We start from the raw sequence: 56,321 nt of genomic DNA on the forward strand, positions 1-56,321 counted from the left end.
AGCCCGGCAATGCCGCAGGCCATGGTGCGATAGACGTCGCGGTCGTGGAGCGCCATCAGCGAGGCTTCGTAGCTGTACTTATCATGCATGTAGTGAATGAGGTTCAGGGCGCTGATGTACTGCACCGCCAGCCAGTCCATAAAGTGGTCGAGGCTCGCCATCACGGTATCGTAATCCAGCACGTCGTCCAGCAGCGGCTCGGTTTTCGGGCCGACCTGGATCTTCAGCTTCTCGTCCACCCCGCCGTTGATCGCGTACAGCAGCGTTTTGGCGAGGTTGGCGCGCGCGCCAAAGAACTGCATCTGCTTGCCGATCACCATCGGGCTGACGCAGCAGGCAATGGCGTAGTCGTCGCTGTTGAAGTCCGCACGCATCAGGTCGTCGTTCTCATACTGCAGCGAAGAGGTGACGATCGACACCTGCGCGGCGTATTTCTTGAACGCGATCGGCAGTTGTTCAGACCAGAGGATCGTCAGGTTCGGCTCCGGCGCAGGCCCCATGGTGTGCAGCGTGTGCAGATAGCGGAAGCTGTTTTTGGTCACCAGCGTGCGCCCGTCCAGCCCCATGCCGCCGATCACTTCCGTCGCCCAGATCGGATCGCCGGAGAAGAGCGTGTCGAACTCCGGCGTGCGCAGGAAACGCACCATGCGGATCTTCATGATGAAGTGGTCGATCAGCTCCTGCGCCTGGACTTCATTCAGGCGTCCCGCCTGCATGTCGCGTTCAATGTAGATATCGAGGAACGAGGCCGTGCGCCCCAGCGACATCGCCCCGCCGTTCTGGGATTTCACCGCTGCAAGGTAGGCAAAATAGACCCACTGCACCGCTTCCTGGGCGTTCATCGCCGGACGTGAAATATCAAAGCCATAGTTCGCCGCCATCTGCTGGATCTGCAGCAGCGCGCGCCTGTGCTCCGCCAGCTCCTCACGCAGGCGGATCGTGGCCTCCAGATCTTCACCGCGCTCCAGCCTGCCCTGCAGATCGGCAAACTGAAGTTCGCGCTCGCGCACCAGATAAGCGATCCCGTATAGCGCCACGCGGCGATAGTCGCCGATGATGCGTCCGCGCCCGTAGCCGTCCGGCAGACCGGTCAGCACGCCGGATTTACGGCAGCGCATCATCTCCGGGGAGTAGACGTCAAACACGCCCTGGTTGTGGGTTTTGCGCAGGTCGGTAAACAGATATTCGAACTGCGGATCCATCTCCCGGCCATAGGCTTCGAACGAGCTGCGGATCATGTTGATCCCGCCATACGGATGCAGCGCGCGCTTGAGCGGCTTATCGGTTTGCAGACCGACGATCGTCTCCAGATCCTGGTCGATGTAGCCCGGCCCGTGGGCCGTAATGGTGGTGGCAATGTTGGTGTCAAAATCCACCGGGGCGTGGGTGGCATTCTCCTGGCGAATGCCGACCATTACCTTCTGCCACAGCGCCGTCGTTGCTGGCGTCGCCTGCGCGAGGAAAGCTTCATCGCCTTCATAAGGGGTGTAGTTATGCTGAATAAAATCGCGGACGTTGACGGCGTTTTTCCATTCTTCACCGCGAAACCCGGCCCATGCGTCGCTGTAGGGCGCGACGCCCGTATCGATTGTTACTTTCATGTGATTCTCGCTTTATCAGGCGTAAGCCGCGGCCGGGGTAACCTTTCCAAGACGGAGGGCGTCCAGCGCGATCATTTTTTCTTCGTTGGTAGGGATAACCGCGCAGGCCACGCGGGACGATTCGGTGGAGATCACGCGCTCACCCGCGCTCCCCGGCAGGGCATTTTTGGCGTCGTCGAGGATGATGCCGAAGACTTTCAGATGTTCCGCCACCAGCGTGCGGACAAGCTTCGAGTTTTCGCCAATGCCGCCGGTAAAGACCACCCCATCCAGGCGGTGCAGCGACGCCGCGTGGCCGGCAATATGTCGCGCAATGCGGTGAACAAAGGTGTGTATTGCCAGCTGCGCCCGCTCGTTGCCTTCGTGCCAGGCTTTCTCCAGCGCGCGTAAATCGGAGGAGATACCGGAGATCCCCAGCAGCCCGGACTCTTTATTGACCACGCGCTCCAGATCCTCAAACGACTGGCCGGTCTGCTGGGCAATCCACGCCATCGCGCCGAAGTCCACATCGCCGCAGCGCGTACCCATCACCAGCCCTTCCAGCGGCGTCATCCCCATCGAGGTGTCGACGCTTTCGCCGTTGCGCACCGCGCAGATAGACGCCCCGTTGCCGAGATGGGCAATCACCAGGCCGCTGTCGTCGGCGGACAGCCCGAGAAGCGTATGCGCCTGCGCGGCCACGTAGCGGTGAGAGGTGCCGTGGAAGCCGTAGCGGCGCACGCCCAGCTCTTCAAAATAGCGGTACGGCAATCCGTACAGATACGCCTGCGGCGGCAGCGTCTGGTGGAAGCTGGTATCAAATACCGCGACCTGCTGCACGCCCGGGAACAGGCGCTCTGCCGCTTCCACGCCGCTCAGGTTGGCGTAGTTATGCAGCGGTGCCAGCGGGGAGACCTGGCGAATCTGCGCGATCGCCTCTTCCGTGATCAGGGTCGACTCGCTGAAGAGATTTCCCCCATGCGCAATGCGGTGGCCAATTAAGGCCACGCTGCTCATCAGGTTACGCTTCTCCAGCTCCAGGGCGATGGCAGCCAGCGCCCCTTCGTAGTCCTGATGAGCCAGTCTGGCTGGCTCACCCCCGTTCACGGAAATAAAGGCCTTCTCGGTGTTGATCCCGTCTGCAATGCCCGTCATCAGGGCATCGCAGCTGCTGGCGTCGAGCACCGAAAACTTAACAGAGGACGATCCGCAGTTAATAACCAGTACAACCGGAAACTCAATCATCATGTGACTCCGCTCTTCCTGAGCAATGGGTTAGAACAGTTTGTAAACGATATTCAGAATGGTCAGCAGGCCGACCGCGGTAACGAAGATGTTCTCGGTACGCCCTTTGTATTTCGCCAGCGCCGGTGCTTTGCGGATGGCATACATCGGCAGCAGGCACAGCAGAGAGGCGATGATTGGTGCGCCCATGGCTTCAATAAGGTCCAGAATGTTCGGGTTGGCGTAGGCCACAACCCAGGTGGAGCCCATGATGAACACCATGCTGATGGTGTTCAGCTTGCCAACGGAGACTTTCTTCTTATCGCCCTTGTAGCCGAACTTGAGGATCAGGCCGTTCAGCCCTTCCAGCGTGCCCAGGTAGTGACCGAAGAAGGATTTGAAGATAGCCACCAGCGCGATGATGGAGGCACCGTATTCCAGTACCGTCGCGAACGTCGACTTGGTTCCGGACATTGACGCAAAGTGGTTCGCCAGGTAGGAGAGCACCGGAATGTTCTGCGCCTTGGCGTCCGCCATGTTCTGCGGAGAGAGCGTAAACAGGCAGCTAAAGGCGAAGAACATCACCACGGCCACCATCAGCAGGCTGGCGCGACCGATGATTTTGGAACATTTCTGCTCGGTGAATTCTTTACCGAACTCCGGTTCGTACTCTTCGCGCTTGGAGACCACAAACGAGGAGACGATAGGCGAGAAGTTAAAGGAGAAGACCATGATGGAGATACCCAGCCACACCGTAACCAGAATGCCGTCATGACCGGTGAAAGCGATATCGCTCAGGTTGACCTGGTCAATCACCGCCGAGTTCCAGTAAGGGATCAGCGACAGGGAAATCAGCACAAGGCTGGCGATAAACGGGAACACCAGGAAGCTCATGACCTTTACCATCAGGTCTTTACCAAACCAGATAACAAAGGCCATCAATAGCAGCAGGAACAGCGCCACCACGCCGCGGTTCAGCGCAGGCAGCTGGAGCTGGTTTTCCCAGAAGGTCATAAAGGTGTTGGTAATGGTGACGCCGTAAATCCACAGCAGCGGGCAAATGGCGAAGAAGTAGAGGAAGGTGATCACCACCCCACCGGTTTTGCCAAAGTGCTCTTCCACCGTTTCGGTGATGTTGCCGGAGACGTTGCTGCCGGAGAGGCACAAACGCGCCAGCGCGCGGTGGCAGTAAAACGCAATCGGGAACGCAAGAACCAGCATCAGCAGGATAGGGATCAATCCACCAAAGCCTGCGCGAATGGGGAAGAACAGCACGCCTGCGCCAATGGCGGTACCAAACAGGCCGAGCGTCCATGTGGTATCAGACTTACGCCAGGAGGACGTTTTTGTCTGGCCAACGATAATGCTTTCAGTGTTGCTCATAGGTCACCTTTATGCGTCAACGAAGCCGGTAATTTGGGAAACACGGGAGAGATCGATATTGCCGCCGGAAATAATGCAGACGGTTTTACGACCCTGAATATAGTGGTCAAGCTTGCCGCTTAATAACGCGGCGCAGGCCAGCGCGCCGGCACCTTCCGTCACCACTTTATTTCGCTGAATAAGCGCGATCATGCTGTCACGAATGTTGTCTTCGCTGACCAGCACAATGTCATCAACCAGCTCGCGAACAATTTCGAACGGTAAATTACCGGGGCGAGAAACGTCACAGCCGTCGGCCAGCGTGCCACTAACGCGATGGCTGATTATTTCCCCGGCCTGATACGATGCCGCCATGCCGTGAACATTTTCTGACTGCACGCCGATGATATTAATGGTGGGGTTAATGGATTTAATTGCCGTCGCAATCCCGGCAATTAAACCGCCGCCGCCGATAGGCACAATAACGTTATCCACATCGTATAAATCTTCGAGAATTTCCAGACCGATGGTGCCCTGCCCGGCGATCACTTTGGCGTCATCGTACGGCGGAATAAAAATGCGCCCTTCCATCTCGACGATTTCGCTGACTTTAGCGATGGTGTCGTTGAAGTTCTCGCCGTGCAGCACCACTTCGGCGGAGTAGTCGCGCGTCGCGGCCACCTTAGACTTCGGTGCGCCCATCGGCATCACCACTTTGCCGTCGATGCCAAGCATCGCGCAGGAGAGGGACACGCCCTGCGCGTGGTTTCCCGCGGAGCAGGCGACAACGCCTTTGCGTTTTTCAGCGTCGGTCAGCGAGCTTAATTTGTTAAACGCGCCGCGGATCTTAAACGAGCCGGTACGCTGCATGTTCTCAAACTTCAGGAATATTTCGCCCTTGCAGCGTTCGCTAAGATAATTCGAGCGCGGCATACCTGTTTTATATATTTTTCCTGCCAGTCGTTTTCTGGCGTCCTGAATATCTTCAATCGTTACCGGGAGATCGTAGGTAATATGCATAATATCCTCGTTATAATAATTCATTCTTTTCGGGCAAAGTCAGGGTATCAGAGCGTTACAGAGATAAGCTCTGGGTGTTTTTAAAATGATTACTCATTATTCATCGTCGTCTTTCGATATTCATCGACGAATACTGTTTTGCCAGCTCAACTAATACTGACGCCGATTTTTTAATCCTGTAATTTTTTGACCACACGGCGGCATAACGCGCCACGGGTAATTCATCTTCTACGGGCAGCACAATAAACTGGTCAGAACCGAACGGCGCAATCATGTCGCGGGGAATGACCGTCAGATAATCGGCATTCAGCACGAGGTTATAAATGGTGACGACGGAATCGGTCTGGACGATGTTTTCGATGCTGATGTGGTTGTCTTGCAGGGTAGTCAGAAGTTCTTTGTAGTAGCCCATATCGGTTTGCGGCATCACCCACTGCTCGTGCGTGAGCGATGCCAGTGTCGTCGGGCCGGTGCACGTTCGCGTTTTGCTGGCGACCAGCACAAACTCGGACTCAAACAGCGGTTCGACGTGCAGATCCTGCAGCAGCATTTCATCACTCAGCGTGCCGATAGCGAAATCCAGACGACCGTCGCGAATGGCCGGAAGGAAAGAGGAGAGCTGGGCTTCATACATCGAGACGCGTGCTTTCGGGAACACTTCCTTGAATTTTTTGATCATCTCGGACAGGAAGGTAAAGCCGATCAGCGACGGGTAGCCAAAGGAGACGTCCATAACGGTACTGAAGCTCAGGCTGTTAATCTCACTCACCATGTTTTTCATTTCGCGGGTGATCGACTCAGAGTACGAGAGCAGAACCTGGCCCGCGGCGGTGAGTTTTACGCCGGTGTTTTTACGCACCATAACTTCCACGCCGAAGTAGGACTCAATATCGCTGATGATTTTGCTGACGGCGGGTTGCGTCAGGCCAAGCTGTCTTGCTGCAGAACCTATGGAGCCACTTTTAATGACTTCCTGAAATACCACGAGGTGCTGTGTTTTCGGTAGAATAATAGTGTTCATAATATTCTGCGCTTATTTCCCTATGACGGAGAGAATTCTACCTAATAGTGTTTAAGGGGGTATGTGCTGTCACTCACAATTTGCTTTTCCGCACGCTTCACAGGAACAACGACAACCAAAAAATTCATTTATCATCAATAAGATGAACAAGTAAGGCCACACCATTACGCTGATATCGATCAATAAAATCAGTAGTAATAAATTTATTTTATGGCGATAACCTTGATAAATTTCTCAGCGTTAAAAAAATCAATAAAGACGATCTTTCAGGCAATTAAAGCCCAATAAATAACCGCTATTTGTTTGAAACATTCTTTCAATTTATTAAATTTTTCCGATGCAAATTTTCAGGTTTGCGGAAAAGAGTGGAATTCGTCACATATTCACGGGAGAAATGTATTTGATTTCAATATATGCATATCAAACGAGAAAAGATTCTCGATCATATAGGTAACAAACATTACAAATTATCAATACTGAAAATCACCTGTTTTTTAGCGTGAAATTTTGTGATGGCGATCGTCTACAGATACAGGAGCGATACTGATGGGATAAAAACAGTGAAATGTGCTTAATGTCGCAAATATGAGAATTGATGTCGTTTGTTCGGCGCTGCGCTTACCCGTCCAGCAGCACCCGGAAAGCAAAAACCCCGCCGAAGCGGGGTTTTTTAAGAAGTTGAAGCTGACCGATAAGCCGGGTTCTGTCGTGGACAGTCATTCATCTAGGCCAGCAATCGCTCACTGGCTCAAGCAGCCTACCCGGGTTCAGTACGGGCCGTACCTTGTGAACCCCTATTTGGCCTTGCTCCGGGTGGAGTTTACCGTGCCACGGACTGTTACCAGCCGCGCGGTGCGCTCTTACCGCACCCTTTCACCCTTACCTGATCCCGCTTGCGCGGGCCATCGGCGGTTTGCTCTCTGTTGCACTGGTCGTGGGTTTCCCCCCCAGGCGTTACCTGGCACCCTGCCCTATGGAGCCCGGACTTTCCTCCCCTCCGCCCGTCTCCCCCGAAAGGGACGACGACGAAGCGGCGACTGTCTGGTCAGCTTCGGCGCGCAGTATAGAGGGTTTGCGCGCCGCTGTCACCCTCAGGTGTGGGCAAGGCGTGATTAACGCGCCACTTCCACCTTCGCCAGTTTTTCGTAGTAGCACGCAATCGCGCTGTGATCGGCCGTGCCCAGGCCATCCGCACGCAGCGCCTGCATCATCTCCATGACCGCCGCGGTCAGCGGCAGCTGCGCGCCTACGCCGTGTGACGTATCCAGCGCGTTCGCCAGATCTTTAATGTGCAGGTCGATGCGGAAACCGGGTTTGAAATTACGATCCATCACCATCGGCGCTTTGGCATCCAGTACGGTACTGCCCGCCAGACCGCCGCGAATGGCCTGATAGACCAGGTCCGGATTAACGCCCGCTTTGGTTGCCAGCGTCAGCGCTTCGGACATGGCGGCAATGTTCAGCGCCACAATCACCTGGTTGGCCAGCTTGGTCACGTTACCCGCCCCGATGTCTCCGGTATGCACCACCGAGCCCGCCATGGCTTTCATCAGGTCGTAGTATCTATCGAAAATGGCTTTATCACCGCCGACCATCACCGACAGCGTGCCGTCGATCGCTTTCGGCTCACCGCCGCTGACCGGCGCATCCAGCATATCGACGCCCTTCGCTTTTAACGCCTCGCTGATTTCACGGCTTGCAAGCGGCGCAATAGAACTCATATCAATCAGCACCAGGCCCGGCTTCGCACCGTCGATAATGCCGTTCTCACCCAGCGCAACCTCTTTAACATGCGGGGAGTTGGGCAGCATGGTGATGATGACATCGCACTGCTCGGCAATGGCCTTCGCGGTGGTGGCCGTTTCAGCGCCCGCCGCTATCACCTCTGCCACGGCCTGCGGATTGTGATCGGATACCACCAGTGAGTAACCCGCTTTGATGAGGTTCTTACTCATTGGTTTACCCATGATCCCCAGGCCAATAAAACCCACTTTCAGCGTCATAATCTGTTTCCTCAATGATGGTTATTTTTTAAAAGCGTCGGCTAATTTCTGCGTGGCCGAGCGGAATACCCCGAGGTCGCTGCCGACGGCAACAAACGTGGCTCCCCACTCCAGATAGCGACGGGCGTCAGCCTCAACCGGCGCCAGAATGCCGCACGGTTTGCCGTGTGCTTTAGCGCGGGCAAAGATGTGCTGGATCGCGCGCTGCACGTCAGGGTGGCCGGCGTTACCCAGATGGCCAAAGGCGGCCGCCAGATCGCTTGGGCCGACGAAGATACCGTCCACGCCGTTTGTGGCTGCAATCGCGTCAACGTTATCAACGCCCTGCTGGCTCTCGATCTGAACCAGAATAGTGATGTTGTTATTGGACTGCGCGAAGTAGTCCGGCACGGTGCCAAACATATTGGCGCGATGCGAAACGGAAACGCCGCGGATCCCTTCAGGCGGATAGCGCGTTGAGGCTACGGCCAGGGCCGCTTGTTCTTCCGTCTCCACAAACGGGATCAGGAAGTTGTAGAAACCGATATCCAGCAGGCGCTTGATAATTACCGGCTCGTTAGTTGGCACGCGCACTATCGGGGCGCTGGGGCTGCCTTTCAGCGCCATCAGCTGCGGAATAAAGGTGCTGATATCGTTCGGCGCATGTTCGCCGTCCAGCACCAGCCAGTCAAAACCGGCCAGGCCCAGCACTTCGGTGCTGATAGGGTTTGCCAGCGCGGACCAGCAGCCAATCTGAATCTGGTGTGCCGCGAGGGCCGCTTTAAATTTATTCGGGAAGATATCGTTACTCATCGTATTTACCTTTTTAATTCGCAGCCTATATCAGCATCATTTTATTTATCCAGACACCGCACCAGCATTATATTTATTATTCTGACGTATTTTGGCGTTATAAAATCGTCATTCAGTATAAAACGCAACCCACGACCGCACATTGTTTTAATGCTCAAGCATTGCGTAACATTTCAAAGAATTTTTTTGCATATGCACAAGGCGCTGGGCGCTAATGCACAGAATCAGGCATTACCGGTTCTGGAGCGATCGCGATCACATTTTCATATCCCCTATGCTGACATGCTTTAATTCTGAAAGCCGCGTATTTATTTCTACCATTAGAAAATTGGCTGAATTTATTATCAGACACTTTGCTGGAGAATACTGAACAATGGCCGACATTGAAATTCGACAGGCATCGCCGACGGCGTTTTATATAAAAGTCCACGACACCGATAATGTGGCGATAATTGTCAACGACAATGGCTTAAAAGCGGGCACCCGCCTCCCGGACGGGCTGGAACTGATTGAGCATATTCCGCAGGGACATAAGGTCGCCCTGGTGGATATCCCTGCTAACAGCGAAATCGTACGTTACGGTGAAGTCATCGGCTATGCCGTTCGCTCTATACCGCAGGGGAGCTGGGTTGAGGAGTCGCTGGTGGCGCTGCCGGAAGCGCCGCCGCTGAACACGCTTCCGCTGGCGACCCGCGTGCCGGAACCGCTTCCTCCGCTGGAGGGCTATACCTTCGAAGGCTACCGCAACGCGGACGGCAGCGTCGGCACCAAGAATCTGCTCGGCATTACTACCAGCGTGCACTGCGTGGCGGGCGTAGTGGATTACGTGGTGAAAATCATCGAACGCGATCTGCTGCCGAAATACCCGAACGTCGACGGCGTGGTGGGCCTGAACCACCTCTACGGCTGCGGCGTGGCGATTAACGCACCCGCTGCGGTAGTGCCGATCCGCACCATTCACAATATTGCCCTCAACCCGAACTTTGGCGGCGAGGTGATGGTAATTGGTCTGGGGTGTGAAAAATTGCAGCCAGAGCGCCTGCTGCAGGGCACCGAAGATGTCAAAGCCATTCCGGCAGACGAGGCCAGCATCGTGCGCCTGCAGGACGAACGCCACGTGGGTTTCCGCTCAATGGTCGACGATATCCTGCAGGTGGCTGAACGCCATCTGGACAAGCTCAACAAGCGCCAGCGCGAAACCTGCCCAGCGTCTGATTTGGTAGTGGGAACACAGTGCGGCGGCAGCGATTCCTTCTCCGGCGTGACGGCCAACCCGGCGGTGGGCTATGCGTCCGATCTGCTTGTTCGCTGCGGCGCCACGGTGATGTTCTCCGAGGTGACCGAAGTGCGTGACGCCATCCATCTGCTCACGCCACGCACCGTTAATGAAGAGGTCGGCAAGCGCCTGCTTGAGGAAATGGCCTGGTACGATAGCTATCTCGATATGGGCAAAACCGACCGCAGCGCCAACCCGTCTCCGGGGAACAAAAAAGGCGGCCTCGCGAACGTGGTGGAAAAAGCCCTTGGTTCGATTGCCAAATCCGGCCAGAGCGCGATTGTGGAAGTGCTCTCTCCGGGCCAGCGCCCGACCAAACGCGGCCTGATCTACGCGGCAACGCCGGCCAGCGATTTCGTCTGCGGCACGCAGCAGGTGGCGTCCGGCATTACGGTACAGGTCTTTACCACCGGGCGCGGCACGCCGTACGGCCTGATGGCGGTGCCGGTGATCAAGATGGCGACCCGTACCGAGCTGGCAAACCGCTGGTATGACTTAATGGACATCAACGCGGGCACCATCGCCACCGGAGAAGAGAGCATTGAGGACGTGGGCTGGAAACTGTTCCACTTCATTCTGGATGTCGCAAGCGGGCGGAAGAAAACCTTCTCCGACCAGTGGGGGCTGCATAATCAGCTGGCGGTGTTTAACCCGGCACCGGTGACGTGATTTTTCGCACCACATCTATCCCGCATTTAGGTAACCCGCCGGACACGCCGCAAACCTTCCAGGTTGAGGCGATACCTGTTGGCTAAATGACGCATAACGACCTGCAGGCCGGGTTAGGCGCAGCCGCCACCCGGCAAAACAGGCGGCAGGGGCTTACTCCCCCTGCTGCTCCAGCGCATGCTTATACAGCGCATTTTTCTTCACGCCGTGAATTTCCGCCGCCAGCGCAGCGGCCTTCTTCAGCGGCAGTTCCGCTTGCAGCAATGCCAGCGTGCGCAGCGCGTCGGCAGGGAGCGCGTCTTCCTGCGCCTTATGCCCTTCGACGATCAGCACCATTTCACCCTTGCGGCGGTTTTCGTCTTCCTTCACCCACGCCAGCAGTTCACCCACTGGGGCACCGTGAATGGTTTCCCAGGTTTTGGTCAGCTCGCGCGCCAGCACCACGTAGCGGGCTTCTCCCCAGACTGTCACCATATCTTCCAGGCTTTCCAGCAGGCGGTGCGTGGATTCGTAGAAAATCAGGGTGCGCGGTTCCGCTTCCAGATCTTTTAACACGTCACGGCGGCCTTTGGATTTGGCAGGCAGGAAGCCTTCATAGCAGAAACGGTCAGACGGCAGACCCGCGGCGCTCAGCGCAGCAATGGCGGCGCACGGCCCCGGCAGCGGCACAACGCGAATACCGGCTTCACGACAGGTACGCACCAGGTGATAGCCGGGATCGTTGATCAGCGGCGTACCGGCGTCGGAGACCAGGGCAATGTTCTGCCCCTCTTTCAGCTTCGCCACCAGCGTTTCGGCTTTTTGTTGCTCATTGTGATCGTGCAGAGCAAACAGACGAGCGTTAATCGCGAAATGTTGCAGCAGCAGACCGGTGTGGCGGGTATCTTCAGCAGCAATTAAATCAACAGCTTGCAGTACAGTGAGCGCACGTTGGGTAATATCAGACAAATTCCCGATAGGAGTAGGTACAATATAAAGCTGGCCTTGAGAATTATCTGCCGTTTCGTGTTGTTTCATTGTTTCGTCCGTATTGCCGATTTAATATTGAGCATTGCGTAAAAAAAATCACTGGATACAGTATGGTACCGTTAACGTTTCTTCGAAAAAAAGCCACGCGCAGCGTGCCGCTTCTGCTGGCAGCCCTGATCTTTGCAGGCTGTGGCACCCAGGCACCTGACCAGAGCACCGCCCATCTTCAGGGGTCTGCTCAGGCTGATTCTGGCTTTTATCTGCAACAAATGTCGCAGAGTTCAAATGATACCAAGACCAACTGGCAATTACTCGCCATTCGTGCACTGCTGAAAGAGGGTAAAACCCAGCAGGCAGCCGAACTGTTTAACCAGTTGCCAAAAGATCTTAACGACGCCCAGCGTCGTGAGCAGAGCCTGCTCTCTGCCGAGCTGAAGGTCGCGCTGAAAGATTACGCCGCCGCGAAGAAGATCCTCGGTGACATTGACGTGAGCGCGCTGGATAAAAATCAGCAGGCTCGCTTCTGGCAGGCGGGCATTACCGCTGAGCAGGGGCGCCCTTCTCTCACGCTGCTCCGCGCCCTCGTCGCGCAAGAGCCGCTGCTCGGCGGTGCCGATAAGCAAAAAAATATTGATGCAACCTGGCAAGCGCTTGCCTCGATGACTCAGGAACAGGCGCAGGCGCTGGTCATCAACGCCGATGAAAACGTCCTTCAGGGCTGGCTGGATCTGCAGCAGATGTGGTTTAACAACCGCAGCGATCCAAAGATGCTGAAGGCCGGTATTACGGACTGGCAGACGCGCTACCCGCAAAACCCGGGGGCGAAAATGCTGCCAACCCAGCTGGTAAACGTGCAGAACTTTAAGCCAGCGTCCACCAGCAAAATCGCCCTGCTTCTGCCGCTCAACGGCCAGGCGGCGGTGTTTGGCCGTACCATTCAGCAGGGCTTTGAAGCCGCGAAAAACGGTACCACTTCGGTAACCGGCAGCGCGGTTCCCGCGCAGGCGGCCCAGTCGGCTAACGTGAATGATGTGGTCAGCCCGTCCGTAGCGGAGACCAGCGATCTGACCACGGCGCAAGCGCCGGCGCAGGGTACGATGCAAAACCCGGTGACGGCCCCGACGACGCCTCCGGCTACAGCAACTCCGGCTACTACAGCACCAGCGACTCAGGCTCCGGCCGAAACGCAAGTGGCACCAGCACCTGAAGCGACAGCAGAACAGCCTCAACAGCAGCCTGCGCAACCCGCAGCCCAGCCTGCCGCTCAGCCGCAGGCCGTGGCAACCACCAGCGCCAACCCGGGCGCTGAGGTAAAAATTTACGACACCAGCTCGCAGCCGCTTGACCAGGTTCTGGCGCAGGTTCAGCAGGACGGGGCCAGCATCGTTGTCGGTCCGCTGCTGAAAAACAACGTGGAAGAGCTGATGAAGAGCAATACCACGCTGAACGTGCTGGCGCTCAACCAACCTGAGCAGGTTCAGAACCGGGCCAATATTTGCTACTTCGCGCTTTCCCCTGAAGATGAAGCCCGCGATGCGGCGCGCCATATTCACGAGCAGGGTAAGCAGGCTCCGCTGCTGCTCATCCCACGCAGCGCGCTGGGCGATCGCGTGGCCAATGCCTTTGCCGATGAGTGGCAGAAGCTCGGCGGCGGCGTGGTGTTGCAGCAGAAATTTGGTTCCGCCTCTGAACTGCGCGCGGGCGTAAACGGTGGAGCGGGTATCGCGCTCAACGGCAGCCCTGTCACCGCGAGCCTGCCGCAGCAGCAGGGCGTGACGATTGGCGGCCTGACGATCCCTGCCCCGCCTACCGACGCGCAGATTAGCGGTGGCGGTAAAGTGGATGCGGCCTATATCGTTGCCACGCCGCAGGAGATCGCCTTTATCAAACCGATGATCGCGATGCGTAACGGCAGCCAGAGCGGCGCAACGCTTTACGCCAGCTCACGCAGCGCGCAGGGCACCGCAGGCCCGGATTTCCGTCTGGAAATGGACGGTCTGCAGTACAGCGAAATTCCGATGCTGGCAGGCAGCAACCCGGCGCTGATGCAGCAGGCGCTGAGTACCGTACGTAACGATTATTCGCTGGCGCGTCTGTATGCGATGGGTGTCGATGCATGGGCGCTGGCGAACCACTTTACCCAGATGCGTCAGGTGCCGGGCTTTGAGCTTAACGGCAACACCGGCGATCTGACCGCGACTCAGGACTGCGTGATCAACAGGAAGTTATCATGGCTCAAATACCAGCAGGGGCAAATCGTCCCGGCCAGTTAAGCCGTAAAGAGACCGGCGATGCGTGGGAGTTAAAGGCGCGTCGCTGGCTTGAAGGCAAAGGACTGCGCTTTATCGCCGCTAACGTCCGCGGGCGCGGCGGCGAAATTGATCTGATCATGAAAGAGGGTCAGGTCATCGTGTTTGTAGAAGTCCGTTTTCGACAGTCCTCCCGTTTTGGCGGTGCTGCCGCCAGCGTGACGCTCGCCAAACAACATAAATTATTACAGACTGCCCACTTGTGGCTTGCCCGCCATAATGGGAGCTTTGATACTGTGGATTGCCGGTTCGATGTGATAGCCTTCACCGGAAATGAGATCGAATGGCTTAAAAACGCTTTTGGCGAAGACGCATAATTAAGATTTAAAAGGGATAACGTGCTCGAAAGAATTAAAGTGTGCTTCACAGAAAGCATCCAGACTCAGATTGCCGCGGCGGAAGCCCTTCCGGATGCTATCTCGCGTGCCGCAATGACGCTGGTGCAATCCCTGCTTAATGGCAACAAAATCCTCTGTTGTGGCAACGGCACGTCAGCCGCCAACGCACAGCATTTTGCTGCCAGCATGATCAATCGCTTTGAAACAGAACGCCCGAGTTTACCCGCCATTGCACTTAATACCGATAATGTGGTCTTAACGGCGATTGCTAACGATCGTCTGCATGACGAAATTTACGCAAAGCAGGTGCGAGCCCTGGGTCATGCGGGAGATGTGCTGCTGGCCATCTCCACGCGCGGCAATAGCCGGGACATTGTCAAAGCCGTTGAAGCCGCCGTCACCCGCGACATGACCATCGTGGCCCTTACCGGCTATGACGGGGGTGAGCTGGCGGGTCTGCTTGGGCCGCAGGATGTGGAAATCCGCATTCCTTCTCACCGAAGCGCGCGTATTCAGGAGATGCATATGCTCACGGTGAACTGCTTATGTGATTTGATCGATAACACGCTTTTCCCTCACCAGGATGATTAAGGAGTTCTTATGAAGGCTTTATCGACCCTCGCAGTCCTTATGTCTGCATTACTGCTTCAGGGATGTATCGCTGCGGCCGTTGTGGGTACCGCCGCGGTAGGCACCAAAGCGGCAACCGATCCACGCACCGTGGGGACACAGGTGGATGACGGTACGCTGGAGCTGCGCGTCAACAGTGCGCTGTCGAAAGACGAACAAATCAAGAAAGAAGCGCGTATCAACGTGACGGCTTATCAGGGCAAAGTCCTGCTGGCAGGCCAGGCGCCAAATCTGGAGCTCGCCTCGCGTGCGAAACAGATTGCGATGGGCGTAGAAGGGACCACAGAGGTGTTTAACGAAGTGCGCCAGGGCAAGCCAATTGGCCTGGGTGACGCCTCTTCCGATACCTGGATCACCACCAAAGTGCGTTCCCAGCTGCTGGGCTCGGACCAGGTGAAATCCTCCAACGTGAAAGTGACGACTGAAAACGGCGAAGTGTTCCTGCTGGGTCTGGTGACCGACCGTGAAGGGAAAGCCGCGGCCGATATCGCCAGCCGGGTGAGCGGCGTGAAGCACGTCACCACCGCGTTTACTTACATCAAATAAAAAAATCCCCTCGCTTGAGGGGATTTTTTTGTAGGCCCGGTAAGCGCTAGCGCCACCGGGCTTTTTTTAGATCAACGCAATACTCCCCACCATCACCCCGCTCAACGCCACCAGCCCTGCGGTCAGCCACAGCGCTTTCGCCGGGAACGACTTACGCAGCATGATAAGCGACGGCAGGCTGATCGCCGGCAGCGTAATCAGCAGCGCCAGCGCCGGCGCGGTGCCCATACCGGCCAGCATCATGGTCTGAACAATCGGGATCTCCGCCGCCGTTGGGATCACAAACAGGCAGCCCGCAACGGCCATCGCAATGACCCACATCAGCGTGTTGTCGATAGCGCCATCCGCATGCGGGAAGAGCCAGACGCGCGCCGCCCCCAGAACCAGTACCGCCAGGATATAGACCGGGATGGTGCTCCAGAAAAGCTGCCATAGCGCCCTGCTCCAGCGCGCAAAGAAGCCCCCCTGCGGCTCGCTGACGTCCAGCTCAACGGCTGCGGGTTCTGCGGCAGTATCCTTGACCAGTTTTTGCACCAGCGTCGCCACCACCAGCACGGTCAGCAGCCCGGCAACCAGGCGGATGAACGCGAAATGCCAGCCCAGCACAAAGCCCATAAACACCAGCGTCGCCGGGTTGAGCAGCGGGTTCCCCATCCAGAACGCCAGCGCGCCGCCCATCGACACGCGCTGACGGCGCATCCCTGCAGTCACGGGCGCGGCGCAGCAGGAACACATCATCCCCGGCAGGGAGAAAATCGTCCCCAGCAGCGTGCCCTGAAAACGCGGCTGCCCAAGGGTTTTCACCAGCCAGTTACGGGGGATAAGCACCTGAATCAGCGAGCCCAGAATGACGCCTAAAACGGCGGCCTTCCAGACGGCAAGGAAGTAGACCATGGCATAGTCCCACGCCGCCTGCAGCGGGCTGGAATCAGCCTGAGCGAGAATAGATTTACCGATGCTGTGCGTTTCGGCGGCGGTGAAGGCTTTGCCGTAGTACGGCTGCCATTTCACGTACCAGAGGCCCACAATGACCACGAGAAAGAAGAGTGCGGGCTTCCACCACTGAACAGGTGTTGCCGCCTGAGATGAAGACTGACCAGCCATAGCATTCCCCGGAGAGTATTAGGTTATTAGCCGGGGGAGTTTACGCCTCGCCCTGCGCGATTTCACGCAGTTTTGCCGAAGGGATAATGTTAACACCCGCTTTCGACGGGGCCAGCCCCTCTTTTAGCATCGCGCGCGCGACGTCCCGCGCCTCGATGGATTTCCAGTTGCCGGGAAGAATGCGAAACAGCGGGGCAAATATCGACTCGTTAAACCGGCGTTCATCCCGGTGGCCGATCAGCATCGAAGGGCGCACAATCGTCAGCTGCTCCCATTTCTGCGCAATCAGCGCATCCTCCATCTTGCCCTTCACCTTGTTGTAGAAGAAAGGCGATCCGGCACTGGCGCCGAGCGCGCTGACCACCAGAAAATGTTTGGCCCCCAGCTTTTTCGCCGTGAGCGCGGTATCCACCACCAGCGTGTAGTCGGCGTGGATAAAGGCCTCTTTGCTGCCCGCCTCCCGCCGCGTGGTGCCCAGACAGCAAAAGGCGATATCAATGGGATCCTGCACCTGCGCCAGCGCGTCGGTCAGCTGAGGATCGTGCGGATTAAAGACGCCGGATAAGTCCGCCAGCGGTCGACGCGTCGGGGCGGCGATATAGTTCACGCGGCGATCCTGAATCAGCAGCCGCAGCAGATGATCGCCCACTAACCCGGTAGCACCCGTAATCAATACCTGACTCATCTTTTCCCCTTTACAGAATTGTCCGTTTGCGAACTCAGCGTCGTCGACCACACTTAGAAGTCTGTTAAAGGTAAGTATTTACCACAAGCGGAGAAAAATCAGTCTGAAGCCAAAACAACGGAGGAAGCATGGGCAAGAAAATCGCAGTCTTGATTACCGACGAGTTTGAAGATTCAGAATTCACCTCTCCAGCAGAGGCGTTCCGCAAGGCGGGACATGAGGTCATCACCATTGAGAAAGAGGCGGGTAAAACGGTGACAGGCCATAAGGGCGAGGCGACCGTGACCATCGATGAGAGCATTGATAACGTTAGCCCCTCAGATTTCGACGCTCTGCTGTTACCCGGCGGCCATTCCCCGGATTCCCTGCGCGGGGACGAGCGCTTCGTGACCTTCACCCGGGATTTTGTCTCGACCGGCAAACCGGTCTTTGCCATCTGTCACGGCCCGCAGCTGCTCATCAGCGCAGAAGTGGTCCGCGGGCGAAAGCTTACCGCCGTGAAACCGATCGTTATCGATCTGAAAAACGCGGGGGCCGAGTTTTACGATCAGGAGGTGGTCAACGACAAAGACCAGCTGATCACCAGCCGAACCCCGGACGATCTCCCGGCGTTTAACCGCGAAGCGCTACGCCTGCTCGGCGCGTAACCAGTGCAGCTTCTTGCCAAAGCCCAAGGTGTTGTCGGTAAATTTCAGCTCATCGAGGCGGATTTCCCACACCGGGGCTTTTAGCGCAGCGGCAACGGGAAAGCGGCGCGTGTAGAGCTTACGGCGCGCGTCGCTCTCTTCACCATCCAGACGACGGATCTCCCCTTTAAACTGCACGCCGCGGATCAGCGCGACCGTTTTCGGCTGGCCGTTTACCGTGCCTGCCACCTTTGCCTGCTGGCCGCTCATCTGCGCATGACGCGTTTTGTCTTCACTCATGACATAAAAAGCCACGCGCTCAGGGTCATAGTAGTAAAACGCATTTGCGCACCACATTTCACCCTCGTTACAGACGCACCAGGTGACAACATGCTGCTTCGCCAGCCAGCGGTTAATGGCGGCCAGTGTTTCCATTTTCGTTCTCTCTCATGCTATGGTGCGTTCACCTTAACATACTGAATCCGTTTACCGTGTGCTGGTTTCTCTATCTTGTCCGAACCGCTGATAACGCCCTCTACACCGGGATCACCACCGATGTGGCGCGGCGTTTTTTACAACATCAAACGGGGAAAGGGGCAAAAGCGCTGCGGGGGAAAGGGGAATTACAGCTCGCCTTCTCAGCGGCCGTCGGCGACCGATCGCTGGCGCTCAGGCTGGAATACCGCATCAAGCAGCTGACGAAGCGCCAGAAAGAGCGCCTCGTGACCGGAGACGGCTCCTTTGAGGCGCTGCGCGAGAGCCTGATTAAAAGCGATTGAAATGGTCGTGATACTCGACCAGGCCATTGACGCCGTTGAGCGCGTCGTCCGCCAGTCGATGGACCTGGAAAGCAGATTCCGTACCCGGCCAGCGACAGCGCAGATCGTAATGCGCGGCCTGCTCAAAGCCTAAACGGCCATAGAACGCCGGATCGCCCAGCGTGACCACGGCGGCATAGCCAAACTCGTTGAGCGAGTCCAGCCCTTCATAGACCAGCTGGCGCGCCAGACCTTGCCCGCGATAGCTTTCATCTACCGCCAGCGGCGCCATGCCTACCCACTGCAGCTCTTCGCCCTGGACGATGACCGGACTGAAGGCAACATAGCCCACCACCTGACCTTCGTCATCGGTGGCAACCAGCCCCAGCGTAATCAGGCCGTCTTCGCGGAGGTCGTGGACCAGTTGGGCTTCGGCATCGCTCGCAAAGGCGCGGCGTAACAACGCATCGATCCCCGGCGCATCAATCCCAATTTCGACTCGAATCAGCATGGCTCACCTACTGAAGTGTGTTTACCGTCCGGCGGGGTTTTCAGCCCGGCCTCAACGAAATCTGCCATTTGCATTAACATCACGCGCAGCGCTTTTGGCATCTGCTCCAGCTCAATGGCATCCATTAAATTCTTCACGTACAGGCCCAGCTCCGTGTCGCCTTCAATTACCAGACGGCGCTGGAAGAAGAGCGTATCCGGATCCTGCTTGCGCGCGGCGATCATCAGCAGATCGCTGGCGTTGGCGCTAAAGCTCACGTCCGCGTCGGCGGATTCGCGTACGATCAGCTGGTCATTCTCAACGGAGGTAAACCAGCGCAGCCCGATGTCGCGTACCTCAATGCTTAACCAGCGGCCTTCCAGGAACTCCAGCTCGCCGTCCTGCAGCGCCTGGCGGAACTGCCAGCTCAGGACCTGTTCCAGCACCTGGCGTTTTAGCGCGAACGGCGCCAGCTTGACCGGCACGCTCAGCATTGATGGACCAAATTGTACGAGACGTGAACGCAGTTTATCCAGCACGAGCTTTACTCCCTGATATCTATAGTCCTGCTATTTTGCCATATCCGAAGCGCAACATAGCGGCGTAAATCAACAAACCGTCGCCCGCCGTACCTCATTATTGGTGTCATCAATACGCCATTAGCTGCCTTAAATCAAAAATTGTCGCGTATGGGTTAATTAAAATCCCAGCTCGTTAACAATTTTGCGATCGACTACATCAGGATAAATTATGGAGCTGCTCTGCCCTGCCGGAAATCTTCCGGCGCTTAAGGCGGCCATCGAAAATGGGGCCGATGCGGTCTATATCGGGCTGAAAGATGACACCAACGCCCGCCATTTTGCTGGCCTCAACTTTACGGAGAAAAAGCTTCAGGAAGCCGTTAACTTCGTTCACCAGCACCGCCGCAAGCTGCATATCGCCATCAATACCTTTGCTCATCCTGACGGCTACGCCCGCTGGCAGCGCGCGGTGGATATGGCAGCACAGCTGGGTGCCGATGCGCTGATCCTGGCCGACCTCGCCATGCTTGAGTATGCGGCAGAACGCTATCCCCATATTGAGCGCCACGTCTCTGTTCAGGCATCTGCCACCAACGAAGAGGCGGTGCGTTTTTATCATCAACACTTTGACGTGGCCCGCGTGGTGCTGCCGCGCGTGCTCTCTATTCATCAGGTTAAGCAACTCGCGCGCGTCACGCCAGTGCCGCTGGAAGTTTTTGCCTTTGGCAGCCTGTGCATCATGGCCGAAGGCCGCTGCTATCTTTCCTCTTATTTAACCGGAGAATCGCCGAATACCGTCGGGGCCTGTTCCCCTGCCCGCTTTGTTCGCTGGCAGCAGACCCCGCAGGGGCTGGAGTCTCGCCTGAATGAGGTGCTGATTGACCGCTACCAGGACGGGGAAAACGCCGGTTATCCCACCCTGTGTAAAGGCCGCTATCTGGTCGACGGCGAGCGCTATCACGCGCTGGAGGAGCCGACCAGCCTCAACACGCTGGAGCTGCTGCCGGAACTGCTGGCGGCCAATATTGCCTCGGTGAAAATTGAAGGACGTCAGCGCAGCCCGGCCTATGTGAGCCAGGTAGCGAAAGTGTGGCGTCAGGCCATCGACCGCTGCATGGCGGACCCGCAGAACTACGCACCACAGCAGGCCTGGATGGAAACGCTTGGTTCGATGTCCGAAGGCACGCAAACCACGCTTGGCGCGTATCACCGTAAATGGCAGTGAGAAAATCATGAAATATTCATTAGGACCGGTGCTCTACTACTGGCCAAAAGAGACGCTGGAAGATTTTTACCAACAGGCCGCGACCAGCAGCGCCGACGTGATTTACCTCGGCGAAGCGGTGTGCAGCAAGCGCCGCGCCACCAAAGTGGGCGACTGGCTGGATATGGCAAAGAGCCTTGCCGGCAGCGGCAAACAGGTGGTGCTCTCCACGCTCGCGCTGGTGCAGGCGTCTTCCGAACTGGGCGAGCTGAAGCGCTACGTCGAAAACGGCGAGTTCCTGCTGGAAGCGAGCGATCTAGGCGTGGTGAACATGTGCGCTGAACGCAGGCTGCCGTTCGTCGCGGGTCATGCCCTCAACTGCTACAACGCCGTCACCCTGCGCCTGCTGCTCAAACAGGGAATGACGCGCTGGTGCATGCCGGTGGAACTCTCCCGCGACTGGCTGGCAAACCTGCTTAACCAGTGCGACGAGCTGGGCATTCGCAATCAGTTTGAAGTGGAAGTGCTGAGCTACGGCCATCTGCCGCTGGCCTACTCCGCCCGCTGCTTCACCGCGCGCTCGGAAGACCGCCCGAAAGACGAATGCGAAACCTGCTGCATCAAGTACCCGAACGGACGCAGCATGCTGTCGCAGGAGAATCAGCAGGTGTTTGTCCTCAACGGTATTCAGACCATGAGCGGCTATGTCTATAACCTCGGCAACGAGCTGGCGTCGATGGACGGGCTGGTGGATATGGTTCGTCTGTCGCCGCTGGATACCGGCGTGTTCGCGATGCTGGACGCCTTCCGCGCCAATGAAGACGGCGCCGCGCCGCTGCCGCTGACGGCAAACAGCGACTGCAACGGCTACTGGAGACGGCTCGCCGGGCTGGAGCTGCAGGCGTAAAAAAGGCTCACTTTGTTAACAACGGTTATCATTATTTAATACAGTATTAAAGATTGACCGTCGACAAAGTGAGCTGTTATGACTGACAAAACCATTCCGTTTTCGGTGCTGGATCTAGCGCCGATCCCACAAGGCTCCTCGGCAAGAGAAGCCTTTTCGCACTCTCTCGATCTCGCTCAGCTGGCCGAAAAGCGTGGCTATCACCGCTACTGGCTGGCCGAACACCACAACATGGTGGGCATCGCCAGCGCCGCGACCTCGGTACTGATTGGCTATCTGGCAGCAAATACCACCACCCTGCACCTGGGCTCCGGTGGCGTAATGCTGCCAAACCACGCCCCGCTGGTGATTGCCGAGCAGTTTGGCACCCTGAATACCCTCTATCCTGGGCGTATTGATTTGGGTCTTGGTCGTGCACCCGGCAGCGACCAGCCAACGATGCGCGCCCTGCGCCGCCATATGAGCGGCGATATCGACAACTTCCCGCGCGACGTGGCCGAGCTGGTGGACTGGTTCGACGCGCGCGATCCGAACCCGCACGTGCGCCCGGTACCGGGCTACGGTGAGAAGATCCCGGTGTGGCTGTTAGGCTCAAGCCTCTACAGCGCACAGCTCGCCGCACAGCTGGGGCTGCCGTTTGCGTTTGCCTCCCACTTCGCGCCGGATATGCTGCATCAGGCGCTGCATCTTTACCGCTCGAACTTTAAACCGTCCGAGCGTCTGGAGAAGCCGTACGCGATGGTGTGTATCAACATCATTGCCGCCGACAGCAATCGCGACGCGGAATTCCTGTTCACCTCAATGCAGCAGGCGTTTGTGAAGCTGCGCCGCGGTGAGACGGGCCAGCTTCCGCCGCCGGTGGAGAATATGCATCAGCTGTGGTCCGCCTCCGAGCAGTATGGCGTGCAGCAGGCGCTGAGCATGTCGCTGGTAGGCGATAAATCGAAAGTGCGCCACGGGCTGGACGCGGTGCTGCGCGAAACGCAGGCGGATGAGATTATGGTTAACGGCCAGATTTTCGATCACCAGGCGCGTTTGCATTCGTTTGAACTGGCGATGCAGGTGAAAGAGGAACTGGTGGGGTAGTTTTTTGCTTTTCTCCCTCTCCCTATGGGAGAGGGCCGGCGTGAGGGGTTCAACCCCTCGTTTTACTGATAAACGGGCAACAGGTTAAAACTCGACAGCACGTGTACCAGTGCGTTACCAACGCCGAATACCAGAATCAGCGCAATCATCGGCTTACCGCCCCAGACGCGGAATTTCGGGCTGCCGAAGCGTTTACGTGATTTGCGCGCCAGCAGCGCCGGCACAATCGCCGCCCAGATAGTTGCCGCCAGCCCTGCATAGCCGATGGCGTACAGGAAGCCGTTCGGCCACAGCAGGCCACCCACAATCGGCGGCAGGAAGGTCAGCAGCGCGGTTTTTAAACGCCCCATCGCAGAATCATCAAAGCCGAACAGATCCGCCAGATAATCAAACAGGCCCAGCGTCACGCCCAGGAAAGAGCTCGCCACCGCAAAGTTAGAGAAGATAACCAGCAGCAGATCCAGACTGCGGCTGTTCAGCACGCCGCTCAGCGCCTGCACCAGCACGTCGATGTTACCGCCCTTCTGGGCAATGCCGATAAATTCCGGACGCGGGATGTTGCCCATCGTCCCCAGCAGCCAAATCACATACAGACCCAGCGCCAGCAGCGTGCCGTAGACCAGACACTTCACAATGGTGCGGGGATCTTTGCCGTAGTACTTCATCAGGCTCGGCACGTTACCGTGGTAGCCAAACGACGCCAGACAGAACGGCAGCGTCATCAGCAGGTACGGCGTGTAGGAGGTGTTCACTTCGGCGACGTTAGACAGCGTGGCGGGCGTCACGTGCCCCAGCAGGCTGCCGAAGGTCAGGAAGAAAGTGATGACCTTCGCGCCTAATACGATCGCCGTCATGCGGCTCACCGCTTTGGTACTCATCCAGACGATAAACGCCACAGCCAGCGCAAAACATAACCCTGCCAGACGCGCCGGAACGTTCAGCGACATCTCCGAGAAGGTGTGATGCAGAATCGAGCCGCTCGCCGAAATATACGCGTAGGTCAGGATATAGAGCACAAACGCGATGGACAGGCCGTTCACCAGGTTCCAGCCTTTGCCCAGCAGATCTTTGGTGATGGTGTCGAAGCTGGAGCCAATGCGGTAGTTCAGGTTTGCTTCAAGGATCATCAGCCCGGAATGGAGCATGCAGAACCAGGTGAAGACCAGCGCGGCCAGCGACCAGAAGAACCACGCACCGGACATGACCACTGGCAGGGAAAACATCCCGGCACCAATGATGGTTCCGCCGATGATCACCACGCCGCCAAGCAGCGAAGGTGACGTTTGGGTGGTGGTTAGTGTCGCCATACAGCCTTTTCTCCAGTCAATCATGCGGTTCTGCATTTTAATGTGACGCACTGTACCAGTACAAGAGTACAAAAGGAATAAAAAAAGCCCCGATAGCGTGTATCGGGGCTGTATATTTTACTTTACGTCAGAAGAGTGAGGCTTACGCGTCACCGAAACGGCGACGGCTGGTGCCTTCTTCACGACGTGGGCCGCGGTTTTCGCGACGCTCGCCGGAGAAACGACGACCTTCACCACCGCGACCTTCGCTGCGGCCGCCTTCACGACGCTCGCCACCGAAGCTGCGACCACCGCCACGACGTTCACCACCGCGGTCTGGACGTGGCTGTGCATCGCCCATCAGCTGCATGTTCATCGGTTTGTTCAGGATGCGGGTACGCGTAAAGTGCTGCAGCACTTCGCCCGGCATGCCTTTTGGCAGCTCGATGGTAGAGTGGGATGCGAACAGCTTGATGTTACCGATGTAACGGCTGCTGATGTCGCCTTCGTTAGCGATCGCGCCAACGATGTGACGAACTTCAACGCCGTCATCACGGCCCACTTCAATGCGGTACAGTTCCATATCACCCGCGTCACGACGTTCACGACGTGGACGGTCTTCACCACCACGCTCTGGACGGTCACCACGTGGGCCACGGTCATTGCGGTCATTACGGTCGCCACGACGTTCGAAGCGATCGTCACGGTCACGGAATTCACGCTTAGGACGCATCGGCGCATCTGGTGGCACGATCAGGCTACGTTCGCCCTGAGCCATTTTCAGCAGTGCTGCAGCCAGGGTTTCCATGTCCAGCTCTTCGCCTTCAGCAACAGGCTGAATCTGCGACAGCAGCGCACGGTACTGGTCCAGATCGCTGCTTTCCAGCTGCTGCTGTACTTTCGCGGCGAATTTTTCCAGGCGGCGTTTGCCCAGCAGATCTGCGTTTGGCAGGTCAGCTTCTGGAATGGTCAGCTTCATGGTGCGTTCAATGTTACGCAGCAGACGACGCTCGCGGTTCTCAACGAACAGCAGCGCACGACCCGCACGACCCGCACGACCGGTACGGCCGATACGGTGAACGTAAGACTCGGAATCCATCGGGATGTCGTAGTTCACAACCAGGCTGATACGCTCAACGTCCAGACCACGTGCTGCCACGTCGGTTGCAATCAGGATATCCAGACGACCGTCTTTCAAACGCTCCAGAGTCTGCTCACGCAGGGCCTGGTTCATGTCGCCGTTCAGCGCTGCGCTGTTGTAGCCGCTACGCTCCAGGGCTTCAGCCACTTCCAGAGTCGCGTTTTTGGTACGCACGAAGATAATCGCCGCATCAAAATCTTCCGCTTCCAGGAAACGTACCAGCGCTTCGTTTTTGCGCATGCCGTACACAGACCAGTAGCTCTGGCTGATGTCCGGGCGAGTGGTTACGCTGGACTGAATACGCACTTCCTGAGGATCTTTCATGAAGCGCTTGGTGATACGACGAATCGCTTCTGGCATGGTGGCAGAGAACAGCGCGGTCTGATGACCGTCCGGGATCTGCGCCATGATGGTTTCGACGTCTTCGATGAAGCCCATACGCAGCATTTCATCTGCTTCATCCAGTACCAGGCCGCTCAGTTTAGAGAGGTCCAGAGTACCGCGCTTCAGGTGATCCAGCAGACGGCCCGGCGTACCGACAACAATCTGTGGGCCCTGGCGCAGGGCGCGTAACTGCACGTCATAACGCTGGCCGCCGTACAGGGCTACCACGTTTACGCCGCGCATATGTTTAGAGAATTCCGTCATGGCTTCTGCAACCTGAACAGCCAGTTCACGGGTTGGAGCCAGGACGAGGATCTGCGGTGCACGCAGGTCCGGATCAATGTTGTTCAGCAGCGGCAGCGAGAATGCTGCAGTTTTACCGCTACCAGTCTGGGCCATGCCCAGCACGTCACGACCAGAAAGCAGGTGTGGGATACACTCAGCCTGGATCGGAGATGGTTTTTCGTAACCCAGATCGTTAAGGGCTTCAAGGATAGGAGCCTTCAGGCCCAGATCTGCAAAAGTGGTTTCGAATTCAGCCATGTAGTACAAGTGCCTCGATATTAATGGCGGCCAGTCTACTTAGCTCATCGTGAAAATGATTAGCAATTTTCATTGAAAAGTGTGAACCGGCTCAAAGTAGGTGTATTGACGAACAACAACGCCCTCACCAGTTAAGGTGATGGCAATCAAAAGATTACGGGCTGATGTTTATGTCGTCAGCTATTGCTGGTCCGATTCTGCCAGGTCGTCATGCTCCTGGCCCAAGAGCGATAATTCCAACAATGCATAACGGTGCTCAACGAAGTTGTGTACGTTGTTAGCAACCGCTAATTTGAACAGTGCCGTAGCGCTGTCCATATCCCCCAGACTTAGGTAGTACTTACCTAAATAGAAGTTGGTTTCACTGAGATGCTCAGCGAGCGAGGTGTTATCCGTTGCGTCCGCCTTGAGGCGTTCCATCAGCGTTGCTTCGCTAATGTTGCCCAGGTAGAACTCGACAATGTTCCATCCCCACTGTTCCTTGTCCGATTTATCGAAGCGCTGTTTCAGTGCCTCTTTTGCCTGCTTCTCATCGAGTTTCCGCTCAACGATGTAAAGCCACAGGCTACGGAAAGGATCATTAGGATCGTCTTGATAAAACGCCAGCAGATCATCTTGCGCTAACTTATCACGACCGCCGTAATACAATGCGATACCGCGATTCAAGTGCGCGTAGTTGTAAGTTGGATCAAGCTCAAGTACAGAATCAAACGCTTCATAGGCAGCATCAAAATTGCCTGCCTGCGTTAAATAAATGCCTAAGTAATTGAATACTTCAGGCATATCAGGTCGGATAGCCAGCGCTTGTGAAAAATCATTTCGCGCCAATGCCCTCAGACCGAGACTATCATACAACACTCCGCGCTCATATAAAAGCTGTGCGCGTTCTTCATCGGTTAAAGCCCGACTGGCAAGTATTTGTTCCATGCGTGCCAGAATCACTTCCTGCTGCAAAGTCGGTTGCAATGGCACTGCGAGGACTTCGCTCTTACGCCAGGCAGAGTTGCTGCATCCTGCCAGCGTTAAAGCTGTCGCAACGAAACACCAGCGCAAAAAAGGCTTCATTTCCCACTCCCGAAGACAACTATTGGATGAACGTCCTGTCCCCCGGCGGCTTAACAAGGCGTCCTGCCTGATAATAGGCCCTCCGCAAAGCGGAGGGCAAATGGCAACTTATTCGCCTTGCTGTTCTGCTGCCTGTGCTTCTGGCGCAGCAGCTGGCTGAGACTGCTCGGTTGCTTCTTTAATGCTCAGACGGATACGGCCCTGGCGATCAACTTCCAGAACTTTCACCGGTACTTCCTGACCCATCTGCAGGTAATCGGTCACTTTCTCAACGCGCTTGTCAGCGATCTGAGAGATGTGAACCAGACCTTCTTTACCGCCACCGATGGCAACGAACGCGCCAAAGTCAACGATACGGGTCACTTTACCTGCGTAGACGCGGCCCACTTCGATCTCTGCCGTGATTTCTTCGATGCGACGGATCGCGAATTTCGCTTTCTCGCCGTCGGTTGCTGCGATCTTCACAGTACCGTCATCTTCGATTTCGATCGTGGTGCCAGTCTCTTCGGTCAGCGCACGGATTACGGAACCGCCCTTACCGATAACATCTTTGATCTTGTCTGGATTGATCTTGATGGTGTGGATACGTGGAGCGAACTGAGAAATGTCGCCACGCGGCGCGTTAATCGCCTGTTCCATCACGCCCAGGATGTGCAGACGCGCACCTTTAGCCTGGTTCAGAGCAACCTGCATGATCTCTTTGGTGATACCTTCAATTTTGATATCCATCTGCAGCGCAGAGATACCTTCGCGGGAACCCGCTACTTTGAAGTCCATATCGCCCAGGTGGTCTTCGTCACCCAGAATGTCAGACAGAACAACGAAGTTGTCGCCTTCTTTCACCAGGCCCATTGCGATACCCGCAACGGCGGCTTTGATTGGCACGCCTGCATCCATCAGCGCCAGAGAAGCACCACACACGGAAGCCATGGAAGAAGAACCGTTGGATTCGGTGATTTCAGAAACCACACGAACGGTGTACGGGAACTTGTCAGCTTCTGGCATTACTGCCAACACGCCGCGCTTCGCCAGACGACCGTGACCAATTTCACGACGCTTCGGCGAGCCAACCATACCGGTCTCACCTACGGAGTACGGAGGGAAGTTGTAGTGGAACAGGAAGCTGTCAGTGCGCTCGCCCATCAGTTCGTCGATGATCTGTGCGTCACGTGCAGTACCCAGGGTCGCGGTTACCAGCGCCTGCGTTTCGCCACGGGTGAACAGCGCGGAACCGTGAGTACGTGGCAGAACGCCAGTACGCACATCCAGACCACGGATCATGTCTTTTTCGCGGCCATCGATACGCGGCTCGCCTGCCAGTACGCGGCTACGAACAACGTTTTTCTCGATTGCGTGCAGGATGTCGCTCAGTTCGTTAGCGTCCAGCGTTTCGTCTTCAGCAACCAGCGTCGCGATAGTTTCAGATTTGATCACGTCAACCTGAGCGTAACGCTCCTGTTTGTCAGTGATGCGGTATGCATCGCTCAGACGAGATTCTGCCAGAGCTGCAACGCGTGCGTTCAGCGCGTCGTTTGCTGCTTCTGGCTGCCAGTCCCAACGTGGTTTACCGGCTTCTTTCACCAGGTCGTTGATGTTCTGGATAACGATCTGCTGCTGGTCGTGGCCAAATACCACAGCGCCCAGCATCTGGTCTTCGCTCAGCAGTTCAGCTTCGGATTCAACCATCAGCACAGCCGCTTCAGTACCTGCAACAACCAGGTCCAGCTTACTTTCTTTCAGCTCTTCCTGGGTTGGGTTCAGCACGTACTGGTCGTTGATGTAGCCAACGCGCGCGGCACCGATTGGGCCATTGAATGGAATACCAGACAGTGACAGGGCAGCGGATGCGCCGATCATGGCAACGATGTCCGGGTTAACCTGTGGGTTAACGGAAACAACGGTCGCGATAACCTGTACTTCGTTAACGAAGCCTTCCGGGAACAGCGGACGAACCGGGCGGTCAATCAGACGCGCAATCAGGGTTTCGCCTTCGCTTGGACGGCCTTCACGACGGAAGAAACCACCCGGGATTTTACCGGCAGCGTAGGTACGCTCCTGGTAGTTAACGGTCAGCGGGAAGAAGTCCTGACCTGGTTTAGCTTTTTTCTGGCCAACAACGGTAACGAATACCGCAGTGTCATCCATGCTTACCATAACGGCAGCAGTAGCCTGACGTGCCATCATGCCGGTTTCCAGCGTGACGGTATGTTGACCATACTGGAATTTACGAACGATCGGATTCAGCAAAGTTCTGTCCTTTCTTAAATGTTTGACAGCACACCACCGGTGTGCTGTCGATTTAACCCGACCTTCTTCGCATCCTCGCGACTAATGACAACCAACACCCCCATGGGTGAAGCCTCTCATTAGCCGCGCGAACCTCTGCAATGAAGATCATTTATAGCAACAATACAATAGTTTCCAGTGAATTGCTGCCGTCTGGTTGAAAAAAGGGGCCATCAGGCCCCCTTTTCTGAAACTCGCAAGAATTAGCGACGCAGACCCAGACGCTCGATCAGCGCGGTGTAGCGTGCAACATCTTTACGTTTCAGGTAGTCGAGCAGTTTACGACGCTGAGAAACCATACGCAGCAGACCACGACGGCTGTGGTGATCTTTTTTGTGCTCTGCAAAGTGACCCTGCAGGTGGTTAATCTGTGCAGTCAGCAGTGCAACCTGAACTTCGGTAGAACCGCTGTCGTTAGTACCACGACCAAACTCAGAAACGATTTTAGCTTTAGCTTCAACGCTTAGAGACATTTTCAAACTCCAAAGTATAAAGAATGTAAGGATGCCGATCTCTAATTCAGCAATCCCATGTACGCCCCGCAGATTGTTAAACAATTTACCAGGCGTTAAGCGGCGATATTCTACTCGTCTCCCCTGCTTATCGCAAGGTGAGCCGTTATCACCGTCACGCGTCGACCGGATATTCGACAACCAGACGACGCGGCGCAACGCGCCCTTCGCCATCCATTTCGCCCATACCGATGAATTTCCCTTCGTCACCTTCGGTCACGCGTACCAGTCCTTCCAGCGGCGCTTGTGCCGTACGAACCGGGTTGCCGTTCTTAAAGTAAACGGACGATGTTAAAGGAAGATTAACAACCGGGAAGTCCGCTGCCGGACTGTCCATCGGCATCAGCAAAGGATCCAGCAAATCTGCCGGCGCAATCCCCTGCGCTTCCGCCTGTTCTACCAGCTCGCGCAGATATTCCAGGGTCACCATCCGCTCCACCGGGTACTTGCTCACCGCCAGGCGGCGCAGGTAAATCACATGCGCGCCGCAGCCCAGCTTTTCACCGAGGTCGTCGATGATAGTGCGAATATAGGTCCCTTTCGAACAGTGTACTTCCAGCTCCAGTTCATCACCTTCGTGGCGAATAAACAGCAGCTCATACACGGTTATCGGACGGGCTTCACGCGGAACGTCAATGCCCTGGCGCGCATATTCGTAGAGCTTCTTGCCCTGATATTTCAGCGCCGAATACATCGACGGCACCTGCATCGTGTCTCCACGGAAGCTCTCCAGCGCAGCATCAAGCTGTTCCGCGCTGAACGTCACCGGACGCTCTTCCACCACCTGGCCATCCGCGTCGGAGGTATCCGTGCGCTGGCCCAGTTTAGCGATAACGCGGTAGCGCTTATCGGAGTCGAGCAGGTACTGGGAAAACTTTGTCGCCTCTCCCAGGCAGACCGGCAGCATGCCGGTTGCCAGCGGATCGAGCGCGCCGGTGTGGCCCGCACGGTTGGCGTTATAAATACGCTTAACTTTCTGCAGCACGTCGTTGCTGGAAGCGCCCTGGGGTTTATCCAGCAGCAGCACACCATGCACGTCGCGACCGCGACGACGAGGACGACTCATTAGTCCTCCTTGCTGTCGTCCGCCGGGTTAACACGACGCTCGTCGTCATGTTTAACCACGCTGGTCACCAGGTTGGACATACGCATACCTTCAACCAGCGAGTTGTCGTAGAAGAAGGTCAGCTCAGGCACGATGCGCAAGCGCATCGCTTTGCCGAGCAGGGAGCGGATGAAACCAGAGGCTTCCTGCAGCGCTTTAATGCCGTTTTTCACTGCCGCTTCGTCCTGATCGTTCAGGAAGGTGACGAACACTTTTGCATAGGCCAAATCGCGGGACATTTCGACACCGGAAACGGTGGTCATCATGCCGACGCGCGGGTCTTTAATTTCACGTTGCAGAATGAGTGCGATCTCTTTCTGCATTTCCTGCGCTACGCGCTGAGGGCGACCAAATTCTTTCGCCATAATAAATTCTCCAGACAAAAAAGGGGCTAAAAGCCCCTTTTAAAATTATTGCCGGGTGGCGCGAGGCGATCCCGGCTTACAATCGGTAATTAAGCGATGGTACGCTGAATTTCGATGATCTCGAACACTTCGATCATATCGCCAACGCGAACGTCGTTGTAGTTCTTCACGCCGATACCACATTCCATGCCGTTACGGACTTCGTTAACGTCATCTTTGAAGCGGCGCAGGGATTCCAGCTCGCCTTCGTAGATAACCACGTTGTCACGCAGTACGCGGATTGGGTTGTGACGCTTGATGTTACCTTCGGTAACCATACAGCCCGCGATCGCACCGAATTTCGGTGATTTGAACACGTCACGTACTTCAGCCAGACCGATGATCTGCTGTTTGAGCTCAGGAGACAGCATGCCGCTCATCGCTGCTTTCACTTCGTCGATCAGGTTATAGATGACGGAGTAGTAACGCAGATCCAGGCTTTCGGCTTCAATTACTTTACGCGCAGATGCATCCGCACGAACGTTGAAGCCAACCAGGATAGCGTTGGAGGCAGCAGCCAGGGTCGCGTCGGTTTCGGTGATACCACCTACGCCAGAACCGATGATCTTCACTTTCACTTCGTCGGTAGACAGTTTCAGCAAGGAGTCGGAGATCGCTTCCACAGAACCCTGAACGTCAGCTTTCAGAACGATGTTCACTTCGTGAACTTCGCCCTCGGTCATGTTGGCAAACATGTTCTCGAGTTTAGATTTCTGCTGACGAGCCAGTTTAACTTCACGGAATTTGCCCTGACGATACAGCGCAACTTCACGCGCTTTCTTCTCGTCACGCACAACCGTCACTTCGTCACCGGCAGCCGGAACACCGGACAGACCCAGGATTTCCACTGGAATGGACGGACCCGCTTCCAGAACTTCCTGACCCAGTTCGTTACGCATCGCACGAACGCGGCCGTATTCGAAGCCACACAGAACGATGTCGCCCTTGTTCAGGGTACCTTCGCGTACCAGAACGGTTGCAACCGGACCACGACCTTTATCCAGGAAGGATTCGATTACCGCGCCGCTCGCCATACCATTACGGATCGCTTTCAGCTCCAGTACTTCAGCCTGCAGCAGGATCGCGTTCAGCAGGTCATCGATACCGGTACCCGCTTTCGCAGATACTGGGATGAACTGCGCTTCACCGCCCCACTCTTCCGGCATAACGCCGTACTGAGACAGTTCGTTCTTCACGCGGTCCAGATCGGCTTCTGGCTTATCGATTTTGTTGACTGCAACAACCAGAGGCACCTGCGCCGCTTTCGCGTGCTGGATAGCTTCGATGGTCTGTGGCATCACGCCGTCGTCTGCGGCAACAACCAGTACAACGATATCCGTTGCCTGAGCACCACGAGCACGCATTGAGGTAAACGCTGCGTGGCCTGGAGTATCCAGGAAGGTGATCATGCCGTTTTCGGTTTCTACGTGGTAAGCACCGATGTGCTGGGTAATACCACCCGCTTCACCAGAGGCAACCTTAGTAGAACGAATGTAGTCAAGCAGAGAGGTTTTACCGTGGTCAACGTGACCCATGATGGTCACAACCGGTGCACGCGGTTCAGCCGCAGCGCCAGTATCACGGTCGCTCATTACTGCTTCTTCCAGCTCGTTTTCACGACGCAGGATAACTTTGTGGCCCATCTCTTCAGCAACCAGCTGTGCGGTTTCCTGGTCGATGACCTGGTTGATGGTCGCCATGGCGCCCAGTTTCATCATCGCTTTGATGACCTGAGAGCCTTTAACCGCCATCTTGTTCGCCAGATCGCCAACGGTGATGGTTTCGCCAATCACGACGTCACGGTTAACGGCCTGAGCAGGCTTCTGGAAGCTCTGCTGCAGAGCGGAACCTTTACGCTTACCGCCTTTACCGCCGCGAACAGCAGCGCGTGCTTCTTCACGGTCAGCTTTGGATTCAGCGTGTTTGTTGCCTTTTTTCGCCGGACGCGCTGCTTTTGCATTACGGCCACGGCCACGACCGCCTTCAACTTCACGGTCGTTATCATCTTCAGCCTGACGCGCATGCTGAGAAGTGGTCACGTGATAGTCGCTGGTGTCTTCAGTCGGCTCAACGGTATTCACACCATTCTTCTCGTTTTCTTCTGCCATACGGCGCGCTTCTTCGGCGACGCGGCGAGCTTCTTCTTCCAGCTTACGGCGGGCTTCTTCTTCCGCTTTACGCTTCAGCTCGGCAGCTTCATTTTCACGGCGGGCTTTTTCAGCCTGGGCGGTTTTGGTCATTTCGTCTGTCTGTTGATTGCTCACTTTGTCTTTTTCCGCAGCGTCACGCTTCACTTTATCACTTGCGTCGCGTTTCGCTTTTTCTGCGGCCTCACGTTCAGCTTTTAATTCTGCTTCACGTTTGGCGGTTGCTTCCGCCTCACGCTGAGCTTGTTCTTCCGCTTCACGCTGTGCCTGCTCTTCCGCGGCAAGGCGTTCTGCCTCTTGCGGATCACGTTTTACAAAGGTGCGCGTCTTGCGGACTTCAATTTGTACCGATTTGCTTTTGCCACCGGTACCAGGGATATTTAACGTGCTACGCGTTTTGCGCTGCAGCGTTAACTTGTCAGGAGTAGAACCGTGTTCACGGTTCAGGTGCGTTAACAAGGTTTGTTTTTCTTGCGCGGTCACCGAGTCATCAGCGGACTTCGGGATCCCTGCATCAGCAAATTGCTGTACCAGGCGGTCCACGGAGGTCTGAATCTCAGCAGCCAGCGATTTTACAGTTACATCAGTCATGCTGTTCCTTCCTGCTACAGTTTATTACGCTTCGTCGCCGAACCAGCAAATATTACGTGCGGCCATGATGAGCTCGCCGGCTTTCTCGTCGGTTAAACCTTCGATATCAGCCAGGTCATCAACGCCTTGCTCAGCGAGATCTTCCAGCGTACAAACACCACGGGCAGCCAGCTTGAACGCAATCGCACGATCAAGACCTTCCAGATTCAGCAGGTCATCAGCCGGCTTCTTATCGCCAAGGCTTTCTTCCTGAGCCAGTGCCAGGGTGGTCAGTGCGTTTTTAGCGCGTTCACGCAGGGCTTCAACGGTTGGTTCATCCAGACCGTCAATTTCCAGCAGCTCTTTCATTGGCACATAGGCCAGTTCTTCCAGCGTAGAGAAACCTTCTTCAACCAGAACAGTGGCGAAGTCTTCGTCAATATCCAGGTATTTAGTGAAGGTATCGATCGCCGCATGGGCTTCAGCCTGATGCTTAGCCTGCAGGTCATCAACGGTCATTACGTTGAGTTCCCAGCCGCTCAGCTGTGACGCCAGGCGTACGTTCTGGCCGTTACGGCCGATTGCCTGCGCCAGGTTGCCCGCTTCAACAGCGATATCCATGGTGTGTTTGTCTTCGTCAACAACGATAGACGCCACATCAGCTGGAGCCATTGCGTTGATCACGAACTGCGCCGGGTTGTCATCCCACAGAACGATATCAATACGTTCGCCGCCCAGCTCAGTCGAAACTGCCTGAACGCGCGCACCGCGCATACCGACGCAAGCACCGACCGGGTCGATACGCTTGTCGTTGGTTTTCACCGCAATTTTCGCACGGGAGCCCGGATCGCGAGCCGCCGCTTTAATCTCGATAACTTCTTCACCGATTTCCGGCACTTCGATACGGAACAGTTCTACCAGCATTTCTGGTTTAGAACGGGTCACGAACAGCTGTGCACCACGCGCTTCAGGGCGAACGGCGTACAGAACACCGCGAATACGGTCACCTGGGCGGAAGTTTTCACGCGGCAGCATATCTTCACGCAGGATCACGGCTTCAGCGTTACCCGGCAACCCTTCGGATTTGATCTCCAGGGAGATGTTGTCGCGGTTCACTTTCTTCACCACGCCGGTGATGATTTCGCCTTCCTGATCGCGGAACTGATCGACAACCAGCGCGCGCTCGGCTTCGCGCACTTTCTGCACGATAACCTGTTTAGCGGTCTGGGTCGTGATACGGTCAAAGGTGACAGATTCAATCTGATCTTCAACGTACTCGCCCACGTTCAGACTTTCGTCTTCAAAACGGGCAGCTTCCAGCGTGATCTCTTTGGTCGGCTGGGTCACTTCTTCAACGATTACCCAACGACGGAATGTATCGAAGTCACCGCTTTTACGATCGATTTCTACGCGAACATCGATCTCTTGTTCGTATTTTTTCTTGGTTGCTGTAGCCAGTGCACTTTCCAGCGCTTCGAAAATCTTCTCACGCGGCAGTGATTTCTCGTTGGAGACGGCTTCAACAACAGCCAAAATTTCTTTGTTCATCGCGGGCTTTTCACCTCAATCCAGACTGTTAAAAGTGGGGAACCAGGTTCGCCTTCTGGATATTACTCAGCGCGAACACTTCATCTTTGCCTTCGACTGTCACCGTGATCATTTCACCATCAACGGCTTTGATAATTCCCTGCCATTTACGGCGGTTCTGTACGGCCATACGCAGAACGAGAGCCACTTCTTCACCGGTAAAGCGCACATAGTGCTCGGCCGTGAACATCGGGCGATCGAGGCCAGGTGAGGAAACTTCCAGGTTGTACGCAACGGTAATCGGGTCTTCAACATCAAGAACCGCACTCACCTGGTGGCTGACATCAGCACAATCATCAACATTGATGCCATCTTCACTATCAATATAGATGCGCAGCGTCGATGTACGGCCGCGAACGAATTCGATGCCGACCAGTTCGTAGCCCAGTGCTTCGACCGGTGCAGTAATCATCTCTGTTAATTTTTGCTCTAATGTGGACAAGCCCACCCCCAAGACATAAAAAAAGGGCGTAAAGCCCAGTTATTCTGTAGTCAGATAACAAAAAACCCCGATAAATCGGGGCTTTAGATAACTGAACCCTATAGCCACAACTGTGGCCTGGAGCGCTTTCCGAAAGAATTTTTTCAAATCCAGCTACGAAGGCTCTAAGTCTTCACAGTATATTTGAAAAAGAACTTTATGGGAAAGTGGTTGCGGGGGCCGGATTTGAACCGACGACCTTCGGGTTATGAGCCCGACGAGCTACCAGGCTGCTCCACCCCGCGCCTGAAACGTGGCAAATTCTACGCGTTTTGGACAGAATTTGCAAATAATGCTGGGATTTGGTACCGAAGACGGGACGTAAAATCGGCGTTTAGTATATTGATAGATGACCCCACCTGTCAACCCAACTTCCGCCAGATCAATTAGACCAAAATTTTTACAAAAAACGCACGACTCTCTTCCGGTCTTCGCCAAAAGATGATTAAATGAATACTCACTTATTTTGCATAAAAATGCACAAGAGAGCGAAAGCGGTCTCTAATCAGTCAATCAAGCAGGGTTTTATTCTATGACGACGATTCTCAAGCATCTTCCGGTAGGACAACGTATTGGCATCGCTTTCTCAGGCGGCCTGGATACCAGCGCTGCACTGCTGTGGATGCGCCAGAAGGGAGCGGTTCCGTACGCCTATACTGCGAACCTGGGTCAGCCGGATGAGGACGACTACGATGCCATTCCTCGTCGCGCTAAAGAGTATGGTGCAGAGAACGCGCGCCTGATTGACTGCCGTAAGCAACTGGTCGCTGAAGGTATCGCGGCTATTCAGTGCGGTGCGTTCCATAACACCACCGGCGGCCTGACCTATTTCAACACTACCCCGCTGGGCCGTGCGGTCACCGGCACCATGCTGGTTGCAGCGATGAAAGAAGACGGCGTGAACATCTGGGGTGACGGTAGCACCTATAAAGGTAACGATATTGAACGTTTCTATCGTTATGGCCTGCTGACCAACGCCGAACTGCAGATCTACAAGCCGTGGCTGGATACCGACTTCATCGACGAGCTGGGTGGCCGTCATGAAATGTCCGAGTTTATGATCGCCTGCGGCTTCGACTATAAGATGTCAGTCGAGAAGGCCTACTCCACCGACTCCAACATGCTGGGTGCGACGCACGAAGCGAAAGACCTGGAATTCCTGAACTCCAGCGTGAAGATCGTTAACCCGATCATGGGCGTGAAGTTCTGGGACGAGAACGTCAAAATCCAGGCTGAAGAAGTGACCGTGCGTTTCGAACGCGGCCATCCGGTTGCGCTGAACGGTAAAACCTTCTCTGATGATGTTGAGCTGATGCTGGAAGCTAACCGTATTGGCGGTCGTCACGGTCTGGGCATGAGCGATCAGATTGAAAACCGTATCATCGAAGCGAAAAGCCGTGGCATCTATGAAGCCCCGGGAATGGCACTGCTGCACATCGCTTACGAGCGTCTGCTGACCGGCATTCACAACGAAGACACCATCGAGCAGTATCACTCTCATGGCCGTCAACTGGGTAAACTGCTGTATCAGGGCCGCTGGTTCGATCCACAGGCGCTGATGCTGCGTGATGCGCTGCAGCGTTGGGTGGCAAGCGCGATCACCGGTGAAGTGACGCTGGAGCTGCGTCGCGGCAACGACTACTCCATCCTGAACACCGTGTCTGACAACCTGACCTATAAAGCAGAGCGTCTGACCATGGAGAAAGGTGAATCCGTGTTCTCACCGGACGATCGTATTGGTCAGCTGACCATGCGTAACCTGGACATCACCGATACCCGCGAGAAGCTGTTCAACTATGTTGAGAATGGCCTGCTCTCCGCCAGTTCAGGTAACGGTCTGCCGCAGGTTGAAAACCTGGAGCACAGCGATAAGAAGTAATCGCTGATGTAACGTGCAAAAGGCGCCCACAGGGCGCCTTTTTTATTTTGATTTTCGCAGGCCCGGTAAGCGCAGCGCCACCGGGCAACATGGCGGTTGACGCATGCGCTTACCCGCCCTACAAAAGATCGGAGATCTCGCAGTCTACAGACGAAAAAAAAGACGTCTTTCGACGTCTTTCTTCTGGAATATTGGTACCGAGGATGGGACTCGAACCCACAAGCCCGTTAGGGCACTACCACCTCAAGGTAGCGTGTCTACCAATTCCACCACCTCGGTACAGAATACTTAGTGCGGGATATCGCTGGTTGGCTTAGCCGGTGCAGCTGGCTGAGTTTGCTCAGTTTTCGCTGGCGCGCTCAGATTTTCCCACTCGCTTCCTTTGCTGGTCTTGTTGCTGTTGATATTGCCAAGCACAAGGCTGATGATGAAGAACAGCGTAGCCAGAATCGCCGTTGTGCGGGTCATGAAGTTCGCAGAACCACTTGAACCGAACAGCGTACCGGAAGCGCCTGCTCCGAAGGAGGCTCCCATATCAGCGCCTTTACCTTGCTGCAGCATGATCAGCGCTACGAGAGCGATGGCTACAATAAGGAAAATAACTAAAAGAGCTTCGTACATAATCAACCTGTTCCTTGCGGATTTGCCGCATACCAATGCTTCGACCAATTAGCAGGATTTTTGTTTCCCACTGAAGCGGGTGTGAATACTAACCAAAGCGAATGACCTTCGCAAGGGCATTTTTGACGCATTGTATCAACTGCGGAAAAAAACAGCAAAAAGCCATTAATTGCTTAAAACAAAGGCGACAAAAGCCGCCTTTTTATACATTTAGCGTGCACGATTATGCAGCTTTCACAGCGTCCGCAATACGGTGTGCAAATTCGGTTACCTGCGCTTCGTCTTCACCTTCCACCATCACGCGGATCAGCGGTTCAGTACCGGACTTACGCAACAGCACGCGTCCACGATTGCCCAGGGCCGCTTCAACGTCAGCCATCACCGCTTTGACGTTCTCGTTTTCCAGCGGATCGCCTTTACCGGCAGTGAAGCGTACGTTTACCAGGATCTGTGGGAACATTTTCATCCCGCTGCACAGATCGTGCAGGCTCATATGGTTGCGCGCCATCGCGGCAACCACCTGCAGCGCGGCCACGATACCGTCCCCGGTGGTAGTTTTGTCGAGCAGGATCACGTGACCCGAGTTTTCTGCACCGATGCGCCAGCCCTTCTCCTGCAGTTTTTCCAGCACATAGCGGTCACCCACTTTCGCGCGGACAAACGGAATACCGAGCTGTTTCAGCGCCAGTTCCAGGCCCATGTTACTCATCAGCGTGCCCACCGCACCGCCGCGCAGCTGGCCCTGACGCAGGCCCTCACGGGCAATGATGTAGAGGATCTGATCGCCGTCTACCTTGTTACCTTCGTGGTCGACCATGATCACGCGGTCACCGTCGCCGTCCAGCGCAATGCCCAGGTCGGCTTTCTCTGCCAGAACACGCGCCTGCAAGGCACGAACATCAGTTGCCCCCACCTGCTCGTTAATGTTCAGACCATCCGGCTCGCAGCCAATGGTGATGACTTTTGCACCCAGTTCGCGGAAAACATTCGGAGCGATGTGATAGGTCGCGCCGTTTGCACAGTCCACCACAATTTTGAGGTGAGCCAGGCTCAGCTCATTCGGGAAGGTACCTTTACAGAATTCGATATAACGGCCCGCCGCATCAACGATACGGTTCGCTTTACCCAGCTCTGCGGAATCTACACAGGTGATCTCTTTTTCCATTTCGGCTTCAATCGCTTCTTCCACGTCATCCGGGAGCTTGGTGCCGTCAATGGAGAAGAATTTAATGCCGTTGTCGTAGAACGGGTTGTGAGAAGCTGAGATGACAATCCCCGCTTCCGCACGGAAAGTGCGCGTCAGATACGCGACAGCAGGCGTTGGCATTGGGCCCGTAAAGGAAGCGGACAGTCCAGCCGCCGCCAGACCCGCCTCCAGCGCGGACTCCAGCATATAGCCGGAAATACGGGTGTCTTTACCGATAATGATCTTACGGGAACCATGACGCGCCAGCACTTTGCCAGCAGCCCAGCCGAGCTTCAGGACAAAATCAGGGGTAATGGGAGCATCGCCTACACGCCCACGGATACCATCGGTACCAAAATACTTACGATTACTCATAGCGTTTGTTTTCCTTCGCTGCCAGTGTGGCTTCCACCACACGCATGGCTTCTACTGTTTCTTTGACGTCATGGACACGAATAATGTGCGCGCCCTGCATCGCCGCAATCACCGCGCAGGCCAGGCTGCCGCTCAGGCGTTCGCTCGGCCCCACGTTCAGCAACTGCCCAATCATCGACTTTCTCGACATCCCCACCAGCAGCGGCAGGTCAAAGTGATGGAATTCCGATAAGCGCGCAAGCAACGCATAATTGTGGGAGAGATTTTTACCGAAACCGAACCCCGGGTCGAGCAGCAATTTCTCTTTTGGGATACCTGCACGTTCACAGAGCGCAATATGTTCAATAAAGAAGCGATTCACGTCGGCAAAGACATCGTCGTACTTCGGTGCTTCCTGCATGGTTTTTGGTTGACCCTGCATGTGCATCAGGCATACCGGTAACCCCGTCTCTGCCGCGGCTTCAAGGGCGCCAGGCTCGGTAAGTGAACGAATATCATTGATAATGTGAGCGCCCACTCTCGCCACTTCACGAATCACTTCGGGTTTAGAGGTATCAACGGAGATCCATACTTCAAACCGCTGCGCGATAGCTTCAACCACCGGCACCACGCGCGCCAGCTCTTCTTCCACAGACACGTCAGCCGCACCAGGACGCGTCGATTCGCCGCCCACGTCAATAATGGTGGCACCCGCATTAATCATTAGATTCGCGTGTTTAACCGCCTCGATAAGCGTGTTATGCGTGCCGCCGTCAGAGAAGGAGTCAGGGGTAACATTCAGGATCCCCATCACATGGGGATGTGAAAGATCGAGATGCGAGTCCTGAGCGAATAATTTCATGGCGAAATCCCTGGTATCTATATCGTTAAACAGAAATGAAAAACCCCGGAGCAAGCTCCAGGGTTTGAGGTACAGACAAACGTTTCAACAGCAGTGACTTACTTATCGCCCAACTGTTCTGACATGGTGTTGCCCGGGTTTGGCGTACGCGGTTCATCAACCGGACGCGGCGCACGCGGGGTGCCATTGTTGTCAGAATTATTGGAAGCGCCTGGGTCTTCCCAGCCCGCTGGCGGACGCACTTCACGGCGCGCCATCAGGTCGTCAATCTGCGGTGCATCGATGGTCTCATATTTCATGAGCGCATCTTTCATCGAATGCAGGATGTCCATATTGTCGGTCAGGATCTGGCGTGCACGTGCGTAGTTACGCTCTACCAGAGATTTTACTTCCTGGTCGATGATACGAGCCGTCTCATCGGACATATGTTTCGCTTTAGCCACAGAACGGCCCAGGAATACTTCACCCTCTTCCTCTGCATACAGCAGCGGACCGAGTTTGTCGGAGAAGCCCCACTGCGTCACCATGTTACGCGCCAGGTTTGTCGCAACTTTAATGTCGTTGGACGCACCGGTAGAAACATGTTCCACACCGTAGATAATCTCTTCTGCCAGACGACCGCCGTACAGGGTCGAAATCTGGCTTTCCAGCTTCTGACGGCTGGCGCTGATCGCGTCGCCTTCAGGCAGGAAGAAGGTCACACCCAGCGCACGACCGCGCGGAATAATCGTCACTTTATGCACCGGATCGTGTTCCGGCACGAGGCGACCGATAATCGCGTGACCCGCTTCGTGGTATGCCGTGGACTCTTTCTGCGCTTCCGTCATCACCATGGAGCGACGTTCCGCACCCATCATGATTTTGTCTTTCGCTTTCTCAAACTCCACCATCGATACGACGCGCTTGTTACCGCGAGCGGCAAACAGAGCAGCTTCGTTGACCAGGTTCGCCAGGTCAGCACCGGAGAAGCCCGGGGTACCGCGCGCAATGATTGCCGCGTCGATATCTGGCGCCAGCGGTACGCGACGCATGTGAACTTTCAGAATCTGTTCACGACCGCGAACGTCCGGCAGACCCACAACAACCTGACGGTCGAAACGGCCTGGACGCAGCAGCGCGGGGTCAAGTACGTCCGGACGGTTAGTCGCCGCGATAACGATGATACCTTCGTTACCTTCGAAGCCGTCCATCTCAACCAGCATCTGGTTCAGCGTCTGTTCACGTTCATCGTGACCACCGCCCAGACCTGCGCCACGCTGGCGGCCCACGGCGTCGATTTCATCGATGAAGATAATGCACGGTGCTGCCTTTTTGGCCTGCTCGAACATGTCACGCACACGAGATGCGCCGACACCCACGAACATTTCGACGAAGTCAGAACCTGAAATAGTAAAGAACGGCACCTTCGCTTCGCCCGCGATGGCTTTCGCCAGCAGGGTTTTACCGGTACCCGGAGGGCCAACCATCAGCACGCCTTTCGGGATCTTACCGCCCAGCTTCTGGAAACGGCTCGGTTCACGCAGGTATTCAACCAGTTCACCCACCTCTTCTTTCGCTTCGTCACAACCGGCGACGTCAGCGAAGGTGGTCTTGATCTGGTCTTCCGTCAGCATACGCGCCTTGCTCTTACCGAACGACATGGCACCTTTGCCACCGCCGCCCTGCATCTGGCGCATAAAGAAGATCCAGACGCCGATAAGAAGCAGCATCGGGAACCAGGAAATGAAGATAGAAGCCAGCAGGCTTGGTTCTTCTGGCGGCTCACCTACCACCTTGACGTTTTTGGTCAGAAGGTTATCAAGCAGCTTAGGATCGTTCACCGGGATGTAAGTCGTGTAACGGTTACTATCTTTCTTGGTAACGTTGATCTCACGTCCGTTGATACGCGCTTCGCGAACCTGGTCCTGATTGACCTCCTGCAGGAAGGTAGAATAATCCACCTTGCGGCCATTCGACTCGCTGGGCCCAAAGCTCTGGAATACTGACATCAGCACAACGGCAATGACCAGCCAGAGTATTAGGTTTTTCGCCATGTCACTCAAGGGATTAACCTCATATTACAACTGTGTTAAAAACAGCGTCAGGATACTCTATATCCAGTTTCATTCAAACTTTCGCCTGAAATCTACCGGTTATCATTTTCGCCCGGTCGCTACAATATACACTTCTCGGGAACGGGCCCGGGAAGAGTCCGGCTTACGAACTTTAACCTTCGCAAACAGGGAGCGAATTTCCTTAAGATACTCCTCGAAACCTTCGCCCTGAAACACCTTCACAACAAAACTACCACCAGGCGCTAGTACATCACGACACATTTCTAACGCTAGCTCCACCAGATACATGGCGCGGGGGATATCCACCGCCGGTGTTCCGCACATATTTGGTGCCATATCAGACATGACAACCTGGACCTTACTATCACCTACACGATCAAGTAACGCTTTCAGCACTAATTCATCACGAAAGTCGCCCTGAAGGAAGTCGACACCGACGATGGGATCCATTGGTAAAAGATCGCACGCGATGATTCGGCCCGTTCCGCCGATCTGCGTTACCGCATACTGGGACCATCCGCCAGGTGCCGCACCGAGGTCAACAACCGTCATCCCCGGCTTAAAAAGTTTGTCACTTTGCTGTATTTCATCAAGTTTAAACCAGGCACGGGAACGTAACCCCTTTTTCTGTGCCTGTTGAACATATTTATCGCTAAAGTGTTCCTGAAGCCAGCGGCTGGAGCTGGCAGAACGCTTTTTACCTGTCATTTAACATTTCCGTCCTGGTTCATCGTTACCTGCCTGTGACGTAAATTTCTACGCAGCTATTTGGCGATATAAGGGAGATGGCGGTAGAATGAACCGTTTTCAATCCCAACGTAAGCAAAAATATACGATGAATCTGAGTACTAAACAAAAACAGCACCTTAAAGGTCTGGCACATCCGCTCAAGCCTGTAGTGATGCTTGGCAACAATGGTTTGACCGAAGGGGTGCTTGCCGAGATTGAACAAGCGCTGGAACACCACGAGCTGATCAAGGTGAAAATCGCCTCTGAAGACAGAGACACTAAAAACCTGATCGTGGAAGCCATCGTGCGCGAAACCGGCGCCTGTAATGTACAGGTCATCGGTAAAACGCTGGTGCTCTACCGCCCATCTAAAGAGCGTAAAATCTCGCTGCCACGCTAAGGATATCCTGAATCAAACACATTTTCTGTGTGAAACGAGGGATTTCTGTCAGCAGGCGAGCAAAATGCCATGCTCCTTGAGTTGATAAAAGGCCGCTATGCGGCCTTTTTCTTTTCTTTACAATGTATCAACATCTTAGTAGAGAAGCGAATTACAGGTATTCAACCTTAATAATTTCGTATTCCACTTCACCGCCAGGGGTGCGAATGGTGACAACATCGTCCTGCTCTTTGCCAATCAGGCCGCGAGCAATCGGGGAGTTCACTGAAATCAGGTTCTGTTTGAAGTCTGCTTCATCATCACCCACGATGCGATAGGTCTGCTCTTCGTCGTTGTCCAGGTTCAGCACGGTCACGGTAGAACCAAAGATCACACGCCCGTTGTTAGGCATTTTGGTGATATCGATAACCTGTGCATTGGACAGTTTTGCTTCGATATCTTTAATACGCCCTTCACAGAAGCCCTGCTGCTCACGCGCGGCGTGGTATTCAGCGTTCTCTTTCAGGTCGCCATGCTCGCGCGCATCCGCGATAGCGGCGATGATTTCAGGACGACGCACGGATTTCAGGAAATCCAGCTCTTCGCGCAGTTTTTCGGCACCACGTAAGGTCATCGGAATAGCTTGCATTTGTTATACCTCTTAAACATTCCTGTTGGGAGCAGTGTTCCCTGCTCCTGCCCCCCTAAGCGGGCAAGAAGCAAAAAGAAAACCGACCCGGGAGCAATGCCCCAGGTCAGCAGCAATTTTTCAATTTGATATGCATTTTACCGCGAAGTTCACTATGGGTCATCGTTTACTTTGCAGTGCCATGCACCGTAGTATGACGGTTTGTTTTCGGGTTGTTAGCGCGAGATTATGCGATTTTCCAGATTTATCATCGGATTGACTACCAGTATAACGTTCACCGCCCAGGCCGCGAATGTTGATGAGTATATTAATCAGCTCCCCGCAGGCGCGAACCTTGCCCTGATGGTGCAGAAGGTTGGCGCACAGGCTCCCGAGATTGACTATCACAGTCAACAGATGGCGCTGCCTGCCAGTACCCAAAAGGTGATCACTGCCCTCGCCGCCCTGCTCCAGCTCGGTCCTGACTTCCGTTTTACCACCACACTCGAGACCAAAGGTAACGTCGAGGGTGGCGAACTGAAAGGCGATCTTATCGCCCGTTTTGGCGGCGATCCGACCTTTAAGCGCCAGGATATCCGCAATATGGTTGCGGTACTGAAAAAATCTGGCGTACAGAAAATTGATGGCAATGTGCTGATCGACACGTCCATCTTTGCCAGCCACGATAAAGCCCCAGGCTGGCCGTGGAACGACATGACCCAATGTTTTAGCGCCCCCCCCGCCGCCGCGATTGTTGACCGTAACTGCTTCTCGGTTTCGCTTTACAGCGCGCCAAAGCCAGATGATTTAGCGTTTATCCGCATAGCGTCCTACTACCCGGTCACAATGTTTAGCCAGGTCCGCACGCTGGCGAAAGGCTCCCCAGATGCGCAATATTGTGAGCTGGACGTCGTGCCGGGCGATCTTAACCGCTTCACGCTTACCGGCTGCCTGACGCAGCGCGCCGATCCGCTGCCGCTGGCCTTTGCGATACAGGATGGTGCAAGCTATGCGGGTGCCATTCTGAAAGATGAACTGAAACAAGCGGGCATAACCTACACCGGCACTCTGCTTCGCCAGACGCAGGTCAACCAGCCCGGCACGGTCATCGCCAGCAAACAGTCTCCGCCGCTGCACGATTTACTGCGAATCATGCTGAAAAAGTCGGACAACATGATTGCCGACACCGTGTTCCGCATGATTGGCCACGCGCGTTTCGGCGTGCCGGGCACCTGGCGCGCGGGTTCAGACGCCGTTCGTCAGATCCTGCGCCAGCAGGCCGGGATCGAGCTGGGTAATACCATCGCCGTCGATGGCTCAGGATTATCGCGTCATAATTTGATCTCTCCGGCCACGATGATGCAGGTGCTTCAGTACATTGCACAGCATGACACTGAGCTAAACTTTATTTCAATGCTGCCGCTGGCCGGGCATGACGGTTCGCTGCAGTATCGCGCCGGGCTTCACGCTGCCGGCGTGGATGGCAAAGTATCCGCTAAGACAGGCTCGCTGCAGGGGGTTTACAACCTTGCAGGCTTCATCACTACCGCCAGCGGACAACGCATGGCATTCGTGCAGTATCTTTCCGGCTATGCCGTCGAACCGACCGACCAGCGCAATCGCCGTATTCCGCTTGTTCGCTTCGAAAGCAGGCTTTATAAGGACATCTACCAGAATAACTAGCGATGAAACTACTCATAGTTGAAGACGATCTGTTATTGCAGGAAGGGCTGGCGCTGGGGCTGGCTAATGAAGGGTATGCCCTCGACTGTGCTGGCACCGCAGCGGAGGCGGACGCCCTGATCCAGAGCGGCGAATACAGTCTGGTGATCCTCGATTTGGGCTTGCCTGATAAAGACGGCGCCACGCTGCTCAGCCAGTGGCGACGCCGCGGTATCGCCAACCCAGTGTTAATCCTGACGGCACGCGATGCCATTGAAGATCGCATCACCGGCCTCGACGCAGGCGCAGATGATTACCTGGTGAAGCCTTTTGCGCTTGCGGAGCTGCAGGCGCGAGTGCGGGCGTTGATTCGCCGCTATCAGGGCCATAGCGATAACTTACTCACCGACGGCGATATTACGCTGAATCTGCAAACCCAGCAGGTACTGCGCCGGGACCAGGCGGTAGAGGTGACGCCAAAAGAGTTCGCCCTGCTTACGCGTCTGATCATGCGCAGCGGACAAACGGTGCACAGAGAGACGCTCCAGCAGGATATCTACTCCTGGCAGGACGATCCGGGGTCAAATACCCTGGAAGTTCACATCCATAACCTGCGTCGCAAGCTCGGCAAGGACAGAATCAAAACCGTCCGTGGCGTTGGCTATCGCCTTGAGAGCCAGAAATGAACAGCATGCGTCGGCGTTTAATGGTGCTGCTGGCGGTCATTCTCTTATTTTTCCAGCTGATAAGCGTCATCTGGCTGTGGCATGAAAGCCGCGAGCAGATCGGTTTTCTGGTGAATGAAACGCTGTCGGCAAAAGCCCGTAATAACCATGTCGAAAAAGAGATCCGCGAAGCGATTGCTTCCCTTCTCGTCCCTTCTCTGGTGATGGTAGGCTTTACGCTGTTTTTCTCTTTCTGGGCAGTCACCTGGATAACCCGACCGCTGAATAAACTGCGTGACAGCCTGGCTAACCGTTCGGCAGATAACTTAACTCCGCTTCCTATGTATTCCGACATGGAAGAAATCGGCGCGGTGACAACCTCCCTGAACCAGCTGCTCGCCCGGCTGGACAATACCATTCAGCAGGAGCGTCTCTTCACCGCTGACGCCGCGCACGAGCTTCGAACGCCCCTTGCCGGTATCCGGCTCCATCTGGAGCTCATGGCGCAGTCAGGCGCACCACAGGCCGCGACGTTAATTAGCCGTATCGATCAGCTCATGCATACCGTTGAGCAACTGCTGATGCTGGCCCGTGCCGGACAGGCAATGGCCAGCGGACACTACGAAACCGTGAGCTGGACGGAAAATATCATTGAACCTCTCGGCCTGGGCCATGAAGCCAAAGAGCATACGGTGATTTGGCCCGCTAAAAGCGCGCTCACGGTTCAGGGAGACGCCGTGCTCCTGCGTCTGATGCTGCGCAACCTGCTGGAGAATGCCGGACGCTACAGCCCGGCAGGGACAACGATTACAGTGACATTAACCGGGGTCGACGGGGGGACGCAGATCGGCGTGATCGATCAGGGGCCCGGTATTGATGACGCGCACCGACAGTCAATTACCGAGCCATTCCGCCGTCTTGACCAGCGCTACGGTGGCAGCGGTCTTGGGCTGAGTATCGTGCAGCGCATCGTGCAGCTCCACCACGGCAGGTTGACGCTTGAGAATGGCGCTGAAGGTGGTTTGATCGCCAGCTGCTGGCTACCCGCAACGCTGGAATAAAAAAAGCCCCCATAATGGGGGCTCTCGACAGATATTAGTGCTTGTAGATGAACTCGACGCCTTCTTCGTCGTCTTCATCCCAGTCATCGTCCCAGTCTTCATCATCATCTTCCGCTTCCAGTTCTTCAAGCTGCTGGCGGTGGTAGTCATCCCACATGAATTCGACTTTTTCAGGCTGTTTCGCTTCTTCTGCCTGAACAACTGGGTTCTCAATGATGAAGGTCATCACATCCCAGCACAGATCTTTCACGCCAACCTGGCTTGCCGCAGAGATCAGGTAGTATTTATCTTCCCAGCCCATCGCTTCAGCAATCGCTTTAGCTTTCGCTTCCGCTTCAGCTTTGTCCATCAGGTCGATCTTGTTGAAGACCAGCCAGCGTGGTTTATTCGCCAGTTTTTCGCTGTATTTTTCCAGCTCACCGATGATGATGCGGGCGTTTTCTACCGGATCGGAACCGTCGATAGGATCGATATCGATAAGGTGCAGCAGCACGCGGCAACGCTCAAGGTGTTTCAGGAAGCGAATACCCAGACCCGCGCCTTCCGCAGCGCCTTCAATCAGACCCGGAATATCGGCAACCACAAAGCTCTTCTCGTTATCCATACGGACAACGCCCAGGCTTGGTACCAGCGTGGTAAACGGATAGTCCGCCACTTTTGGTTTCGCCGCAGAAACGGCGCGAATGAACGTCGATTTACCGGCGTTTGGCATACCCAGCATGCCCACGTCTGCCAGAAGCATCAGCTCCAGCTGCAGATCGCGCTTATCGCCCGGCGTACCCATCGTTTTCTGACGCGGAGTACGGTTAACGGAGGATTTGAAACGGCTGTTACCCAGACCGTGCCAGCCGCCTTTCGCCACCATCAGGCGCTGACCGTGTTTGGTCATGTCACCCATGGTTTCACCGGTCCCCTGGTCAATCACACGCGTACCGACCGGAACCTTAATGGTGACGTCTTTACCGCGTTTCCCGGTACAGTCACGGCTCTGGCCGTTCTGGCCACGTTCAGCGCGGAAGGATTTTTCGAAACGGTAGTCGATCAGCGTGTTGAGGTTCTCATCCGCCTCCAGCCACACGTCACCACCATCCCCGCCGTCGCCGCCGTCAGGACCGCCACGTGGGATATACTTTTCACGGCGGAAGCTCACGCAACCATTGCCGCCATCACCAGCCACGACCAGGATCGTCGCTTCATCAACAAACTTCATTTTACTCTCCGTAACTCATTCGCCTGAGCGGGGGACTACTACAACCGCTTCATTTTTGCGCCAACGTCCCCAAAGACGATGACCAATGGCGGAATACATCGCGCCCGCAACCACGACAAACGCACCGAGATAACCCAACAGGTTGAGCATCGGTCTGACGAAGACATCGGGCCAGGCCATTGATAACAAATCTGAAAATAACAGCGTAAACAGCGGAGTAAGCGTAATTAACGCGCTCACCTGTGCCGCCTGCCAGCGCGCCATCGCTTCGGCCAGCGCGCCATAACCGACCAGCGTGTTCAGCCCACAAAAAATGAGGCACGCCAGTTGCCAGTCGCTAAGCTGGGAAATCACACCCGGCTTTGCTAATGGCAGCAATGCTATTGTACACAAAGTGTACAATAAAAAGAGGATCTGCTGTGAGGCAAGACGACGCAATAACACCTTTTGTGCGACGCCATAGCTCACCCAAACCGTTGCTGCCCCCACACCAAAAATTACACCCCATGTGTAATCCGTCAGGCGGGTGAAAATCTCAATCAGACTGGTGTTGAAGAACATCACCAGACCGCACAGCAGCATGCTCGCCCCGATAATCTGCGTAACGCGCATCTTTTCCTTGAGGATAAAGACGCTGGCGACCATCATGCCCACCGGTGAAAGCTGACCTATCACCTGCGACGCCGTGGGGCTGAGATATTGCAGGGAAGAGCTGAACAGGATGAAGTTACCGAACAGACCGCCCGTCGCGATAGCCAGCAATACCAGCCAGCGCGGTTTGCGGAAGAGCCGCAAGGGTGGAAGCTTACCTTTGATAGCCAGAATGGCCCCGAGGCCGATGCTTGCCATCAGAAAGCGATAAAAGACCACCGTAGGCGGCTCCATCACTTCCAGTACCTGCTTCATTGCAATTGGCAGCGCACCCCAGCACATTGCGGTAGTGAGCGCCAAAAGAATACCAATGCCGGCCTGCTGCTTCATGCCCGTTTTCCCTACAGAAAAAATTACCGGGTTTCCAATGTAAAAAGCCCCGCAACAGGTTGCGGGGCTTTAATCCGTTTCCGGACCGAGAAAACCTTACTCAGCAACGATGCTGATGTATTTACGGTTGTTCGGGCCTTTAACTTCAAATTTCACTTTACCGTCTGCTTTAGCAAACAGAGTGTGGTCACGACCGCAACCTACGTTGTTGCCAGCGTGGAATTTGGTACCACGTTGACGAACGATGATGCTACCCGCCAGAACGGATTCGCCACCGAAACGCTTAACGCCAAGGCGTTTAGCTTCTGAATCGCGACCGTTACGTGTGGAGCCGCCAGCCTTTTTATGTGCCATTTAAATCTCTCCTCAGGTCTTAGGCGCTGATGCCAGTAATTTTCACATCAGTGAACCACTGACGGTGGCCCTGCTGCTTACGGTAGTGCTTACGACGACGAAACTTAACGATTTTAACTTTCTCGCCACGACCGTGTGCAACAACTTCAGCTTTGATAACGCCGCCATCAACGAAAGGAACGCCGATTTTGACTTCTTCACCGTTTGCGATCATCAGAACTTCTGCGAACTCAACAGATTCGCCAGTTGCGATGTCCAGCTTTTCCAGGCGAACGGTCTGACCTTCGCTTACTCGGTGTTGTTTACCACCACTTTGGAAAACCGCGTACATATAAACTCCGCTTCCGCGCACGTCCTCGTATGAATCAGAGTGCGCTATAAATATTCACAATAGGGCGCGAATATTACGCAAAACGCGAGCCTTTGACAAGTGCTACCGTCAATACATGAAGAAAAAAAACACAACACGTACGGTAACGTTTATCTGTGCCGTTTTTTCAGTACAATCAGCACTACTATTGATAAACCGAAACCCTTCGTTACCCCATTGAAGATGGGATCAACAGGATAAAAAGCCCGGCTTTTGCGATGAATTTAGAAAAAATCAACGAGTTAACCGCGCAAGATATGGCGGGTGTGAATGCAGCAATCCTGGAGCAACTCAACTCTGACGTTCAGCTGATCAATCAGTTGGGCTATTACATCGTCAGCGGCGGCGGTAAACGCATTCGTCCGATGATTGCCATTCTGGCTGCCAGAGCCGTTGGCTATCAGGGAAATGCTCACATCACTATCGCAGCGCTCATCGAATTTATTCACACGGCGACGCTTCTGCATGACGATGTTGTGGATGAATCGGATATGCGTCGTGGCAAAGCCACGGCAAACGCCGCTTTCGGAAACGCAGCCAGCGTCCTGGTGGGGGATTTTATCTATACCCGCGCCTTCCAGATGATGACCAGCCTGGGCTCCCTGAAAGTGCTGGAAGTGATGTCCGAAGCCGTAAACGTCATTGCTGAAGGCGAAGTGCTGCAGCTGATGAACGTCAACGACCCTGATATCACCGAAGAAAACTACATGCGCGTCATCTACAGCAAAACGGCGCGCCTGTTTGAAGCGGCTGCCCAGTGTTCCGGCATTCTGGCCGACTGTACTGAAGCCCAGGAAAAAGGCCTGCAGGACTATGGCCGCTATCTGGGTACGGCCTTCCAGCTGATTGATGATTTGCTGGACTACAGTGCGGACGGCGAGACGCTCGGTAAAAACGTGGGCGATGACCTGAACGAAGGTAAACCCACCCTGCCGCTGCTTCATGCTATGCGCAACGGAACAGCCGACCAGGCGAAAATGATCCGTGAAGCGATTGAGCAGGGAAATGGCCGCCATCTTCTGGAACCTGTACTGGAAACTATGGCTATCTGCGGATCGCTGGAATGGACGCGTCAGCGCGCGGAAGAAGAAGCCGACAAAGCCATCGAAGCGCTTCAGGTCATTCCAGACAGCCCGTGGCGCGAGGCACTGATTGGTCTTGCCCACATCGCCGTTCAGCGCGACCGTTAATCCTCTTGTTTCTCCCCGCAGCGATAGCGGGGAGATTCCAGTACACACCTGTAAATTCCGTGTTCATGTAAATTCATCGGTTTAGAGACCGCATGAATAAAGCCGTGTCTTATTCTGAATATCCCTTCAAGTAACGCGAACTTTTTAGAACAAGAAGTTGAAATGGGTATAGTAACCGCGTCGTTTCAGAAGAAACGGCGTAGGTGAATCCGAACTTAAGGACGGCGTTATGGATACGAAATTTATCGACTGGCACACGGCTGATATTATTGCCGCGCTGCGCAAAAGAGGCACTTCACTGGCAGCAGAGTCCCGCCGCCATGGACTGAGTTCTTCCACTCTGGCAAACGCCCTCACCCGCCCCTGGCCCAAGGGAGAATTAATTATCGCGACGGCGCTGGATACGCATCCGTGGGTAATTTGGCCTTCACGCTATCACGATCCCATCACCCATGAATTTATCGACAGATCGCGCATGATTCGCCAGAGAAAGGTAAAAAGAGAACCGCAGGAATAACGCATTTTTGACAGGAACAGCAACCCCCCGGTCATTGCTGGCAGGGGGCTGCCGGAACGATTACTCGCCCTTCACACGCTCGATGTTGGCACCCAGCGCGCGCAGTTTATCTTCGATACGTTCATAACCACGATCGATGTGATAGATACGATCCACGATCGTTGTACCTTCCGCGATACAACCCGCCAGCACCAGGCTTGCAGACGCACGCAGATCGGTTGCCATCACCTGAGCACCTGACAGTTTCTCAACGCCGTGGCAAATCACGGTATTACTTTCGATCTCAGCATGCGCGCCCATACGGATCAGCTCCGGTACGTGCATAAAGCGGTTCTCGAAAATGGTTTCTGTGATGAAGCCAGTGCCTTCGGCAACCAGGTTCAACAGGGTGAACTGTGCCTGCATGTCCGTAGGGAACGCCGGATGCGGCGCCGTACGCACATTGACCGCTTTTGGACGCTGACCGTGCATATCGAGGCTGATCCAGTCTTCACCGATTTCGATATCCGCACCCGCATCGCGCAGTTTCGCCAGCACCGCATCCAGGGTATCTGGCTGCGCGTTGCGACAAACAATCTTCCCGCCAGAAATCGCCGCAGCGACCAGGAAGGTACCGGTTTCGATACGGTCCGGCAGAACGCGATAGACACCACCGCCCAGACGCTCAACGCCTTCGATGGTGATACGGTCGGTACCCTGACCGGAAATCTTTGCCCCCAGCGCCACGAGGAAGTTGGCGGTATCCACAATCTCCGGTTCGCGCGCGGCATTTTCGATGATGGTGGTACCTTCTGCCAGCGTCGCCGCAGACATAATGGTGACCGTTGCGCCCACGCTCACTTTGTCCATGACGATGTGCGCGCCTTTCAGACGACCATTAACGGACGCTTTAACGTAACCTTCTTCCAGCTTAATCTCGGCGCCCAGTTTTTCCAGACCGAAGATGTGCAGATCAACCGGACGTGCACCGATGGCGCAGCCGCCTGGCAGAGAGACCTGTCCCTGACCAAAACGCGCTACCAGCGGGCCAAGCGCCCAGATGGATGCACGCATGGTTTTCACCAGATCGTAAGGGGCTGAGAAGTTGTTCACCTTGCTGGCGTCGATCCAGACGGAACCGTTACGCTCAACTTTCGTGCCCAGCTGGGTGAGCAGCTTCATGGTGGTGTCGATATCTTTCAGCTTCGGTACGTTCTGAATTTCTACCGGCTCTTCAGCCAGCAGCGCAGCAAAGAGGATTGGCAGCGCGGCGTTTTTAGCGCCAGAAATTGTGACTTCGCCCTGGAGACGCGTTGGCCCCTGTACACGAAATTTATCCATTGTGTGCTCTCTTATAAATTCAACCGTGCTGCGGGCCTGTCGCCCTCAGCTCAAAAACCGTTTAGTTTGCGATCGCGTGCCCACTCTTGCGGGGTGAACGCTTTAATCGACAGGGCGTGGATGCGGTTATCCGCAATATATTCCATCAGCGGCGCGTACACAGCCTGCTGTTTCTTCACGCGGCTCATACCGTCGAACATCTCACCCACAGCAATAACCTGGAAGTGACTGCCATCGCCAGTGACGTGGGCTTCCTGGAGGGAGAGTGCATTCATCAGCACTGTCTGGATTTCATGATTTTCCATGGGCTCTTAATCATCTGATAGTGAAAACAAGCCCAACATCTTAGAGCAAAGTGGCGTTGTCTTAAACAAGCAAAAAGCCCCGACGATGAAACAGTCAGGGCTTTCGGAAGTAACGCACTGAAAATATTAACGAGGCAGTACGTCCTGAGGGAGATTGTAGAGCTGCGCAAGGGTCACGACATTATCGCTCGCGCCGTGAAGCGTGACGCTTGTCCCCTGCTTTTTCCCCACGGCAATCAGATGGGCAAGCAGCGCAACACCTGCCGTATCTACCCGCGTGACGTCGGTTAAGTCGATAAGCGTCACGCCCTGCATCGCTTCGTGGCGTTTGTCCCACAGTGGGTTCAGCAGATCCTGATCCAGTTCACCGGACAGCTTTAATGTCTCGCCTTCACGCGACCAGCTGAGTTGCTGTGACATTACTTCTTCTCATCCAGAGTAATTTTCTGGCGAGAGATAGACTGCAACTGAGCGGTCAGGCCATCAATGCCTTTGGTGCGCAGCAGGTCGCTCCATTCGTTCTGTTTGGTGGTGATCATGCTTACCCCTTCGGCAATCATGTCATAAGCCTGCCAGTGACCGGTCTGGCTGTTTTTACGCCACTGGAAATCCAGACGAACCGGCGGACGACCGTTAGGATCGATGATCGTCACACGGATAGGGACGATGGTCGCATCGCCCAGCGGCTGCTCAGGCGCAATCTGATAGGTCTGGCCGTGGTACATCGCCAGCGCCTGGCCATAAGCCTGTTTCAGGTATTCACGGAACGCGGCAAAGTAGGCATCACGCTGCGCAGGGGTCGCGTCTTTGTAATAACGTCCCAGCACCAGCGCACCCGCATATTTAATCTGCACGTACGGCAGCAGTTCCTGGTCAACAACGTCACGCAGATAATCAGGATTAGCACGAATTTTAGGCTGTTCGTTTTTAAGACGGTCGAATGTCTTCTTCGCCGCTTCGTCCATCAGTTTGTACGGGTTACTCTGATCCGCAGCGTGGGCGGCGGTTAGAGGGGCGATGACCAGCATGGCAACCATTAACAGTCGTTTAAACATGAATGACTTCTCCTGATATTAATTCGCAGCACCTGGCGTCGGTGCGACGTCGGTATGATCTTCGCTCTGCGCAGGGGCAGCGTCGGATTTTTTCTCATCCCCTTTACTGTTGTAAAGGAACTGACCAATCATATCCTCCAGAACCATCGCGGATTTCGTATCCTGAATGACGCTACCGTCTTTAAGGATAGTCGTTCCCAGCTCGGGATCTTCAAAGCCAACGTTAAGCGCCAGATATTGTTCGCCCAGCAGGCCGGAAGTACGGATAGAAAGGGAACTGGTGTCCGGGATATGGTTGTAACGCTCTT

General features: G+C 55.2%; 56 protein-coding genes, 2 tRNA genes and 1 other RNA gene (2 of these 59 only partly in view). 17 read left to right on the top strand and 42 right to left on the bottom strand.

Annotated features, from left to right (window positions below):
• From pflB to garL, 8 genes are all read right to left on the bottom strand, one after another.
• On the bottom strand, positions 1–1,601 hold the 5' portion of the coding sequence (gene pflB, locus AC27FC_RS15150) for a formate C-acetyltransferase (protein WP_023309297.1). Its footprint begins 694 nt before the window's first position; 1,601 of the gene's 2,295 nt are visible here — the first part of the coding sequence; the start codon lies at positions 1,599–1,601; its stop codon lies beyond the left edge, outside the window.
• 15 nt (positions 1,602–1,616) lie between these two features.
• The gene (tdcD, locus tag AC27FC_RS15155) at positions 1,617–2,825 is read right to left on the bottom strand and encodes a propionate kinase (protein WP_094934487.1); all 1,209 of its coding nucleotides are present in this window, start codon (positions 2,823–2,825) and stop codon (positions 1,617–1,619) included.
• Between the two features lie 30 nt (positions 2,826–2,855).
• Positions 2,856–4,187 carry a threonine/serine transporter TdcC gene (gene tdcC, locus AC27FC_RS15160; protein ID WP_023333551.1) on the bottom strand — a complete coding sequence of 444 codons (1,332 nt, stop codon included), beginning with the start codon at positions 4,185–4,187 and terminating at the stop codon, positions 2,856–2,858.
• A gap of 9 nt (positions 4,188–4,196) precedes the next feature.
• Entirely contained in the window at positions 4,197–5,186 is a 990-nt protein-coding gene (gene tdcB / locus AC27FC_RS15165) for a bifunctional threonine ammonia-lyase/L-serine ammonia-lyase TdcB (protein ID WP_033147079.1), read from the bottom strand.
• A gap of 100 nt (positions 5,187–5,286) precedes the next feature.
• Positions 5,287–6,207 carry a transcriptional regulator TdcA gene (gene tdcA / locus AC27FC_RS15170; protein ID WP_008501504.1) on the bottom strand — a complete coding sequence of 307 codons (921 nt, stop codon included), beginning with the start codon at positions 6,205–6,207 and terminating at the stop codon, positions 5,287–5,289.
• Positions 6,208–6,883: 676 nt separating this feature from the next.
• Positions 6,884–7,260: RNase P RNA component class A (gene rnpB, locus AC27FC_RS15175), an RNA gene on the bottom strand.
• A gap of 59 nt (positions 7,261–7,319) precedes the next feature.
• On the bottom strand, positions 7,320–8,210 hold the full coding sequence (gene garR / locus AC27FC_RS15180; RefSeq protein ID WP_023309302.1) for a 2-hydroxy-3-oxopropionate reductase: 891 nt from the start codon (positions 8,208–8,210) through the stop codon (positions 7,320–7,322).
• 21 nt (positions 8,211–8,231) lie between these two features.
• Positions 8,232–9,002, bottom strand: a complete 771-nt coding sequence (garL, locus tag AC27FC_RS15185; protein ID WP_196355051.1) for a 2-dehydro-3-deoxyglucarate aldolase — start codon at positions 9,000–9,002, stop codon at positions 8,232–8,234.
• Positions 9,003–9,375: 373 nt separating this feature from the next.
• On the opposite strand from garL, the gene garD reads away from it, so the two are divergent.
• On the top strand, positions 9,376–10,947 hold the full coding sequence (gene garD, locus AC27FC_RS15190; RefSeq protein WP_487160239.1) for a galactarate dehydratase: 1,572 nt from the start codon (positions 9,376–9,378) through the stop codon (positions 10,945–10,947).
• A 153-nt stretch (positions 10,948–11,100) separates the two neighbouring features.
• Here the strand turns inward: garD and rsmI are convergent, their stop codons facing one another.
• Positions 11,101–11,964, bottom strand: a complete 864-nt coding sequence (gene rsmI, locus AC27FC_RS15195) for a 16S rRNA (cytidine(1402)-2'-O)-methyltransferase (protein WP_023309315.1) — start codon at positions 11,962–11,964, stop codon at positions 11,101–11,103.
• Between the two features lie 62 nt (positions 11,965–12,026).
• On the opposite strand from rsmI, the gene AC27FC_RS15200 reads away from it, so the two are divergent.
• Genes AC27FC_RS15200 through dolP form a run of 4 tightly spaced genes read left to right on the top strand, consistent with a single transcriptional unit; the run spans position 12,027 to position 15,739 of the window.
• Complete coding sequence (locus AC27FC_RS15200) at positions 12,027–14,189, top strand: penicillin-binding protein activator (RefSeq protein ID WP_248175807.1); 2,163 nt, start codon at positions 12,027–12,029, stop codon at positions 14,187–14,189.
• Positions 14,147–14,542, top strand: coding sequence for a YraN family protein (locus AC27FC_RS15205; RefSeq protein WP_025756731.1), 396 nt, complete (start codon positions 14,147–14,149; stop codon positions 14,540–14,542). Before AC27FC_RS15200 ends, AC27FC_RS15205 begins: the two co-directional genes overlap by 43 nt.
• A 21-nt stretch (positions 14,543–14,563) precedes the next feature.
• Entirely contained in the window at positions 14,564–15,154 is a 591-nt protein-coding gene (gene diaA / locus AC27FC_RS15210) for a DnaA initiator-associating protein DiaA (protein WP_003861754.1), read from the top strand.
• 9 nt (positions 15,155–15,163) lie between these two features.
• Positions 15,164–15,739, top strand: coding sequence for a division/outer membrane stress-associated lipid-binding lipoprotein (dolP, locus tag AC27FC_RS15215; protein WP_029739641.1), 576 nt, complete (start codon positions 15,164–15,166; stop codon positions 15,737–15,739).
• Between the two features lie 66 nt (positions 15,740–15,805).
• Here dolP and AC27FC_RS15220 read toward each other — a convergent pair whose 3' ends face one another.
• Together AC27FC_RS15220 and AC27FC_RS15225 are read right to left on the bottom strand one after the other, a co-directional pair.
• Positions 15,806–16,843 carry a permease gene (locus AC27FC_RS15220; protein WP_196355048.1) on the bottom strand — a complete coding sequence of 346 codons (1,038 nt, stop codon included), beginning with the start codon at positions 16,841–16,843 and terminating at the stop codon, positions 15,806–15,808.
• Positions 16,844–16,883: 40 nt separating this feature from the next.
• Positions 16,884–17,528: an NAD(P)H-binding protein gene (locus AC27FC_RS15225; protein ID WP_033146736.1), complete on the bottom strand. Its 645-nt coding sequence runs from the start codon at positions 17,526–17,528 to the stop codon at positions 16,884–16,886.
• 128 nt (positions 17,529–17,656) lie between these two features.
• On the opposite strand from AC27FC_RS15225, the gene AC27FC_RS15230 reads away from it, so the two are divergent.
• Positions 17,657–18,175 carry a type 1 glutamine amidotransferase domain-containing protein gene (locus AC27FC_RS15230; RefSeq protein WP_048981198.1) on the top strand — a complete coding sequence of 173 codons (519 nt, stop codon included), beginning with the start codon at positions 17,657–17,659 and terminating at the stop codon, positions 18,173–18,175.
• Here AC27FC_RS15230 and AC27FC_RS15235 read toward each other — a convergent pair.
• Positions 18,155–18,589 (bottom strand): YhbP family protein, encoded by a 435-nt coding sequence (locus AC27FC_RS15235; protein WP_196355046.1) that lies wholly within the window; start codon positions 18,587–18,589, stop codon positions 18,155–18,157. The genes AC27FC_RS15230 and AC27FC_RS15235 overlap by 21 nt on opposite strands.
• 14 nt (positions 18,590–18,603) lie before the next feature.
• Between AC27FC_RS15235 and AC27FC_RS15240 the strand changes: the two genes are divergently transcribed.
• Complete coding sequence (locus tag AC27FC_RS15240; protein WP_023309323.1) at positions 18,604–18,933, top strand: GIY-YIG nuclease family protein; 330 nt, start codon at positions 18,604–18,606, stop codon at positions 18,931–18,933.
• Here AC27FC_RS15240 and AC27FC_RS15245 read toward each other — a convergent pair.
• The gene (locus tag AC27FC_RS15245) at positions 18,920–19,423 is read right to left on the bottom strand and encodes a GNAT family N-acetyltransferase (protein ID WP_023309324.1); all 504 of its coding nucleotides are present in this window, start codon (positions 19,421–19,423) and stop codon (positions 18,920–18,922) included. The two genes, AC27FC_RS15240 and AC27FC_RS15245, sit on opposite strands and share 14 nt — an antisense overlap.
• Entirely contained in the window at positions 19,417–19,941 is a 525-nt protein-coding gene (ubiT, locus tag AC27FC_RS15250) for a ubiquinone anaerobic biosynthesis accessory factor UbiT (RefSeq protein WP_029739636.1), read from the bottom strand. Before ubiT ends, AC27FC_RS15245 begins: the two co-directional genes overlap by 7 nt.
• Positions 19,942–20,152: 211 nt before the next feature.
• Here ubiT and ubiU point away from each other — a divergent pair, with 211 nt between their 5' ends.
• The 3 genes from ubiU (at position 20,153) to AC27FC_RS15265 (ending at position 23,120) form a co-directional block, all read left to right on the top strand.
• The gene (gene ubiU / locus AC27FC_RS15255; RefSeq protein ID WP_023309326.1) at positions 20,153–21,148 is read left to right on the top strand and encodes a ubiquinone anaerobic biosynthesis protein UbiU; all 996 of its coding nucleotides are present in this window, start codon (positions 20,153–20,155) and stop codon (positions 21,146–21,148) included.
• Positions 21,149–21,155: 7 nt separating this feature from the next.
• Entirely contained in the window at positions 21,156–22,034 is an 879-nt protein-coding gene (locus tag AC27FC_RS15260) for a U32 family peptidase (protein WP_087823234.1), read from the top strand.
• Between the two features lie 78 nt (positions 22,035–22,112).
• Positions 22,113–23,120 carry a luciferase-like monooxygenase gene (locus AC27FC_RS15265; RefSeq protein WP_196355045.1) on the top strand — a complete coding sequence of 336 codons (1,008 nt, stop codon included), beginning with the start codon at positions 22,113–22,115 and terminating at the stop codon, positions 23,118–23,120.
• A 62-nt stretch (positions 23,121–23,182) separates the two neighbouring features.
• On the opposite strand, the gene mtr is transcribed toward AC27FC_RS15265, so the two are convergent.
• The 12 genes from mtr to AC27FC_RS15325 all read right to left on the bottom strand — a co-directional run bounded on the left by mtr (position 23,183) and on the right by AC27FC_RS15325 (position 36,876).
• The gene (mtr, locus tag AC27FC_RS15270; protein ID WP_196355044.1) at positions 23,183–24,427 is read right to left on the bottom strand and encodes a tryptophan permease; all 1,245 of its coding nucleotides are present in this window, start codon (positions 24,425–24,427) and stop codon (positions 23,183–23,185) included.
• Positions 24,428–24,569: 142 nt separating this feature from the next.
• The gene (locus AC27FC_RS15275; protein ID WP_069303343.1) at positions 24,570–26,474 is read right to left on the bottom strand and encodes a DEAD/DEAH family ATP-dependent RNA helicase; all 1,905 of its coding nucleotides are present in this window, start codon (positions 26,472–26,474) and stop codon (positions 24,570–24,572) included.
• Complete coding sequence (gene yrbN, locus AC27FC_RS15280; protein WP_097397692.1) at positions 26,467–26,547, bottom strand: protein YrbN; 81 nt, start codon at positions 26,545–26,547, stop codon at positions 26,467–26,469. The genes AC27FC_RS15275 and yrbN overlap by 8 nt, the downstream gene beginning before the upstream one ends.
• A gap of 107 nt (positions 26,548–26,654) precedes the next feature.
• The gene (nlpI, locus tag AC27FC_RS15285) at positions 26,655–27,539 is read right to left on the bottom strand and encodes a lipoprotein NlpI (RefSeq protein ID WP_023309331.1); all 885 of its coding nucleotides are present in this window, start codon (positions 27,537–27,539) and stop codon (positions 26,655–26,657) included.
• 108 nt (positions 27,540–27,647) lie between these two features.
• On the bottom strand, positions 27,648–29,786 hold the full coding sequence (gene pnp / locus AC27FC_RS15290; protein WP_024906369.1) for a polyribonucleotide nucleotidyltransferase: 2,139 nt from the start codon (positions 29,784–29,786) through the stop codon (positions 27,648–27,650).
• Between the two features lie 242 nt (positions 29,787–30,028).
• Positions 30,029–30,298, bottom strand: coding sequence for a 30S ribosomal protein S15 (gene rpsO / locus AC27FC_RS15295; RefSeq protein WP_003861789.1), 270 nt, complete (start codon positions 30,296–30,298; stop codon positions 30,029–30,031).
• A gap of 154 nt (positions 30,299–30,452) precedes the next feature.
• Positions 30,453–31,403, bottom strand: a complete 951-nt coding sequence (gene truB / locus AC27FC_RS15300) for a tRNA pseudouridine(55) synthase TruB (RefSeq protein WP_094934463.1) — start codon at positions 31,401–31,403, stop codon at positions 30,453–30,455.
• Positions 31,403–31,807 (bottom strand): 30S ribosome-binding factor RbfA, encoded by a 405-nt coding sequence (gene rbfA, locus AC27FC_RS15305; RefSeq protein ID WP_003024988.1) that lies wholly within the window; start codon positions 31,805–31,807, stop codon positions 31,403–31,405. Before rbfA ends, truB begins: the two co-directional genes overlap by 1 nt.
• A gap of 89 nt (positions 31,808–31,896) precedes the next feature.
• Positions 31,897–34,584 carry a translation initiation factor IF-2 gene (gene infB, locus AC27FC_RS15310; protein WP_029739629.1) on the bottom strand — a complete coding sequence of 896 codons (2,688 nt, stop codon included), beginning with the start codon at positions 34,582–34,584 and terminating at the stop codon, positions 31,897–31,899.
• A 24-nt stretch (positions 34,585–34,608) separates the two neighbouring features.
• Positions 34,609–36,111, bottom strand: coding sequence for a transcription termination factor NusA (gene nusA, locus AC27FC_RS15315; RefSeq protein WP_029739628.1), 1,503 nt, complete (start codon positions 36,109–36,111; stop codon positions 34,609–34,611).
• 28 nt (positions 36,112–36,139) lie between these two features.
• Positions 36,140–36,592, bottom strand: coding sequence for a ribosome maturation factor RimP (rimP, locus tag AC27FC_RS15320; protein ID WP_014833432.1), 453 nt, complete (start codon positions 36,590–36,592; stop codon positions 36,140–36,142).
• Between the two features lie 207 nt (positions 36,593–36,799).
• Positions 36,800–36,876: transfer RNA gene (locus AC27FC_RS15325), tRNA-Met, on the bottom strand.
• 287 nt (positions 36,877–37,163) lie between these two features.
• On the opposite strand from AC27FC_RS15325, the gene argG reads away from it, so the two are divergent.
• The gene (gene argG / locus AC27FC_RS15330; protein WP_024906366.1) at positions 37,164–38,510 is read left to right on the top strand and encodes an argininosuccinate synthase; all 1,347 of its coding nucleotides are present in this window, start codon (positions 37,164–37,166) and stop codon (positions 38,508–38,510) included.
• A gap of 192 nt (positions 38,511–38,702) precedes the next feature.
• Here argG and AC27FC_RS15335 read toward each other — a convergent pair.
• The 6 genes from AC27FC_RS15335 to rlmE all read right to left on the bottom strand — a co-directional run bounded on the left by AC27FC_RS15335 (position 38,703) and on the right by rlmE (position 44,295).
• Positions 38,703–38,789: transfer RNA gene (locus AC27FC_RS15335), tRNA-Leu, on the bottom strand.
• Positions 38,790–38,798: 9 nt separating this feature from the next.
• Positions 38,799–39,131 (bottom strand): preprotein translocase subunit SecG, encoded by a 333-nt coding sequence (secG, locus tag AC27FC_RS15340; RefSeq protein WP_023333590.1) that lies wholly within the window; start codon positions 39,129–39,131, stop codon positions 38,799–38,801.
• A gap of 223 nt (positions 39,132–39,354) precedes the next feature.
• Positions 39,355–40,692 carry a phosphoglucosamine mutase gene (gene glmM, locus AC27FC_RS15345; protein WP_023309339.1) on the bottom strand — a complete coding sequence of 446 codons (1,338 nt, stop codon included), beginning with the start codon at positions 40,690–40,692 and terminating at the stop codon, positions 39,355–39,357.
• Complete coding sequence (folP, locus tag AC27FC_RS15350) at positions 40,685–41,533, bottom strand: dihydropteroate synthase (RefSeq protein ID WP_094934464.1); 849 nt, start codon at positions 41,531–41,533, stop codon at positions 40,685–40,687. Before folP ends, glmM begins: the two co-directional genes overlap by 8 nt.
• 98 nt (positions 41,534–41,631) lie before the next feature.
• Positions 41,632–43,566, bottom strand: coding sequence for an ATP-dependent zinc metalloprotease FtsH (gene ftsH, locus AC27FC_RS15355; protein ID WP_029739626.1), 1,935 nt, complete (start codon positions 43,564–43,566; stop codon positions 41,632–41,634).
• Positions 43,567–43,668: 102 nt separating this feature from the next.
• Positions 43,669–44,295, bottom strand: a complete 627-nt coding sequence (gene rlmE / locus AC27FC_RS15360) for a 23S rRNA (uridine(2552)-2'-O)-methyltransferase RlmE (protein WP_003861812.1) — start codon at positions 44,293–44,295, stop codon at positions 43,669–43,671.
• A 127-nt stretch (positions 44,296–44,422) separates the two neighbouring features.
• Here rlmE and yhbY point away from each other — a divergent pair, with 127 nt between their 5' ends.
• A complete protein-coding gene (gene yhbY, locus AC27FC_RS15365) occupies positions 44,423–44,716 on the top strand; it encodes a ribosome assembly RNA-binding protein YhbY (RefSeq protein WP_003861814.1) in 294 nt (97 codons plus the stop codon).
• 151 nt (positions 44,717–44,867) lie between these two features.
• Here yhbY and greA read toward each other — a convergent pair whose 3' ends face one another.
• Complete coding sequence (gene greA / locus AC27FC_RS15370; protein WP_014171793.1) at positions 44,868–45,344, bottom strand: transcription elongation factor GreA; 477 nt, start codon at positions 45,342–45,344, stop codon at positions 44,868–44,870.
• A gap of 228 nt (positions 45,345–45,572) precedes the next feature.
• Between greA and dacB the strand changes: the two genes are divergently transcribed.
• Genes dacB through pmrB form a run of 3 tightly spaced genes read left to right on the top strand, consistent with a single transcriptional unit; the run spans position 45,573 to position 48,711 of the window.
• The gene (gene dacB / locus AC27FC_RS15375) at positions 45,573–47,006 is read left to right on the top strand and encodes a serine-type D-Ala-D-Ala carboxypeptidase (protein ID WP_032659718.1); all 1,434 of its coding nucleotides are present in this window, start codon (positions 45,573–45,575) and stop codon (positions 47,004–47,006) included.
• 2 nt (positions 47,007–47,008) lie between these two features.
• Positions 47,009–47,671 carry a two-component system response regulator PmrA gene (pmrA, locus tag AC27FC_RS15380; RefSeq protein ID WP_033146744.1) on the top strand — a complete coding sequence of 221 codons (663 nt, stop codon included), beginning with the start codon at positions 47,009–47,011 and terminating at the stop codon, positions 47,669–47,671.
• Positions 47,668–48,711, top strand: a complete 1,044-nt coding sequence (gene pmrB / locus AC27FC_RS15385; RefSeq protein WP_048981187.1) for a two-component system sensor histidine kinase PmrB — start codon at positions 47,668–47,670, stop codon at positions 48,709–48,711. Before pmrA ends, pmrB begins: the two co-directional genes overlap by 4 nt.
• Before the next feature lie 34 nt (positions 48,712–48,745).
• On the opposite strand, the gene cgtA is transcribed toward pmrB, so the two are convergent.
• From cgtA to rplU, 4 genes are all read right to left on the bottom strand, one after another.
• Positions 48,746–49,921 (bottom strand): Obg family GTPase CgtA, encoded by a 1,176-nt coding sequence (cgtA, locus tag AC27FC_RS15390; protein ID WP_094934465.1) that lies wholly within the window; start codon positions 49,919–49,921, stop codon positions 48,746–48,748.
• 15 nt (positions 49,922–49,936) lie between these two features.
• Positions 49,937–50,902: a DMT family transporter gene (locus tag AC27FC_RS15395; RefSeq protein WP_094934466.1), complete on the bottom strand. Its 966-nt coding sequence runs from the start codon at positions 50,900–50,902 to the stop codon at positions 49,937–49,939.
• Positions 50,903–50,998: 96 nt separating this feature from the next.
• The gene (rpmA, locus tag AC27FC_RS15400) at positions 50,999–51,256 is read right to left on the bottom strand and encodes a 50S ribosomal protein L27 (protein WP_004385076.1); all 258 of its coding nucleotides are present in this window, start codon (positions 51,254–51,256) and stop codon (positions 50,999–51,001) included.
• Positions 51,257–51,275: 19 nt separating this feature from the next.
• Positions 51,276–51,587 carry a 50S ribosomal protein L21 gene (gene rplU, locus AC27FC_RS15405; protein WP_003025032.1) on the bottom strand — a complete coding sequence of 104 codons (312 nt, stop codon included), beginning with the start codon at positions 51,585–51,587 and terminating at the stop codon, positions 51,276–51,278.
• A gap of 257 nt (positions 51,588–51,844) precedes the next feature.
• On the opposite strand from rplU, the gene ispB reads away from it, so the two are divergent.
• Positions 51,845–52,816, top strand: a complete 972-nt coding sequence (gene ispB, locus AC27FC_RS15410) for an octaprenyl diphosphate synthase (protein WP_024906360.1) — start codon at positions 51,845–51,847, stop codon at positions 52,814–52,816.
• A gap of 229 nt (positions 52,817–53,045) precedes the next feature.
• On the top strand, positions 53,046–53,333 hold the full coding sequence (gene sfsB / locus AC27FC_RS15415) for a DNA-binding transcriptional regulator SfsB (RefSeq protein WP_023309348.1): 288 nt from the start codon (positions 53,046–53,048) through the stop codon (positions 53,331–53,333).
• Between the two features lie 60 nt (positions 53,334–53,393).
• Here the strand turns inward: sfsB and murA are convergent, their stop codons facing one another.
• From murA to mlaD, 5 genes are all read right to left on the bottom strand, one after another.
• Positions 53,394–54,653 (bottom strand): UDP-N-acetylglucosamine 1-carboxyvinyltransferase, encoded by a 1,260-nt coding sequence (gene murA / locus AC27FC_RS15420; RefSeq protein ID WP_023309349.1) that lies wholly within the window; start codon positions 54,651–54,653, stop codon positions 53,394–53,396.
• A 50-nt stretch (positions 54,654–54,703) separates the two neighbouring features.
• Positions 54,704–54,958 carry a BolA family iron metabolism protein IbaG gene (ibaG, locus tag AC27FC_RS15425; protein ID WP_008501458.1) on the bottom strand — a complete coding sequence of 85 codons (255 nt, stop codon included), beginning with the start codon at positions 54,956–54,958 and terminating at the stop codon, positions 54,704–54,706.
• Positions 54,959–55,084: 126 nt separating this feature from the next.
• Positions 55,085–55,378, bottom strand: coding sequence for a lipid asymmetry maintenance protein MlaB (mlaB, locus tag AC27FC_RS15430; RefSeq protein ID WP_023309350.1), 294 nt, complete (start codon positions 55,376–55,378; stop codon positions 55,085–55,087).
• Complete coding sequence (gene mlaC, locus AC27FC_RS15435; protein WP_033146748.1) at positions 55,378–56,013, bottom strand: phospholipid-binding protein MlaC; 636 nt, start codon at positions 56,011–56,013, stop codon at positions 55,378–55,380. Before mlaC ends, mlaB begins: the two co-directional genes overlap by 1 nt.
• Positions 56,014–56,031: 18 nt before the next feature.
• A protein-coding gene (mlaD, locus tag AC27FC_RS15440) for an outer membrane lipid asymmetry maintenance protein MlaD (protein WP_033147081.1) crosses the window boundary here: on the bottom strand, positions 56,032–56,321 show its 3' portion. Its footprint extends 259 nt past the window's final position; 290 of the gene's 549 nt are visible here — the last part of the coding sequence; the start codon falls outside the window, past its right edge — the gene reads right to left on this strand; the stop codon is at positions 56,032–56,034.

Source organism: Enterobacter sp. C3_dUdeg (genome assembly GCF_057536195.1).

Excerpts from the sequence above, each read along its gene's own strand:
- tdcD (WP_094934487.1), bottom strand. The coding sequence starts at position 2,825 with ATGATTGAGTTTCCGGTTGTACTGGTTATTAACTGCGGATCGTCCTCT.
- tdcC (WP_023333551.1), bottom strand. The coding sequence starts at position 4,187 with ATGAGCAACACTGAAAGCATTATCGTTGGCCAGACAAAAACGTCCTCC.
- tdcB (WP_033147079.1), bottom strand. The coding sequence starts at position 5,186 with ATGCATATTACCTACGATCTCCCGGTAACGATTGAAGATATTCAGGAC.
- tdcA (WP_008501504.1), bottom strand. The coding sequence starts at position 6,207 with ATGAACACTATTATTCTACCGAAAACACAGCACCTCGTGGTATTTCAG.
- garR (WP_023309302.1), bottom strand. The coding sequence starts at position 8,210 with ATGACGCTGAAAGTGGGTTTTATTGGCCTGGGGATCATGGGTAAACCA.
- garL (WP_196355051.1), bottom strand. The coding sequence starts at position 9,002 with ATGAGTAACGATATCTTCCCGAATAAATTTAAAGCGGCCCTCGCGGCA.
- garD (WP_487160239.1), top strand. The coding sequence starts at position 9,376 with ATGGCCGACATTGAAATTCGACAGGCATCGCCGACGGCGTTTTATATA.
- rsmI (WP_023309315.1), bottom strand. The coding sequence starts at position 11,964 with ATGAAACAACACGAAACGGCAGATAATTCTCAAGGCCAGCTTTATATT.
- AC27FC_RS15200 (WP_248175807.1), top strand. The coding sequence starts at position 12,027 with ATGGTACCGTTAACGTTTCTTCGAAAAAAAGCCACGCGCAGCGTGCCG.
- AC27FC_RS15205 (WP_025756731.1), top strand. The coding sequence starts at position 14,147 with ATGGCTCAAATACCAGCAGGGGCAAATCGTCCCGGCCAGTTAAGCCGT.
- dolP (WP_029739641.1), top strand. The coding sequence starts at position 15,164 with ATGAAGGCTTTATCGACCCTCGCAGTCCTTATGTCTGCATTACTGCTT.
- AC27FC_RS15220 (WP_196355048.1), bottom strand. The coding sequence starts at position 16,843 with ATGGCTGGTCAGTCTTCATCTCAGGCGGCAACACCTGTTCAGTGGTGG.
- AC27FC_RS15225 (WP_033146736.1), bottom strand. The coding sequence starts at position 17,528 with ATGAGTCAGGTATTGATTACGGGTGCTACCGGGTTAGTGGGCGATCAT.
- AC27FC_RS15230 (WP_048981198.1), top strand. The coding sequence starts at position 17,657 with ATGGGCAAGAAAATCGCAGTCTTGATTACCGACGAGTTTGAAGATTCA.
- AC27FC_RS15235 (WP_196355046.1), bottom strand. The coding sequence starts at position 18,589 with ATGGAAACACTGGCCGCCATTAACCGCTGGCTGGCGAAGCAGCATGTT.
- AC27FC_RS15240 (WP_023309323.1), top strand. The coding sequence starts at position 18,604 with ATGCTATGGTGCGTTCACCTTAACATACTGAATCCGTTTACCGTGTGC.
- AC27FC_RS15245 (WP_023309324.1), bottom strand. The coding sequence starts at position 19,423 with ATGCTGATTCGAGTCGAAATTGGGATTGATGCGCCGGGGATCGATGCG.
- ubiU (WP_023309326.1), top strand. The coding sequence starts at position 20,153 with ATGGAGCTGCTCTGCCCTGCCGGAAATCTTCCGGCGCTTAAGGCGGCC.
- AC27FC_RS15260 (WP_087823234.1), top strand. The coding sequence starts at position 21,156 with ATGAAATATTCATTAGGACCGGTGCTCTACTACTGGCCAAAAGAGACG.
- AC27FC_RS15265 (WP_196355045.1), top strand. The coding sequence starts at position 22,113 with ATGACTGACAAAACCATTCCGTTTTCGGTGCTGGATCTAGCGCCGATC.
- mtr (WP_196355044.1), bottom strand. The coding sequence starts at position 24,427 with ATGGCGACACTAACCACCACCCAAACGTCACCTTCGCTGCTTGGCGGC.
- AC27FC_RS15275 (WP_069303343.1), bottom strand. The coding sequence starts at position 26,474 with ATGGCTGAATTCGAAACCACTTTTGCAGATCTGGGCCTGAAGGCTCCT.
- yrbN (WP_097397692.1), bottom strand. The coding sequence starts at position 26,547 with ATGAAAATTGCTAATCATTTTCACGATGAGCTAAGTAGACTGGCCGCC.
- nlpI (WP_023309331.1), bottom strand. The coding sequence starts at position 27,539 with ATGAAGCCTTTTTTGCGCTGGTGTTTCGTTGCGACAGCTTTAACGCTG.
- rpsO (WP_003861789.1), bottom strand. The coding sequence starts at position 30,298 with ATGTCTCTAAGCGTTGAAGCTAAAGCTAAAATCGTTTCTGAGTTTGGT.
- truB (WP_094934463.1), bottom strand. The coding sequence starts at position 31,403 with ATGAGTCGTCCTCGTCGTCGCGGTCGCGACGTGCATGGTGTGCTGCTG.
- rbfA (WP_003024988.1), bottom strand. The coding sequence starts at position 31,807 with ATGGCGAAAGAATTTGGTCGCCCTCAGCGCGTAGCGCAGGAAATGCAG.
- infB (WP_029739629.1), bottom strand. The coding sequence starts at position 34,584 with ATGACTGATGTAACTGTAAAATCGCTGGCTGCTGAGATTCAGACCTCC.
- nusA (WP_029739628.1), bottom strand. The coding sequence starts at position 36,111 with ATGAACAAAGAAATTTTGGCTGTTGTTGAAGCCGTCTCCAACGAGAAA.
- argG (WP_024906366.1), top strand. The coding sequence starts at position 37,164 with ATGACGACGATTCTCAAGCATCTTCCGGTAGGACAACGTATTGGCATC.
- secG (WP_023333590.1), bottom strand. The coding sequence starts at position 39,131 with ATGTACGAAGCTCTTTTAGTTATTTTCCTTATTGTAGCCATCGCTCTC.
- glmM (WP_023309339.1), bottom strand. The coding sequence starts at position 40,692 with ATGAGTAATCGTAAGTATTTTGGTACCGATGGTATCCGTGGGCGTGTA.
- folP (WP_094934464.1), bottom strand. The coding sequence starts at position 41,533 with ATGAAATTATTCGCTCAGGACTCGCATCTCGATCTTTCACATCCCCAT.
- ftsH (WP_029739626.1), bottom strand. The coding sequence starts at position 43,566 with ATGGCGAAAAACCTAATACTCTGGCTGGTCATTGCCGTTGTGCTGATG.
- rlmE (WP_003861812.1), bottom strand. The coding sequence starts at position 44,295 with ATGACAGGTAAAAAGCGTTCTGCCAGCTCCAGCCGCTGGCTTCAGGAA.
- yhbY (WP_003861814.1), top strand. The coding sequence starts at position 44,423 with ATGAATCTGAGTACTAAACAAAAACAGCACCTTAAAGGTCTGGCACAT.
- greA (WP_014171793.1), bottom strand. The coding sequence starts at position 45,344 with ATGCAAGCTATTCCGATGACCTTACGTGGTGCCGAAAAACTGCGCGAA.
- dacB (WP_032659718.1), top strand. The coding sequence starts at position 45,573 with ATGCGATTTTCCAGATTTATCATCGGATTGACTACCAGTATAACGTTC.
- pmrA (WP_033146744.1), top strand. The coding sequence starts at position 47,009 with ATGAAACTACTCATAGTTGAAGACGATCTGTTATTGCAGGAAGGGCTG.
- pmrB (WP_048981187.1), top strand. The coding sequence starts at position 47,668 with ATGAACAGCATGCGTCGGCGTTTAATGGTGCTGCTGGCGGTCATTCTC.
- cgtA (WP_094934465.1), bottom strand. The coding sequence starts at position 49,921 with ATGAAGTTTGTTGATGAAGCGACGATCCTGGTCGTGGCTGGTGATGGC.
- AC27FC_RS15395 (WP_094934466.1), bottom strand. The coding sequence starts at position 50,902 with ATGAAGCAGCAGGCCGGCATTGGTATTCTTTTGGCGCTCACTACCGCA.
- rpmA (WP_004385076.1), bottom strand. The coding sequence starts at position 51,256 with ATGGCACATAAAAAGGCTGGCGGCTCCACACGTAACGGTCGCGATTCA.
- rplU (WP_003025032.1), bottom strand. The coding sequence starts at position 51,587 with ATGTACGCGGTTTTCCAAAGTGGTGGTAAACAACACCGAGTAAGCGAA.
- ispB (WP_024906360.1), top strand. The coding sequence starts at position 51,845 with ATGAATTTAGAAAAAATCAACGAGTTAACCGCGCAAGATATGGCGGGT.
- sfsB (WP_023309348.1), top strand. The coding sequence starts at position 53,046 with ATGGATACGAAATTTATCGACTGGCACACGGCTGATATTATTGCCGCG.
- murA (WP_023309349.1), bottom strand. The coding sequence starts at position 54,653 with ATGGATAAATTTCGTGTACAGGGGCCAACGCGTCTCCAGGGCGAAGTC.
- ibaG (WP_008501458.1), bottom strand. The coding sequence starts at position 54,958 with ATGGAAAATCATGAAATCCAGACAGTGCTGATGAATGCACTCTCCCTC.
- mlaB (WP_023309350.1), bottom strand. The coding sequence starts at position 55,378 with ATGTCACAGCAACTCAGCTGGTCGCGTGAAGGCGAGACATTAAAGCTG.
- mlaC (WP_033146748.1), bottom strand. The coding sequence starts at position 56,013 with ATGTTTAAACGACTGTTAATGGTTGCCATGCTGGTCATCGCCCCTCTA.